Annotated in this window: 70 protein-coding genes and 2 tRNA genes (2 of these 72 running past the window's edge); 21 read left to right on the top strand and 51 right to left on the bottom strand. The window is 64.8% G+C overall.

The features are described from left to right. The 39 genes from LX81_RS01450 to LX81_RS01265 form a co-directional block, all read right to left on the bottom strand. Positions 1–2,649, bottom strand: partial view of a hypothetical protein gene (locus LX81_RS01450; protein WP_111535498.1) — the 5' portion only. The gene continues 1,476 nt to the left of window position 1, outside the view; the window shows 2,649 of its 4,125 coding nt (coding positions 1–2,649); it begins with the start codon at positions 2,647–2,649; its stop codon lies beyond the left edge, outside the window. A 29-nt stretch (positions 2,650–2,678) separates the two neighbouring features. Beyond that, positions 2,679–3,419 carry a hypothetical protein gene (locus LX81_RS01445; RefSeq protein ID WP_111535497.1) on the bottom strand — a complete coding sequence of 247 codons (741 nt, stop codon included), beginning with the start codon at positions 3,417–3,419 and terminating at the stop codon, positions 2,679–2,681. A gap of 72 nt (positions 3,420–3,491) precedes the next feature. Next, entirely contained in the window at positions 3,492–3,878 is a 387-nt protein-coding gene (locus LX81_RS01440; RefSeq protein WP_111535496.1) for a hypothetical protein, read from the bottom strand. 10 nt (positions 3,879–3,888) lie between these two features. After that, positions 3,889–4,422, bottom strand: a complete 534-nt coding sequence (locus LX81_RS01435) for an N-acetylmuramoyl-L-alanine amidase (protein WP_111535495.1) — start codon at positions 4,420–4,422, stop codon at positions 3,889–3,891. A 66-nt stretch (positions 4,423–4,488) separates the two neighbouring features. After that, complete coding sequence (locus LX81_RS01430; protein ID WP_111535494.1) at positions 4,489–4,845, bottom strand: hypothetical protein; 357 nt, start codon at positions 4,843–4,845, stop codon at positions 4,489–4,491. Next, on the bottom strand, positions 4,845–5,132 hold the full coding sequence (locus tag LX81_RS01425) for a hypothetical protein (protein ID WP_111535493.1): 288 nt from the start codon (positions 5,130–5,132) through the stop codon (positions 4,845–4,847). Before LX81_RS01425 ends, LX81_RS01430 begins: the two co-directional genes overlap by 1 nt. A gap of 65 nt (positions 5,133–5,197) precedes the next feature. Beyond that, a complete protein-coding gene (locus LX81_RS01420; RefSeq protein ID WP_170133814.1) occupies positions 5,198–5,599 on the bottom strand; it encodes a DUF4376 domain-containing protein in 402 nt (133 codons plus the stop codon). After that, entirely contained in the window at positions 5,592–5,990 is a 399-nt protein-coding gene (locus LX81_RS01415; protein WP_111535491.1) for a hypothetical protein, read from the bottom strand. The genes LX81_RS01420 and LX81_RS01415 overlap by 8 nt, the downstream gene beginning before the upstream one ends. Then, entirely contained in the window at positions 5,987–8,884 is a 2,898-nt protein-coding gene (locus tag LX81_RS01410) for a phage tail protein (RefSeq protein WP_111535490.1), read from the bottom strand. The genes LX81_RS01415 and LX81_RS01410 overlap by 4 nt, the downstream gene beginning before the upstream one ends. Continuing rightward, entirely contained in the window at positions 8,884–9,297 is a 414-nt protein-coding gene (locus LX81_RS01405; RefSeq protein WP_111535489.1) for a GNAT family N-acetyltransferase, read from the bottom strand. Before LX81_RS01405 ends, LX81_RS01410 begins: the two co-directional genes overlap by 1 nt. After that, complete coding sequence (locus LX81_RS01400) at positions 9,294–9,914, bottom strand: hypothetical protein (RefSeq protein ID WP_111535488.1); 621 nt, start codon at positions 9,912–9,914, stop codon at positions 9,294–9,296. The genes LX81_RS01405 and LX81_RS01400 overlap by 4 nt, the downstream gene beginning before the upstream one ends. Beyond that, positions 9,911–10,537: a hypothetical protein gene (locus LX81_RS01395; RefSeq protein ID WP_146259375.1), complete on the bottom strand. Its 627-nt coding sequence runs from the start codon at positions 10,535–10,537 to the stop codon at positions 9,911–9,913. The genes LX81_RS01400 and LX81_RS01395 overlap by 4 nt, the downstream gene beginning before the upstream one ends. Next, complete coding sequence (locus LX81_RS01390; protein WP_111535486.1) at positions 10,537–12,963, bottom strand: hypothetical protein; 2,427 nt, start codon at positions 12,961–12,963, stop codon at positions 10,537–10,539. Before LX81_RS01390 ends, LX81_RS01395 begins: the two co-directional genes overlap by 1 nt. Beyond that, complete coding sequence (locus LX81_RS01385; protein ID WP_111535485.1) at positions 12,960–13,496, bottom strand: gene transfer agent family protein; 537 nt, start codon at positions 13,494–13,496, stop codon at positions 12,960–12,962. Before LX81_RS01385 ends, LX81_RS01390 begins: the two co-directional genes overlap by 4 nt. Continuing rightward, positions 13,496–13,939, bottom strand: a complete 444-nt coding sequence (locus tag LX81_RS01380; RefSeq protein WP_111535484.1) for a phage tail tube protein — start codon at positions 13,937–13,939, stop codon at positions 13,496–13,498. Before LX81_RS01380 ends, LX81_RS01385 begins: the two co-directional genes overlap by 1 nt. A 2-nt stretch (positions 13,940–13,941) precedes the next feature. Then, a complete protein-coding gene (locus tag LX81_RS22060) occupies positions 13,942–14,112 on the bottom strand; it encodes a hypothetical protein (protein ID WP_170133813.1) in 171 nt (56 codons plus the stop codon). Positions 14,113–14,134: 22 nt separating this feature from the next. Further along, a complete protein-coding gene (locus tag LX81_RS01375) occupies positions 14,135–14,557 on the bottom strand; it encodes an HK97-gp10 family putative phage morphogenesis protein (RefSeq protein ID WP_111535483.1) in 423 nt (140 codons plus the stop codon). Further along, positions 14,557–14,958 (bottom strand): DUF3168 domain-containing protein, encoded by a 402-nt coding sequence (locus LX81_RS01370; RefSeq protein WP_111535482.1) that lies wholly within the window; start codon positions 14,956–14,958, stop codon positions 14,557–14,559. The genes LX81_RS01375 and LX81_RS01370 overlap by 1 nt, the downstream gene beginning before the upstream one ends. Further along, positions 14,958–15,293 carry a phage head closure protein gene (locus tag LX81_RS01365; RefSeq protein WP_170133812.1) on the bottom strand — a complete coding sequence of 112 codons (336 nt, stop codon included), beginning with the start codon at positions 15,291–15,293 and terminating at the stop codon, positions 14,958–14,960. The genes LX81_RS01370 and LX81_RS01365 overlap by 1 nt, the downstream gene beginning before the upstream one ends. Then, on the bottom strand, positions 15,290–15,865 hold the full coding sequence (locus tag LX81_RS01360) for a head-tail connector protein (RefSeq protein WP_111535480.1): 576 nt from the start codon (positions 15,863–15,865) through the stop codon (positions 15,290–15,292). The genes LX81_RS01365 and LX81_RS01360 overlap by 4 nt, the downstream gene beginning before the upstream one ends. Next, positions 15,862–16,161, bottom strand: a complete 300-nt coding sequence (locus LX81_RS01355) for a hypothetical protein (RefSeq protein ID WP_111535479.1) — start codon at positions 16,159–16,161, stop codon at positions 15,862–15,864. The genes LX81_RS01360 and LX81_RS01355 overlap by 4 nt, the downstream gene beginning before the upstream one ends. Positions 16,162–16,225: 64 nt before the next feature. After that, positions 16,226–17,464, bottom strand: coding sequence for a phage major capsid protein (locus LX81_RS01350; protein WP_111535478.1), 1,239 nt, complete (start codon positions 17,462–17,464; stop codon positions 16,226–16,228). A gap of 11 nt (positions 17,465–17,475) precedes the next feature. After that, on the bottom strand, positions 17,476–18,321 hold the full coding sequence (locus LX81_RS01345; protein ID WP_111535477.1) for a head maturation protease, ClpP-related: 846 nt from the start codon (positions 18,319–18,321) through the stop codon (positions 17,476–17,478). After that, positions 18,308–19,615, bottom strand: coding sequence for a phage portal protein (locus LX81_RS01340; RefSeq protein WP_234822446.1), 1,308 nt, complete (start codon positions 19,613–19,615; stop codon positions 18,308–18,310). The genes LX81_RS01345 and LX81_RS01340 overlap by 14 nt, the downstream gene beginning before the upstream one ends. Continuing rightward, positions 19,612–21,342, bottom strand: a complete 1,731-nt coding sequence (locus LX81_RS01335) for a terminase large subunit (protein WP_111535476.1) — start codon at positions 21,340–21,342, stop codon at positions 19,612–19,614. The genes LX81_RS01340 and LX81_RS01335 overlap by 4 nt, the downstream gene beginning before the upstream one ends. Further along, entirely contained in the window at positions 21,339–21,806 is a 468-nt protein-coding gene (locus LX81_RS01330) for a hypothetical protein (RefSeq protein ID WP_234822445.1), read from the bottom strand. Before LX81_RS01330 ends, LX81_RS01335 begins: the two co-directional genes overlap by 4 nt. Positions 21,807–21,904: 98 nt before the next feature. Further along, complete coding sequence (locus LX81_RS01325) at positions 21,905–22,270, bottom strand: HNH endonuclease signature motif containing protein (protein WP_111535475.1); 366 nt, start codon at positions 22,268–22,270, stop codon at positions 21,905–21,907. Between the two features lie 16 nt (positions 22,271–22,286). Beyond that, positions 22,287–22,372, bottom strand: a tRNA-Tyr gene (locus LX81_RS01320). Between the two features lie 580 nt (positions 22,373–22,952). Further along, positions 22,953–23,183: a hypothetical protein gene (locus tag LX81_RS01315; RefSeq protein ID WP_111535474.1), complete on the bottom strand. Its 231-nt coding sequence runs from the start codon at positions 23,181–23,183 to the stop codon at positions 22,953–22,955. Between the two features lie 207 nt (positions 23,184–23,390). Then, on the bottom strand, positions 23,391–24,218 hold the full coding sequence (locus LX81_RS01310) for a hypothetical protein (protein ID WP_111535473.1): 828 nt from the start codon (positions 24,216–24,218) through the stop codon (positions 23,391–23,393). Between the two features lie 351 nt (positions 24,219–24,569). Further along, a complete protein-coding gene (locus LX81_RS01305; protein WP_170133811.1) occupies positions 24,570–26,252 on the bottom strand; it encodes a DNA primase family protein in 1,683 nt (560 codons plus the stop codon). A 146-nt stretch (positions 26,253–26,398) separates the two neighbouring features. Then, a complete protein-coding gene (locus LX81_RS01300) occupies positions 26,399–26,647 on the bottom strand; it encodes a hypothetical protein (protein WP_111535471.1) in 249 nt (82 codons plus the stop codon). Continuing rightward, complete coding sequence (locus LX81_RS01295; protein ID WP_234822444.1) at positions 26,641–27,750, bottom strand: DUF7146 domain-containing protein; 1,110 nt, start codon at positions 27,748–27,750, stop codon at positions 26,641–26,643. Before LX81_RS01295 ends, LX81_RS01300 begins: the two co-directional genes overlap by 7 nt. A 20-nt stretch (positions 27,751–27,770) precedes the next feature. Then, on the bottom strand, positions 27,771–28,088 hold the full coding sequence (locus tag LX81_RS01290) for a hypothetical protein (protein WP_111535469.1): 318 nt from the start codon (positions 28,086–28,088) through the stop codon (positions 27,771–27,773). Beyond that, positions 28,085–28,372, bottom strand: a complete 288-nt coding sequence (locus LX81_RS01285) for a hypothetical protein (RefSeq protein WP_111535468.1) — start codon at positions 28,370–28,372, stop codon at positions 28,085–28,087. Before LX81_RS01285 ends, LX81_RS01290 begins: the two co-directional genes overlap by 4 nt. Next, positions 28,369–29,112 carry a hypothetical protein gene (locus tag LX81_RS01280; protein WP_111535467.1) on the bottom strand — a complete coding sequence of 248 codons (744 nt, stop codon included), beginning with the start codon at positions 29,110–29,112 and terminating at the stop codon, positions 28,369–28,371. Before LX81_RS01280 ends, LX81_RS01285 begins: the two co-directional genes overlap by 4 nt. Continuing rightward, positions 29,109–29,864, bottom strand: coding sequence for a ParB N-terminal domain-containing protein (locus LX81_RS01275; protein ID WP_170133810.1), 756 nt, complete (start codon positions 29,862–29,864; stop codon positions 29,109–29,111). Before LX81_RS01275 ends, LX81_RS01280 begins: the two co-directional genes overlap by 4 nt. Before the next feature lie 98 nt (positions 29,865–29,962). Next, positions 29,963–30,289: a hypothetical protein gene (locus tag LX81_RS01270; protein ID WP_111535465.1), complete on the bottom strand. Its 327-nt coding sequence runs from the start codon at positions 30,287–30,289 to the stop codon at positions 29,963–29,965. Continuing rightward, positions 30,286–30,759, bottom strand: coding sequence for a hypothetical protein (locus LX81_RS01265; protein ID WP_111535464.1), 474 nt, complete (start codon positions 30,757–30,759; stop codon positions 30,286–30,288). The genes LX81_RS01270 and LX81_RS01265 overlap by 4 nt, the downstream gene beginning before the upstream one ends. A gap of 290 nt (positions 30,760–31,049) precedes the next feature. Between LX81_RS01265 and LX81_RS01260 the strand changes: the two genes are divergently transcribed. Next, positions 31,050–31,592 (top strand): hypothetical protein, encoded by a 543-nt coding sequence (locus tag LX81_RS01260; protein ID WP_111535463.1) that lies wholly within the window; start codon positions 31,050–31,052, stop codon positions 31,590–31,592. A gap of 55 nt (positions 31,593–31,647) precedes the next feature. Beyond that, on the top strand, positions 31,648–31,983 hold the full coding sequence (locus LX81_RS01255) for a hypothetical protein (protein ID WP_111535462.1): 336 nt from the start codon (positions 31,648–31,650) through the stop codon (positions 31,981–31,983). 2 nt (positions 31,984–31,985) lie between these two features. On the opposite strand, the gene LX81_RS21805 is transcribed toward LX81_RS01255, so the two are convergent. Then, positions 31,986–32,309 carry a hypothetical protein gene (locus LX81_RS21805; RefSeq protein ID WP_146259374.1) on the bottom strand — a complete coding sequence of 108 codons (324 nt, stop codon included), beginning with the start codon at positions 32,307–32,309 and terminating at the stop codon, positions 31,986–31,988. 88 nt (positions 32,310–32,397) lie between these two features. Here LX81_RS21805 and LX81_RS01250 point away from each other — a divergent pair, with 88 nt between their 5' ends. The 10 genes from LX81_RS01250 (at position 32,398) to LX81_RS01220 (ending at position 35,991) form a co-directional block, all read left to right on the top strand. Continuing rightward, on the top strand, positions 32,398–32,718 hold the full coding sequence (locus LX81_RS01250) for a helix-turn-helix domain-containing protein (RefSeq protein ID WP_211322680.1): 321 nt from the start codon (positions 32,398–32,400) through the stop codon (positions 32,716–32,718). 188 nt (positions 32,719–32,906) lie between these two features. Next, the gene (locus LX81_RS01245) at positions 32,907–33,104 is read left to right on the top strand and encodes a hypothetical protein (RefSeq protein ID WP_111535460.1); all 198 of its coding nucleotides are present in this window, start codon (positions 32,907–32,909) and stop codon (positions 33,102–33,104) included. After that, positions 33,104–33,535, top strand: coding sequence for a hypothetical protein (locus LX81_RS01240; protein ID WP_111535459.1), 432 nt, complete (start codon positions 33,104–33,106; stop codon positions 33,533–33,535). The genes LX81_RS01245 and LX81_RS01240 overlap by 1 nt, the downstream gene beginning before the upstream one ends. A gap of 297 nt (positions 33,536–33,832) precedes the next feature. Beyond that, positions 33,833–34,003 carry a hypothetical protein gene (locus tag LX81_RS22055; protein WP_170133809.1) on the top strand — a complete coding sequence of 57 codons (171 nt, stop codon included), beginning with the start codon at positions 33,833–33,835 and terminating at the stop codon, positions 34,001–34,003. After that, positions 34,000–34,227 carry a hypothetical protein gene (locus LX81_RS01235; protein WP_146259373.1) on the top strand — a complete coding sequence of 76 codons (228 nt, stop codon included), beginning with the start codon at positions 34,000–34,002 and terminating at the stop codon, positions 34,225–34,227. Before LX81_RS22055 ends, LX81_RS01235 begins: the two co-directional genes overlap by 4 nt. Next, positions 34,224–34,364, top strand: coding sequence for a hypothetical protein (locus LX81_RS22050; protein WP_170133808.1), 141 nt, complete (start codon positions 34,224–34,226; stop codon positions 34,362–34,364). The genes LX81_RS01235 and LX81_RS22050 overlap by 4 nt, the downstream gene beginning before the upstream one ends. Further along, on the top strand, positions 34,361–34,522 hold the full coding sequence (locus LX81_RS22045; RefSeq protein WP_170133807.1) for a hypothetical protein: 162 nt from the start codon (positions 34,361–34,363) through the stop codon (positions 34,520–34,522). Before LX81_RS22050 ends, LX81_RS22045 begins: the two co-directional genes overlap by 4 nt. Then, positions 34,519–35,157, top strand: coding sequence for a hypothetical protein (locus LX81_RS01230; protein ID WP_111535457.1), 639 nt, complete (start codon positions 34,519–34,521; stop codon positions 35,155–35,157). The genes LX81_RS22045 and LX81_RS01230 overlap by 4 nt, the downstream gene beginning before the upstream one ends. Before the next feature lie 211 nt (positions 35,158–35,368). Next, positions 35,369–35,779: a thermonuclease family protein gene (locus LX81_RS01225; protein WP_111535456.1), complete on the top strand. Its 411-nt coding sequence runs from the start codon at positions 35,369–35,371 to the stop codon at positions 35,777–35,779. A 2-nt stretch (positions 35,780–35,781) separates the two neighbouring features. Further along, positions 35,782–35,991 (top strand): helix-turn-helix transcriptional regulator, encoded by a 210-nt coding sequence (locus LX81_RS01220; RefSeq protein WP_146259372.1) that lies wholly within the window; start codon positions 35,782–35,784, stop codon positions 35,989–35,991. A gap of 26 nt (positions 35,992–36,017) precedes the next feature. Here LX81_RS01220 and LX81_RS01215 read toward each other — a convergent pair. Further along, positions 36,018–36,094, bottom strand: a tRNA-Thr gene (locus tag LX81_RS01215). A 50-nt stretch (positions 36,095–36,144) separates the two neighbouring features. Further along, the gene (locus tag LX81_RS01210) at positions 36,145–37,797 is read right to left on the bottom strand and encodes an ABC transporter permease (RefSeq protein WP_111535454.1); all 1,653 of its coding nucleotides are present in this window, start codon (positions 37,795–37,797) and stop codon (positions 36,145–36,147) included. Between the two features lie 152 nt (positions 37,798–37,949). On the opposite strand from LX81_RS01210, the gene LX81_RS01205 reads away from it, so the two are divergent. Beyond that, positions 37,950–38,777, top strand: a complete 828-nt coding sequence (locus LX81_RS01205) for a haloacid dehalogenase-like hydrolase (protein WP_111535453.1) — start codon at positions 37,950–37,952, stop codon at positions 38,775–38,777. 22 nt (positions 38,778–38,799) lie between these two features. On the opposite strand, the gene LX81_RS01200 is transcribed toward LX81_RS01205, so the two are convergent. The 3 genes from LX81_RS01200 to LX81_RS01190 form a co-directional block, all read right to left on the bottom strand. Continuing rightward, a complete protein-coding gene (locus LX81_RS01200; protein ID WP_111535452.1) occupies positions 38,800–40,122 on the bottom strand; it encodes a hemolysin family protein in 1,323 nt (440 codons plus the stop codon). After that, the gene (locus tag LX81_RS01195; RefSeq protein WP_111535451.1) at positions 40,119–41,435 is read right to left on the bottom strand and encodes a hemolysin family protein; all 1,317 of its coding nucleotides are present in this window, start codon (positions 41,433–41,435) and stop codon (positions 40,119–40,121) included. Before LX81_RS01195 ends, LX81_RS01200 begins: the two co-directional genes overlap by 4 nt. A 138-nt stretch (positions 41,436–41,573) precedes the next feature. After that, the gene (locus tag LX81_RS01190) at positions 41,574–41,831 is read right to left on the bottom strand and encodes a DUF2312 domain-containing protein (RefSeq protein WP_111535450.1); all 258 of its coding nucleotides are present in this window, start codon (positions 41,829–41,831) and stop codon (positions 41,574–41,576) included. A gap of 235 nt (positions 41,832–42,066) precedes the next feature. On the opposite strand from LX81_RS01190, the gene LX81_RS01185 reads away from it, so the two are divergent. Both LX81_RS01185 and LX81_RS01180 read left to right on the top strand, forming a co-directional pair. Continuing rightward, the gene (locus LX81_RS01185) at positions 42,067–42,282 is read left to right on the top strand and encodes a hypothetical protein (RefSeq protein WP_111535449.1); all 216 of its coding nucleotides are present in this window, start codon (positions 42,067–42,069) and stop codon (positions 42,280–42,282) included. 139 nt (positions 42,283–42,421) lie between these two features. Next, a complete protein-coding gene (locus LX81_RS01180; protein ID WP_111535448.1) occupies positions 42,422–42,856 on the top strand; it encodes a protein tyrosine phosphatase family protein in 435 nt (144 codons plus the stop codon). A 13-nt stretch (positions 42,857–42,869) separates the two neighbouring features. Here LX81_RS01180 and LX81_RS01175 read toward each other — a convergent pair whose 3' ends face one another. Beyond that, positions 42,870–43,772 carry a FliM/FliN family flagellar motor switch protein gene (locus tag LX81_RS01175; RefSeq protein WP_111535447.1) on the bottom strand — a complete coding sequence of 301 codons (903 nt, stop codon included), beginning with the start codon at positions 43,770–43,772 and terminating at the stop codon, positions 42,870–42,872. A gap of 227 nt (positions 43,773–43,999) precedes the next feature. Between LX81_RS01175 and LX81_RS01170 the strand changes: the two genes are divergently transcribed. From LX81_RS01170 to LX81_RS01160, 3 genes are all read left to right on the top strand, one after another. After that, positions 44,000–45,367, top strand: a complete 1,368-nt coding sequence (locus tag LX81_RS01170) for an ABC transporter substrate-binding protein (RefSeq protein WP_111535446.1) — start codon at positions 44,000–44,002, stop codon at positions 45,365–45,367. Positions 45,368–45,643: 276 nt separating this feature from the next. Further along, positions 45,644–47,602, top strand: coding sequence for an acetate--CoA ligase (acs, locus tag LX81_RS01165; RefSeq protein ID WP_111535445.1), 1,959 nt, complete (start codon positions 45,644–45,646; stop codon positions 47,600–47,602). Positions 47,603–47,641: 39 nt separating this feature from the next. After that, positions 47,642–47,983: a hypothetical protein gene (locus tag LX81_RS01160; RefSeq protein ID WP_111535444.1), complete on the top strand. Its 342-nt coding sequence runs from the start codon at positions 47,642–47,644 to the stop codon at positions 47,981–47,983. Between the two features lie 6 nt (positions 47,984–47,989). On the opposite strand, the gene LX81_RS01155 is transcribed toward LX81_RS01160, so the two are convergent. Further along, positions 47,990–48,838, bottom strand: a complete 849-nt coding sequence (locus LX81_RS01155; RefSeq protein WP_111535443.1) for an urea carboxylase-associated family protein — start codon at positions 48,836–48,838, stop codon at positions 47,990–47,992. After that, positions 48,819–48,986, bottom strand: a complete 168-nt coding sequence (locus LX81_RS22040) for a hypothetical protein (protein ID WP_170133806.1) — start codon at positions 48,984–48,986, stop codon at positions 48,819–48,821. The genes LX81_RS01155 and LX81_RS22040 overlap by 20 nt, the downstream gene beginning before the upstream one ends. Positions 48,987–49,507: 521 nt before the next feature. Here LX81_RS22040 and LX81_RS01145 point away from each other — a divergent pair. From LX81_RS01145 to aat, 3 genes are read left to right on the top strand one after another with little or no spacing between them, the layout of a single operon-like run. Next, complete coding sequence (locus LX81_RS01145) at positions 49,508–49,990, top strand: acetyl-CoA carboxylase biotin carboxyl carrier protein (protein WP_111535441.1); 483 nt, start codon at positions 49,508–49,510, stop codon at positions 49,988–49,990. 8 nt (positions 49,991–49,998) lie between these two features. Further along, positions 49,999–51,345, top strand: a complete 1,347-nt coding sequence (gene accC / locus LX81_RS01140; RefSeq protein ID WP_111535440.1) for an acetyl-CoA carboxylase biotin carboxylase subunit — start codon at positions 49,999–50,001, stop codon at positions 51,343–51,345. A 24-nt stretch (positions 51,346–51,369) separates the two neighbouring features. Next, on the top strand, positions 51,370–52,017 hold the full coding sequence (gene aat / locus LX81_RS01135; RefSeq protein ID WP_111535439.1) for a leucyl/phenylalanyl-tRNA--protein transferase: 648 nt from the start codon (positions 51,370–51,372) through the stop codon (positions 52,015–52,017). Here aat and LX81_RS01130 read toward each other — a convergent pair. The 3 genes from LX81_RS01130 to LX81_RS01120 form a co-directional block, all read right to left on the bottom strand. Next, positions 51,984–52,361, bottom strand: a complete 378-nt coding sequence (locus tag LX81_RS01130; protein WP_170133799.1) for a DUF2155 domain-containing protein — start codon at positions 52,359–52,361, stop codon at positions 51,984–51,986. The two genes, aat and LX81_RS01130, sit on opposite strands and share 34 nt — an antisense overlap. Continuing rightward, entirely contained in the window at positions 52,346–52,729 is a 384-nt protein-coding gene (locus LX81_RS01125) for an NADH:ubiquinone oxidoreductase subunit NDUFA12 (protein WP_111535437.1), read from the bottom strand. The genes LX81_RS01130 and LX81_RS01125 overlap by 16 nt, the downstream gene beginning before the upstream one ends. A 67-nt stretch (positions 52,730–52,796) precedes the next feature. Beyond that, on the bottom strand, positions 52,797–53,042 hold the 3' portion of the coding sequence (locus LX81_RS01120; protein WP_211322689.1) for a RidA family protein. The gene runs 141 nt beyond the window's last position; only the last 246 of its 387 coding nucleotides appear in the window; its start codon lies beyond the right edge, outside the window — the gene reads right to left on this strand; it ends in the stop codon at positions 52,797–52,799.

Genomic DNA, 53,042 nt, shown 5'->3' with positions numbered 1-53,042 from the left:
CAAGGCGGGCTGCAGAACGCCGACGCTCTCCGTAGTCCAGGTAATCATCGACCGGCCTTCCATCCCGGCAATGCAGAAGAGCCAACCCTCCGCGTGGCGGCAGACCGCGTGCTGGTTGTGCTTGAAGTCCTTCGCCGAGTTTCCGACGATGGAGCGCGGGTCCGGCGAGCACAGAACGTCTACCCAGCCCCCGCGCTCAGCGGAGCAGTAGATCATGTAGTCGAGGCAGTTGTGGCGGTCGGGGTCGATCCCGGACATGCACTCAAGGTGCAGCGACGTGTGGTGGTGGCCGCACGCGGTTGGCATCCCACTCTGGCCGGGGCCACCCTCGTCGCTGGCATTGTCAGGCGCGGGGTTCGTGAACAGGGTTCGTAGCCCGTTACCGCGGCAGTTATAGATCGCGATGTGCGATTTGACGTCGGTGTACAGGTAGGCGTTATTGCTTGCCGCGATGCCCACGCGGGCGTAGCCGGTCTCGCTCGCGTTCCTCCACGTGGAATCGAAGTCCAAGTCCTTCAGGAACGCGTACCGGCATGCACGGATCTCCAGGAAGGAATCCCCGCCGCCGCCGCTTACCGTACTCTCGTCGTAGAGCACGTGGCTGTCCCCGGATCCGTATCCTTCGCAGAGGACGTTATCCATCTTGTCGAACTGGATCGACTTCTTGCCTATCCGGTTTGTGCGCTCTCCCCGGCGGATCAAGGCCTTGACCGGCGAAGACCAGCCCTTGAACGCGGCCATGAAGGCGTCGAGGTCGGTGAAACAGCGGTTCGTCGGCACCTCCGACGGAAAGACGCCCTGGTTGGAGTAGGCGAAAGCCGTGTGCTCCCCGGCGATTTGAAACGTGTTCGGAAGCGCAGCGATAGTGCCGCTGAGGACCTTCTTGTGACGGGCGCCATCGGCCCCCGTGTAGTAGGTCTCGTATTCCCACTGGTGGTCCTGCGGTTTCCACATGATGCGCGACACGCAGGGGCCGTAGTGGACCCCCTTGTTGTTCCCGAAGCGATCCGTCTGATATTTCCGGATCGTCCTGAAGGGTGCGTCCATGCTCGCGCAGGACCACTTCCCGCGGATTTGGCCCGTGACGGAGGACGGTGCGCGCAGTTCCCACTGGACGGCGCACGGTACGCTGACGCCGTTGACGTGGATGTCGACCTCGAGGTCCTCCTCCAAGGTCCAGGCGTCGAAATGCTTCTCGATGGCGTTCTGACCCCGAAGAAGCTCGACCTTGCTTCCTTCGGTCACGCCGTTCTCGATACGGGTTTCCGAGAAGAGGAAGTACCAGTCATCAGCCCGGATCGTGGTCTGGCCTGCGTCGTCGGTATCAACAGGGCTGAGCGTCTTGCCCCGATCCTTGGACGTGAAGAGCTGCCGCGAAGATACGGAATAGTACGGTGCGCCCTCGACAACCGGGTCGATCACGCTGATCAAGTTATTCCCGACATCGTCAGGCTCGCTGTAAATGTCGGCCATCGCACGCACGATCATCGGCCGCAGCGTGACCTCTTCCGCGATACGGATCGGAACGCGATCCGTGTACTCGCCCATCGAGTTCCAGGCGCGGTAACGCACGATCCCTTCGAACGCGGTCCGGGCATCAATTTTCAGGCGGCCCGGCATCGCGGGGTCGATGACAGCCCGCGTCGAGCTGGTATTGCCATCGACATCGAGCACCTCGAATTGCCGCGCGGTTCCTCGGCCCGCAGCGCGAATGTCCACGTAGATGTCGTCGTTGCTGCGGATGATCTCTACGAGGGGGAAACGCCGACGGCCGAGCTTGTTACCCTTCTCGGGATCCCGCTGCATGTTCTCGTCGTAGTCGAAATAGCTCTCGGGAGCGTCGATACCGAGCGCGCGAGAGGTGTTGATGCCCTCCGGCGGCGCGACGTTAGGGTCGCGAACCGTGACCGGAAACTCGCCGAATGCGCTGCCGTAGACGTTGCGAGCTTCGATGCGCGTCTGCACGCTTTCCATAGGCGTATCGTCGGACAGTACCAGCCGCCCGGTGAGCCTGTCGATCGTGGCGTTCTGTCCCGACAGGAAGAACTCGAGGTTGTCGCCGGAGAAGTACTGCGCCGCCTCGATCACCAGATCGCCTGAGCCGAGAGGCAAGAGCACCGAATCGAAGGTCCGGATTTGCTTTGGTTTCAGGTTCTCCGTGTTGCCCGTCAGGAGCGCGACCTTCCGCTCTAGCTCGGCGATCCTCGCGGCCCTTTCGGCATCTGCGGCCTCCCGTTCTGCGAGGAAACCATTGACGACATTCTGAATTTCTTCGCTGGAAAGCCCATCCGCCCCACGAAGACTGGCCAACCATTCCTCGACGGTGCCGGTAAAACCGTTCTCGCGGTCGACCTCAAACGCAGACGGACCGGCCGGCCCCCTGAAGACATCTGTCGAAGTCAGGTTCTGCCATGGCTTCTTGGTTTCGCCGTCCGGCACCTTCGTCCGGTACTCAATCTGATCAGCCTCGACGCGCATCTCGACGCCACGGGCGTCCAGTGCCGCGGAGATATCCGCAGGGACCCGAGCGGTATCTAAAAAATCCCGCAGGAAGCTACGAAGCACCGCCGGGGTGATCGCGCCATTCGTATTGTCGGCAAGCTTCTCGTCGAGATCGGTTCCGAGAACCGACCGATCCTTGGTGGCCATAGTGCGACCCTTTCGATGTGTGAGGTGTATTAGGCGGCGAAGCCTTCGGAGAAGCCCGAAGAGAAGCCCGGTTGTGGAGCGGTCCGCTTTGCGATCGTCGTCGTCACGGTATCGGGCACCTCGCCTGCGGCATTGCGTGCGACCCAGGTGACCGTGAGCTCGCCAGCTGGAGGCGCGGTAAGCCCGTAGGAGCCATCCATCTCGACAACGAGGTCGATCAAGCTCTCGCCGTCGACGCTGACGGCCGAAAGGGAGAGCATCGGCGCGGTACCCGCAGCAACGGGCGGCAGGAAGGTCACCGGACTACCCTCGACAGGCTCCGCAGGATCGAAACTCGCGCTCATCGTGATCGTCGGGCGATCAATCGACAGAAGCGTTCCGAGGATCGAGGGCGCGAGGATGATCTTGCCGCGCTCCTGCAAGATCGGGTCCTCACCCGGCAGCTTTGTCCAGATGTTGTAATAGAACGTGCTCGCCTCGGCGACGTTTGGCAGGTCAACGTAGGCCAGCCTGATCAGCGCGGCCGGAACCGCGCTGTCCGTGATCCATGCGACTTGTTCGTGGAGCGAGGCGTAAAACTGATGGATCGGCTCGCCGGCCGCCGAGCTCGCGAACGAGATGTAGATGTCCTGCTGATCCGCCAGATCGAGTGGCTGGCGCTGACCGTTCTGAGGCCGCACGAGGATCGTGACGGTCTCACCGTGGTGAAACTCGGTGATGTCGCGACCGGTCGTCTCGTACGGCCGGCCGTCGATTTCGATGATCTTCATGCGGCGCACCTTGACTGCCCGCCGACCGCAAGGCCGGCGATATAGAGGGGGAGACGATGGTGGGACAGCGCCTCAAAGGCGCGTCAGGGCGATGTTCTTTCGCTCGTTCGCGATGGCCTTCTGCGCGTATTGCTTAAGCTTCGGCAGCGACGGCTTGAAGCGACCGATGGCCTCTCCCGCTCCCTCACGCATGCACTCGACGATGTAGGCGATCAGCGCTTCGCGATCCCCCTTGTCGAAGTCGAAGTGCTGCCAGTCGCCATCTAGCGCGGCCTGGGCGGCATTGTTGGCCGCGACTGTCAGGTCGTCGCGCAACTTGTTCTCCCAGATGCCTCGGAGGATCGGAGGCAGATAGAGCGCGACCTGCCCGAGGATGATGGGCACGATGAGGACCCAGGCGTTGTAGATCGCGATCGCGACCACATCCCAGATATCGGCGAAGAGGGTAGACCAATCCATGCGAGGACTCCTATGCGGGGTTGGGCAGTTCGGTGAGTGCGGCGGTCGCGGCATCGCGGATCGCGGCCAGGCGCCAGCGGGCGACCTCGACGGGATCGGCGGATTCCGTTTTCTCCTGGTCGAGCCAATCGGGGACGAAGAACCCGGGGCAGCCTTTGTTGGCGTACTGATTGTGACCGCTGACCAGCAGGGCGCCGTACTTCGATCGCAGGTCGGCGATCACGTATCGCAGCGCCTTATCTTGCGCGGCGGTGAAGTGGTCGGAAAAGCGGTCTGTCGCGGCCGCGCCGTGCGCGCCGAACAGGCAAATTCCGATCGTGCCGGTATTGTGGCCCTGAACGTGCGCTCCGGTCCGCGTCATGTCCCGGCCGTTCGCGATGGTGCCATCGCGATCGATCAGGAGGTGGTAGCCGATGTTGGACCACTTGCGATCCTCGATGTGCCACCGGCGGATCTCGGCGACTTTCGTTTTCGTCGTCTGCCCCTGCATGAAAGTGGGCCGCGTCGCGCTGCAGTGGACGATGATCTCGGTGATGTCGCGCATACCAGTCTCCCATGCGAAAAGACCCCGCAGGCGGGGCAAGGCCGATGAATTGTTTGGACGGTCAGTTCAGCGCGGGTGGCGCCGGCGGAATTCGAGGATGCGGGAGAGCATCGTTCTGAAGCAGAGCTCCTTCGGTGGCTGATCCATCAGGTGCCGGACCAGAAGCTCCCGTCGAGCCTGCTGTACGATCAGCGCGAACAGCGTCGCTGCGGTAATTATCTTCGTAACAACGATCTGCCATGCCACGCTGCTGTCCGGAATCGAGGCGATGTTCCGCGACAGAAGTGTCGAAAGAACCGTGAAACCGATTGCGGCGAAACCTGAGGCTACGAACCTCGCTCGCTGCTGTGCGAACGAATGTGTTAGCCACCAGCAAGCCACGATCAGGATCACAGAGCTTACGTTATTCGCTGTGAGAAGCATCACTTCTTCTCCTCCTTCTCGATGAACCGCTTCCGAAGCGCTTGCACACCGGCAATACCGGCCTCTCCCATCAGAAATCCGGCCGCGAGATAGGCCCATGTGCCTCCGCCAATCGTTGCGTCGATCACATGTCCGACCAATCCACCAAGAAAGATTGCGCTCAAGGCTCCCGCCAGACCTTCTAGGAGCCGTCGTGTCCAGCTGGGCTCTGGGCGGTACACCGCGCGCACGAAAGCGCCCGCCGCGCCCGCTAGGAAGAGCGCGCCGATTTCAGTCGGCAATTGCATGTAGCCTCCATCTCCCCTTTCGACGCGGACAAAACCACGCTTCACGCGCTGGGGTTAGGCGCGGGTCACTGCGCTTTGAGGATCGTGAAGCGGCTGTCGAAGCGGCCTTCGAGATCAACCGAGCGGGGATCGGCGGCGAACTGGAGCTCCTGTGCGACGAATGTTTCCGCCTGAAAGCACTGCGCCACATGCCGAGCGACGGCGTTGGCGAAAGCGTTGAACTCGGCTGCGGTTTGGAACGTCACGGTAGAGCCGTCCGCCGCCTTCCACTCCACAGGGGCAGGGAGCGAACCGTTTTCCATCGCGGCAACCCGACCGTTGATGAGTGTCTTGCTCCTGTCGTCGGTTGCGTGCGGTACGCCTTCGTAAGTGATCCCGCCGACCTCGATCGACCAGCGGTAGGCGGCGAGCTCCTGGTAGATGCGCCGCAACCGCACAGCCTCGAGGCTCTGTCCGAATTCAGGCAAGGGTGATCTCCGCGTCGACGGGCATCGTAGGGAACGGCGGATCGATCCTGATGCGGTAGACCCCTGTATCCGTCAGCGTGATCGGCTCCGCATCGTCGAACGTTCCCGAGATACCCGCTTCGTTCGTGAGGGTCACCGTGGCGCCCGCGGGCGGGGTGTAGCTCCACGGTGCCGTCGCGGTGGCGGGGATCGCCGGGAGCGTCGGGCGGGGGGCGTAGGTGGGTATCAGTGGGCTGGACAGATCGACGTAGTGACCCGGCTGAGATGTCGCCAGGAGAACGGCGACGCCGGGATCGCCAGCATCCTGGACGTTCGCAATCTCGGGCGTGTCGGCAGTTCCGCTTCGCAGCTCTTCACCCGAGGTTTCATCATAGACGACAAAATCAGTCATACCCTCACCGCCAAAAGATTGATGACCACGCCCAGGATGTCCGGGTCTTTGGTTGGGCGCCCGCCGAGGTGCAGGCGAAGCACGGTCGTATCCGAGCAGGCTCTGAACACGCCGTTGAGAGAGGAACTGTTGATGTCGCCCGTGCCACTGGGCGCATAAATCCGGTAGGTGTTCCCGCCCCAGCAGTACCTGTCGCTACCCCTCGACACGTTCGCGACGAAATCATCGCCTTGGAGCGTGATGAAGAAGTACAGGTCGTAGGTGCCAGAAGCGTAGATCGAGCAATTCGACCAGTTGTTCAGGGTGTAGCTGAAGGTATCTGCGGTCGTCGCATCATCGTTCGGCGAGGGCATCACGGGCACGTCCCGCTTGGTGTTCTTGACGCTGGACGCCCCTCGTGTCGCTGCGCCCTTCAGGATGTTCTCGAAACGGACGCCGTCGATCTTCAGGATCTCGGTATCAATCGATCGCGAACTGTGGTGCCGAGAATACAGGCTTCCATTGGCGAGGATGTTGTCAGCCGTGAACACGATGGAGCTGATACGCTGCCCCGAGCCATCGGCGGCGATCAGGTCTATCTTGGCAACCTGATTTCCTGCCTGGGCTTGGATCAGGTACCCGGCCTTTGCATTTCCCTCCAGGTCAACGATAGCGTTGCCCTGAGTACGAACTTTCGCAGATGTGCCGTTCGCATCTACCTGAAGATCATCGAGCAAGACACCGAAGGCGCGGCTGGGTCCGACTTCCAAACCAAGGATGCTGTTGATGAACCCGGCGGCATTGTCGGCCCGGGTGCTGAGCCTAGTATCGACTGCGGCGATGGCTTGGTCCGTAGCGGCGCCGGTCAAATAGTTCTGCGTCAGGTTAGATGAGACGCCGCTGATCTTGTTGTTCAGCGTCGTGTTGACTTGGCTGATCTGTTCTTCCGTCAGACCGAAGCGGTCTTTGAGGTTGCCGACGAAATCCTCCGTCAGGGCATCCAGGTCGTCCCGGACCGCCTGCGCCGCATCCAGCTTCTCCTGAAAGATCGCGTCGAAGTCCGCTTCGGTGAAGCCCACGTTCGGCGCGGTGACCGCGTAGCGCGACGACCACGGCGTGCGACCGTTCTGCATGACGCGGCGTACCTGCACCTCGAGGTCCGCGTTCCGCACGATGTTGTCGCCAGTGACGATCTCGCCGTCGGAATACTCGGCATTCCCGCTCGTGACGATATCATTCGTCCCGGCCGCGAAGACCCGGTACGCGATGCGCCGTCCCGTGCGGCTTTTGTCCCATGTCATCTTGATGCCGGGCCGCACCGGGGTGCCGTCCTGCAGCTTGATCACGTGGGCCCGGACGTCGAAGCCCGGAACGACGAAGGTTGCGGGCCCGGTGCGGACCACGCTGCCCGAGACAACCGGCGTGAAATCGTCGGCATCGAAATCATAGTCGGAGGGATCGACCTCCGTGATGTCGAGCACGACGTCGCCACCCTCCTCGTCCGTCACCCCGTCAACGCGAAAGAGCTTGTCCTGATAGCCGTTGCGCGCGCTCGTCCAGGCGCCATAGTCTCCCGGCTCCACGACCCAGAATTTGGGCGGCAGGACGATGGTATGGCGGCGCGCCCGCCGCGCCTCGTCGAGCGCCGCCTTCATGAGACGCTGCACCTGCTCCTTGTACGGAACGGCGGGCATGCGCGCGGTCGTGGTCAGGCGGCGATTGCCGTCCTCCGCCTCGAGGGCGGGCCTGTATAGCGGCGGCGCCTCCTGCTCCTCGTAGAGCTGCGCCGGGTCCGGATAGACCGCCGTGACCGCGTTTACCGTCTCGGCCAACGGGAAGAACGGCGTGAACGAATGCTCCCTCGTCGTCAGCAAGTCGTCGTCGCTGAACGTGAAATCTGCCGTTGCGGGAGGATCACCCACCTGGAACCGGAACGCGCCCGCGACCTCCGAGAACCGCCCGTTACAGGCCGAGGCCAGATCCTTGATCGTGTCCGCCACTGGACGGTCGACACTGATCTGCATGCCGGACCGGTACCGCGCAGGCACCGTCGTTCCGCCGAATGCCTCGCGCTTGCGCGCATCGGTCCAAGAGGACGCGCCCGGGACCGGTTTGCGGCACTCCGTGATCGCCTTGTTCCAGACCGCCGATGGAAGAACGGCCTGGCGTTGCGGTCCGTAGAGCCATTGGCCCCCATAGCTCACGCCCTGCAGCAGCCGGTAAATCTGCGCGGCCGGCAGGTTGTCGGCGGTTCCGGTCGACCCGGTAGAAGGATCCTCGATCTCGAGGCCCTGCACTTCGAAGGAGAACGACGGCCGACCGTTCGGATACACGGTCGGATCGTAGTCGGTCGTCACGATGATGTAGGCGATGCCGCGGCCAACATGGTTTGCCGTCCATGGCCAATCCTCAGTCGAGCAATGGTCGATAAGGCGCTGATCGGCCGTCGTCTGTGTGCCGTCGTAGAACCGGAACCACGCCTTCACTGTGCCGTCATCATCGGCCAGTTCGGGGATCTTCCAGCCGTGCTCTTCGTCCCAGCCCGCGGACCCGTCGATCGTGCAGCGCTGACCGTCGATCCAGAGGCCCGTCAGCGCCTTCACCGGCAAGTCGCTCAGCGCGAAGACAGCGACATAGTTCTCCGTGTCGTCGTCGGCCCCGATCCCCATCGTCGTGTGGAAGACGAGCGAGGCCAGTGGTGCGGTGCGACCAACCACGAAGTTTCGCGCCACGATCTCCTGTTGCACCTGCGTCTGGATGCGAGCGCCGGGATCGGCCGGGACATCGGGGGCGAACAACGCTCCGGCGAGGGCATTCAGCGCGACGCCGGCGACGAGCTGGCCGACCGCGCCCGCCACGGAAATTGCGGCGGCGGAGGCGCCCGCCGCCGTTGCGATCGCGGTAAAGAGCGCCATCAGTAAACCCGGTACGCCAGTTCGGCGCGCTCGTAGCCGCGCCGCGCGAAGAGGTTTGCCGTCCGGTCGTCAAGACAGGTCACGCCGCAGCGCATCGCGCCGATCGCGCGCGCCCATGTCTCGTAGGCATCGAGCATTTCCCGCCCACGGCCGCGCGCCTCCGGCTCGATCCACCACATGATTTCCTGCGCCACGAGCTCGCCGGAGAACGGTGACGGAAGAGCGATGGCCATCAGGATCCCCTTTCCATTCTCGAGCATGAGGGCGCAGCCGTGCTCCTGCACGACGAGGGCATCGAAGGTCCGGCGGAACCGCGCGGGCTCGTAGGCGATCCAGGGCGCCGCGCTGTCGCGGAACTGGCGCGCCATTCGATCGACGGCAGGCCAGTCAACGAAGGTGGCATCCCGGATCATGCGCTGTCCCGATCGCCCCAGACGGGCTTCCTGTGTTTGATGGTCGCCGCGTAATCCAGGAAGGCGTCGCCTGGATGGCGCTTGCGCTGATCGGCGCTCGATCGTTTCGCGGAACTCGACCGCTGCAGCTCCTGTGAGAGGGAGGCACAGCGAAGCGTGATCGTGCCTTCCTGACCTTCGGCAGGCGTCGGAATGTCGGGGTCGTCGACAAAACCAATGAAGCGGCGGGCGGCTGGTTCGACCATCAGCTTGGTCCAGGGGTCGAATAGGCCGCGGTGGATTTCAACGGCGGCACGGCGCGGCTCCCATTCCCGCACGAGCTCTGCGACCGCCTGCGACATCAGCGAGAGCTGGATCGTGACCTCCTGCGCCGTCATGCCGAGGATGAGCGGGACTGATCCGAGCCCCATCAGGTCGCCGCTTCCGATGAACGTGCGCGTCCGGACCACGTCCTGCGCATCGATCACCTGTGCCTCGAGCGTGCCGACATCGTTCCACCATCCCCTAGCGGCGAGAGCGCCCGTGTCGCGGCGGCGGGCGGCAATCCAGACGAAGGATCGCAGGACGAGCTCTCCCGCGTCCAGGCGGGCTTGTGTGACCGCGCTGACCTGCCTCATCGGACCACCTGCGTCGCATCGAATTTAACGCGCCATCTCACGACGGAATCCCGCGGCTTTTCGAGGGAGCCCGGAACGAGCCGCATCTCGACGAAGGGCAGGTGCAGCTTGGCGAAATCCTCCACCTTCACGCTGACGCGGATCGCGTCCGTCACCTCGAGCCATGGTGAGAGGCCGGTGCTCGACGCCGTCCCTCCCACGGCGATCTTCAGCAGCTCGCGGCCCGGAACGGATGTCAGGATCGACACGAAATCCCCGGCGCTCAGTTCGAAGCCCGCAGGCAGCCCGGCAATGCGGATGGCGCGTCGATCGCTCCGGATCGCGTTCACCGAGCAGCCCGCCATGCCCTCGCCGGTCCAACGCGCAGGATCCTTCCGCAGCATGGGTACGGCGAAGAACGTCCTGAGCGCGCCGCCCAGTGTCTCGAAATCCGCTTCGAGCTCGTCGGCCTTAGTCTTGGGCAGTGGATCGCTTTCGAATGAGGCGTGCCAGAGAGCGGGACCAAGATCGCGCACCTGGGTATCCGCGGCGGTACGGGAGACCTCCTGGCGATGAACGAGCTTGAACTCGGCATTCGTCCAGCACCAGGCGGACACCATCTCCCTCGGGAAAGCGAGCGCCATCAGCGGACGACCTTGCGGATTGCGCCACGATTACCGCCGTTGCGGAGCGTCTGCATGATCACGTCAGGAAGGTTTCGCTCCATCTGAGCGAGATGTCTTTCAATGCGCTGCGCGGCGCCCTGATCGGCGCCAGGAGCGTTGATCACGGGCGCAAAAGAGACGTTCAAGTTTGGCCTCTCGTCGTTCCCCCGCAGAGCCGCCTGCGCCTGCGCCGTGCTGAGGATGCGGCCGTTCACGGCCGGCAGGAACGGCTCCGGACCATGCTCGCCGACCTTGTAGGCGCTCCCCGCTCGCACCGGTCCTCCGGCCGCCCGCGCCGGCATCATGGCCTTGAAGAGCCCGCCCAGAAGACCGCCGCCAGCATTCCCGCTTCCGAACGGGCCGCTGCTGAAGAGCGCCGCTTCCACGGCAGCCCGAGCGAACGCCTTGGCAACGCCGCCGAGAACGCCCTTCAGACTTTCACCCTCGAGAATGGTATCCAGTATGCCGGACTGGACGTCCGCCTGCATCTTGGCGAAGAAGTCCGCTTTGGTCGAAGCCTGCTCGTAAATTTCGGCGAGCTCTCCGATCGCCTGCGACTGACGGTCGATCTCCTGCGCGAGCGTTTCCGAGCTGCCGCCATACCGGGCGTCGAGGTCCAAGCCTCGCTTCTTCGCCTCGTCGAGAAGGTTGTACCTCGCCTCAAGCTCCGCGATCTCGGACTGCGTCTTCCCGATCAGCGTGATGCGCCGCTCCGCGGACGCGAGCTCGGCATCGGACGCGTCGAAGAACTTCTCCTCGTCCTTCTCCGCTCTTTCCTCGTCTCTCTGCGCCTTATTTGCGGCTTTGGTCGCAGCCTTGCGCCCACTCGACGACGATTTGGCGGCTGCAGATGCGGCTTCCGCCTCGGCCTCCCGCCAGGCGATCACCTTCTGGCGATAACGCTCTGCTTCCTCCGCGGCATTCACGTAGGCCCGGCGCTGATCCATCAGCTCGTTGGTGATCGTCCCGCCTGCCCCCTCCGGGATCACGATCTCCTCTTCTGCGCGGGCTTTCGCGAGTGCCCCGGCCCGCCGGACCGGATCGTCCCGGAACTCGTACTCGATCTTGGCGCGCTTCACGTCGGACAAGCCCTGCGCCGAGAGATTGATCGCGTTCTGCACCGCCCGGCCCAGCTCGTCCGCCAGACGCCCGGCTTCGCTGACGGCGCCACCGATGGCCGGGGCGATACCCTCGCTCGTGCCGAGAAGCTGCGAAGCCTGATCGCCGGCATTCCTGATCTCGTTGTAGAGGGCCTTTGCTTCCCCGTTCATGGCCTCGTAGGGGCCTATCGTCGTCTCGAGAATGTCGAGGAGGTTCTGTGCCGCATCGACGGCTTCCTGCGGCCCTTCTGCGCTCGCGAGCTCCGCCAGGGCCCCGGCCACCGTACCGGCCTGACCATAGGTGAGATCAAGCTTGGTGCTCAGCTCTCCGAGCGCCTCGTTCGCCTGCATGATCTCCATGACGCGCCGGGCCATTTCGGGGTCGGGGTTGCTCGACCGGTCGCGCGTTCTTCCGGCATACTCTTCGATCAGCCTGCCGTATTCCCTAAGCTCATCGGCGCTCGAGGACCCGAGATTGCCGAAGCTGCTGGCGATCGCATCCGCCGATTTCTGCAGCGCGTCGAGCGCGTCGACGCGGGTGATCTCCTTTAGCGCGTCGATGAACTCCCGCGCGGCGGCGGTGGCCGTCCCGTACTTCTTCGCGAGCTCGTCCGTCGGGATCAGAGCGCCCTCGGCCGCAGCTTGGTAATCACCCACGGCCTTCCGGAGCGTGTCGGCCCTATCGGCGAGGTCCTCGGCCTCGACACCGCTTCTGAAGAAAGAAGCGGCGAGCGGAATGCCGATGGCGACCACGGCACCGAGCACGGCGCCCAGGACCCCGAACCCGCCGAGGAGCTGCGGCAGCTGCTGGCCAAGCGCGACGGACGCGGCCGTGCCGGCCCCGACCTGAACCGCGAAATCCTGCAGCTGGAACGAGACGTTCTGAATGCCGCCGCTCATGCCGCGCGTACTGGTCGCCACCTTCGTGTTCGCCGCCGCCGCGCGGGTGGCGCTGCTCGCCACGCGGCCGTGCTCCGCGTCGAGAGCTTTCAGCGCGGCCTCGTACTGCTTCGTCTCGATGGCGCCCAGGCGCTGCGCCTGGTTCAGCTCATCGAGGGCCTGCTGGTACCGCTTGCTCGCCGCATAGGCTGGATCGTACTTGACCTTCAGCCGCTCCATCTCCGCCCCGATGACGCGGGCGCTGCTCTCCGCGCTTTGGGCCATCTTGCGGTTGCTGTTCGCGAACTGCTTTTCGATGCGCGTCGCAGAGTCGGAGCCTGCCTTGCGCGCCCGGGCCATCTGGTTCTCGAACTTGGCGAGCGACGCCTCCATGCGGAGAATGAGGGCGGTGTCGAGCTCGCTCATTTCAGCGCCCCGGGCTCATACTTGGCGAGGATTTCATCGAACTCCTCCTCCGTGGGCGGCTCCGCCTTCTGTGGCGAGGCCGCGTTGAAACCGGCGATCATGTTGACGAAATCCGCGTAGGACAGATCGCGCAGGTCCTGCGGCGACATGTGGAACGTCCGGCAAATCTGCGACGCCTCCGAGAACTTCCACGGCTCCGGCACCTCGGCGCTGTCGGTCTTCGCGACATCCTCGATACCCGTCATCAGGGCCATCAGGATCTCGCCCGCCAGTGCCGCATTGTCGGTGTAGGGATAGGCGTCGAAATGCGTCTCCATGAGACGTTTCGCCTCTACCCGGTTTTCGCCGCCGCCGATCAGCGCCATGCGGATGACCTGGTAGACGTCCGTCACGCGGAAGGTGCCCGTGGTGACGCGCAGGAAGATCGCGCCGATCGCATCTTTGCCGCATGCTTCCTCGAGATCGAGGACGCCGCCGAAGGTGAGCCGGAAAAGACGATCCTTCCCGGCCCATTCCGCGATCAGGTCAGCCATCAGGTGGCGTCGGTCCAGACGCGCTGTCCGGCGCCCGACAGGGTCGCGCTGAACGTCACCTTCCCGCTCGTCTCCTTCGAGAACTCGATGCTCGCGAGGTACGCAGGCAGGGTCCAGAAGCCGCCATTGTTGGCCAAGCTCTCGTCCATGATCATCTTGATGTTCTTCTCGGTGCCGAGGTCCGCCCATTCGCGCCAGGTTGGCCACGCTTCGGTCATGACCATGCCGGCGATCGTCGCCGCCGTGTCCTGGCTTTCGAGATGACGGATGATGACGGCCGGCACGTCGAGCGGATCGTCGCAATCAAGGACGGTGTTCTCGCCCAGATTGTTGGTCAGCGTGATGCCGAACGTGTTCGCGCCGCAGGTATGGGCGAAGGTCTCGGGAGACCCTCCGTCGCCCAACTGGATGATGAGCCGCTCCGTCTGTTTGCCCGTGGCCATGATCAGGCGTCCTTCTCGCTGGAGGTGTTCTTGCTGGCAGCCGCAGCGGAACCGCGCTCGATCAGCGCATTCGCGGTGCCTTGCGGCAGGTCGTACTCCTCACCGGCCTTGAAAGACTGGCTGAGAGCCGAGCTGATGCGGTGATAGTCGTCTTTCTTCATGATGATCTTCATGACCTGTTCCTCGGGTGGTTTCTTAGGATTGCCGGATGGCCTTGTTGATATTGCGCGTCAGGCGGGAACGGACGCGCTTGCGCTTGGCCCGCCAGACCGGGAAGAAGAACGGATTGGCCGTCATGTTCTTCGTCCCGAACTCCTGGAAGCGCGCGTAGAACGCGTCGCCGCCGCCGGGCATCTTGCCGCCCGCAAAGATCGTGATCCGCAGCTGCGACTTGGCGCTGCCTCCGACCGTGCCGATCATCATGCTTCCCTTGGGTGGATCGCCCCACGTCCAGTCGATCGAGATGAGCAGATTGCCGGTCTCGCCTACCGGGGCGGAGCGCCGCATCGCTGTTACTATCTCGTCGGCGTTCTGCTCGAGCGTCTCGCGGGCGGCTTGCCGCACCTTCTTCGGGATCGCCGACCACCGCGCATTAAATTGAGCCAATCCCTGGACCATCAGAGCTCCTCGATATCCGCCTCGATCGTCACTACCCCGTGGCCGGTCAGACCGTCCGCGTCGAGGAAAGCTCGTTGCGCCGTGACGCGCAGGGAGACGAGCGCGTGAGTGTCGAGCGCGAAATCCTGGCGATGCAGCGCGGCCTTCACCGCGTCCGCCAGCGCCGCGGCGCCACGGGTGCGGCCGCCGTCGACCACCCAGCAATCGATCTGCAGCGTCTCCGTCCGGCCGATGATGCATTCCGCATCTTCGAAGACGGTATCGCGCGGCCCGAAGGTACAGCACGGATACGCGTCCGGCCGTCCGTCGACGATGCGGTCCCCCACGATTGCCGAGACGGATGGATCGGCGATCAATGCTTCGAAGACGACCTTCTGAAGGTCTTCGGACGGCGTGGCCATCAGATCGCCACGCCGCTATCGACCTTGAGCCAGACGTAGAGGCGGTCGCTCAGCGCATCGACCTCGCGGATGTTGAACGCGAGCCCCCTTCGCACGTCACGCATCCGGTGATCGGTCGTGACGGCGCGCGAGGCCGCATGCGCCCTGATCCGTACCTTCCACGAGGCGGTGCCAGTCAGCCCCCCTGCGATTGTCGCCTCGCCGCCACGCTCGTAGATGATCTCCGCCGCGGCCTGAAAGGTTTCTTGCCACGATCTGTTCTTCCCCCCGTAGCCGTCATCGGTCTGATCTTCGATATCGAAGGCCACGCGCTCGTTGAGGCGCCCGGTCGTCAAAGCGGTATCCATCTGTGCCGCGCGATGAGCGCGCGAACGCCGAGCGGCACGAGCGAAAGGTCGTTCTTCGTGACCGCCTCCGGATGGTCGTACCAATGAAGAGCCAGCATCTTTATCGCCGTCTTCAGGGTTTCCGGAACGTCCCCCGGCCGACCGTATCCGGCGACGAAATCGATCGTCACGGCAGCCTCGGATTGTAGGAGCGCCGGGAGCGGGCGAAGCCCGTCGAAGACGACCCACGAGCCGAGCATGTCGTTCTCGATGTGGAACCCGTCCTCGAGCACGGCCTCCGAACCATCGGGCCGTCGGAAAGACACGGTCGCAGACGTCACGTCCGGGAGCGGGAGCTTCATGCGGAAGCGCCAGCAGCGGTAGGCTTGCCGCCAAGTCTGTTCGACCATGCAACGGCCTAGAATGCCGTCATATCCGTCGAGATAGGCAACAGCGGTCAGAAGCGCGGCCGTGATGAGCTTCTGATCGTCATCGTGGTCGATCCGGGCGAACGCCTTGACGTCGTCGACCAATACCGGATCGGCGGTAGGCGACGTCACCCGGACCGGCCTCAGCATCATTCGTCGCCTTCGTCCGTCTTGGACGGCGCGGCGGCGCTTCCGTAGGGCGTCGGATCGAGGCCCATACGGGCGGGATCGAACTGGACCATCGAACCCGATGGCACGTTCTGGTCGATCCGGTTCTGCAGCTTTGTTGTCCCCGCGCGGGCATCCTCGACGGAGGGGCCCGTGATCGTCGTGGCATCGGTGTTGACGTCCGACAGGGTGGTGGCGCCGGAGACGGTTTTGTCTTCCGCCTTGCCCGCGGCGCCCGCGGCCGCCTTGCTTTCCGCTTCGCTGTTCGTCTTGCTGGCCATGTCAGCCTCCATTCATTGACGTGAAGGTGACGCCGGACGGGCCGGCGCCACGATGTTCCGGCGATTAGCCAGCCATCTTCAGGACGCGCAGCACCTGCGGGTCGAGCAGCCCGCCACCGACGCGCTTGGTCGTGTAAAAGTGCACGTAGGGCTTGTTGGTGTACGGGTCGCGCATGACCCGGACGCCGGTCCGGTCGATCACGATGTAGCCGCGCTGGAAATTGCCGAACGCGATCGGGAACGCGCCCGCAACCATGCCCGGCATCGCTGCCATCTCCGTGATCGGATAACCCAGCACGGTCTGCGGCTGGCCGATCTGAAAAGACGGCTGCCACAGGAAGTTTCCCTGCCCGTCCTTCATCTTACGGATACGGAAGATCGAGGCGCGATTCATAACGAAGCGCGCGTCGGCCTGGTAAATGGTGGGGATCGAGCCCGTGAGGTCGATCAGCTCGTCACCCGTGACTGTATCCGCCGCCGCGGCCGTCACACCGGTTGGGATCGGGCCGTAGGGGTGGACGCCCGCGTTTGCGCCGCCGGTGACGTAGCTCAGCAAGCCGGCAGGCTTGTTGACGCCGTTTCCGGAGACGAAAGCAATGCCCTCCTGGTAACTGAACTCCTGCTCGACCTCGTCGCTCAGCCACTGCTCGAGATTGACTTCGGCGTCGTCGAGGATCTGCTGAGTCGTTGCCGGATTCGCGTAGAGCTCGCCAGTATCGTAGGTCATCGAGCCGAAGGTCGGGGTCGCCGTTTCGGGACGCGGCGCGGTCTCGCCGACCCAGCCCGATCCGGTGCCCTTCTGATTGACCAGCTTTCTAAAACCGTTCCCGGAAATGGTCTGGACGCGCGCGATCTGCCTCATTGGCGAAATCTCGACGAGCTTGTCGGTGATCGTCCGGTCCCACTCGACCGGCGCGAGATAGCCACCCTCCGGATCGGATCCCTTGTGCAGGCTCGCCTCGATGTCACCTTTCCGGAAGTGCGATCGGAACGCGGCGGTGTATTCCGGATCGCGCGGACCAGCGGACGACCCGCCATTGATCGACATGGCGGCGAGCTTGGCGTTCGCCTGATCGACGGCTGCCTGCAGGTCCGACACGCTCGAATTGATGCGGTTGAACTTCTCGGTGGTGACGACATCGTCGAACTTCGCGGCCTGCTCCTTGTCCTTCTCGGCCGCGGCGGCCTTGAAGGCATCCCAGTCCTTTTGCAGGTCGCCTAGAAGGGCCTTGATGTCGCCGGGGGCTTCCGCGCGCACGGCGACGATCCCGCGCGCACGCGCGGGGGTCATCGGAACATTCATCCTCTTTCCTTTCAGGATGCGATGGTGGAACGAAGCCCTTGGATCAGGGCTGCGATTTCGTCAGCGTCGTGCGTGACGGTCGGGACAGCGTCGCGCATGCCCCCTTTCGCTTCGGCCAGAAGCGCACGGCGTTCCGACCTCGGCATTCCGGTCTTGGCGAGCTGCGCATCAACGCGGCGCGTGGCATTCACGCCGCGGAGGCTTTCCGCCTTCGTCTTGTCTTCGTGCACGGCGTCGGCCGGCAGGTATCCGTCGGCGAGGCCGGCCGCGACGGCTTGCTCCCCGTTGAACCACGTCTCGTTGTCCATCCATTCGGCAGCCTGCACTTTCGTGGCACCGGCCCGGTCCGAATAGACGGTCGCCATGGCGTCATCGAACGGCTCCATCGTAGCCGCGGCTTCCGCGAGGTCGTGCCGGTTGCCAATGGCCACGACCCACGCGTTGTGCACCATCAGGAACCCGGCCTTCCCGATCTGGATGTCGTCGCCCGCCATCGCGATCACCGATGCCGCCGAGGCGGCAAGCCCGAGGATCCGCACCGTCACCTTCCGGGGGTGCGCGCGCAGGGCGTTGTAGATGGCGACGCCCTCGAAGAAATCGCCGCCCGGGCTGTTCAAGTTCACGATGACGTCGCGGTCGCCGATCGCGCGCAGTGCCGCGGAAATCCGCTTCGACGTCACGCCGCCACCGGTCCAGAAGTCCTCGCCGATCACCTCGAGGATCGAGATCGACTGATCGTCATCGGCCTCGGCCTTGATGGCGGCGTTCCACCGCTCGACCGCGTCCGCGTCGGGCTCGAAGGCGCAGACGGTGGGCAGCCGCTCGGCGCGGATTTCCGGAAGGTCACGAAGGCTCATTGCGATCCCCATTGTTGGTCTGCCCCATTGCTGCAGGCAGGTCAGTGCGCGGCGGCAGGTCCATCCAGTCGCGCGGCTCATCCGGATGTAGCCAGGGTGCATGGCCGCCAGCGCCGAGGCCCTTGGCGAAGAAATCGGCCTGATCCTTCATCGACCCGCGGAGCAGGCCCCCGGCGTTAAACTTTGCCTCGTAGACGTCGGCCTCAGGCTCGGTCAGGAGAGAGCGCTCGATCGCCTGCTGCCAGGCCTCGAACCACGGGTTGAGCCCGTAGCGCACGAAGAACTGGCCGAGGACGTCGATGCCCGACCCCCATGACGTGTCGTCGACATTGAGGAGCGGCCGCGGCACGCCGAACGGTCGCGCGATATCCTCGATCTGGAATTTGCGCTGCTCGATCGCCTGGCTGTCGCGGCCGGTGGCCGAGGCCGTGTCGAATGTCATCCCCTCTTCGAGGATCAGTGTCCGGTGCGCGTTCTCCGCCCCTTCGCGATCTGCCATGCTGGCTTGAAGTCGCGCGTAGGACTCGGGCGTCAGCTCGGCCGGGTGTTTCAACATCCCGCCTACGAGCATGCCGTTTCGAAAAAGACGGGCCGCTGCTTTCTCCGTCTGGATCGCGAGCGCGATCGCCTCCGCCGCCTGCTTTACCAGGGACAGCCCGCTGATCCCGTCATCGCTCAATCCGAAGCGCAGGTGAAAGATGTCCGCCTGCGGGAAGGTCTGCTTCTGGCGGTCTTTCCGCGTGACGACGTACTCGAGCGACCAATCGTTTCTCTGCCGAACCTCGACCGTAGATGGATCGAGGGGCACAAGCTGAAGGATCTTCCGGCCGCTCCGGACGATCAGCGCAAAAGCGTCTCCCTTTCGTCCGTCCCCAACCGCGCCCAGGGCCGATTGCTGCATGAAGGCCCGGAACTCGTAGCTGGTTTGCCATGCGTTGGGCCGACGATGCAGGACGCGGTAAAGCGGATGCTCCGTCGCCTTGCTCTTGTCCTCCCGCCTGTGAAGCTGCAGCGGCAGCATGCCGATTGCGAACGAGATCAGCGACACGCACCGCAGCACGGTCGTGTTTCGCATCGCCAGCTTCGGCGTGATCGAAACCCCGGCCTCCGTCATGGCCCCGAGGCCGCCGCGGATGAACTCCATGAGGTGCGGATCGCCAAATCCGCTGAACGCAGCGCCCTCGCCCACCATCGCCTTCGGAGCGGCGGGTTTCGTTTCAGCCGCAAGCCGGGATCGCCCTACGGCCGGGATCGATGTCGGGCGATCCACCACTCTCATGTTCTGGCGGCTCATACCGTCAGCATTCCACGGCGCTCGTAGACGCTCGGACCGCGCGCCGCTTCAGGGTTCAAGCTCATCAGCTGCGCCGCGTTGAAGAGGGCCATGAGCGGATCGATCTTCGCGGCGCCGGATACGGCTTTCGTTACGACCACGGCATTCCCCTTCGGTTCGGTCTTCGCGTTCCCGACGCACCACGTCATCAGCGGCTGATCCGCATGCAGGAAGGTCCCGTCGAAGAGCTTGAACTCCACCGACTTGATGGTCCCGGTCAGCAGGTATCCCTGCGAGACCGATTTCAGAGTGTCCGTCTCGATCCCGGCGAGTTCGAGTGCGTCGATGATCACGCCGACGCCGGAGGCGTTGTCGAGCCCGATGCCGCCCGCCTCCGGGATCAGCCCCGCATCCCGCAGCTGGACGCAGATCGCGACGAGCTCTTCGATTCCCTGCCCCGGATACGAGCAGATCACCAGGTCGCCCGCGGTCTCGAATGTCCGTAACGCTTCGACGATCTGCTTCTGCCGCTGCAGCACGGTTTCGTAAGCCCAGGCACGCGACCAGCTCAGCCACCGCTTCGTCGACCTTTCCCGGCCGAGAACGGAAAGGCCGAGCAAGTCGTCGAGCCCGCCCCCGTCGATCCCGATCGTGCAGACCTCGGCCCGCGCCATCAGCTCGGCGAGCGTGAGTGTCGTATCCGTCCCGCCGTTCCAGTGCCCGGCACCGACCCATTGCGACAGATGGTGTCCCATCCCGATCTGGATGTTCAGGTGCTGCGACGCCCAGCCCGCGAGCTCCTCCGCGCTCGTCTCTTTCGCCTTCTCGAAATCCGGGATCAGACGGTCGATCGTGATCGACCGGCCGAGGTTCGGCAGGACCAGTGACCAGTTCCGCGGATCCTTCCACGGCTCGCCCTTGTCCTTCTGGAACGGCTCCGGGAACTCGTACATCACCGGCATCAGCCGAACGTTCGACGAGACGACGCCGTCGCGGACCTTCCGCGCATACTCGAGCTCATCCTTGAAGATGCCGACCGGCGGCTCCTCGGATTGAGTCGTGATCATCAAAAGCAGGCTCAGCGGGTTCGTAATCATCCCGCCCCTGATCTGCCGCAGGACCCGGCTCGCGTAGCTCTTGGCTGCCATCACATGGATCTCGTCGAGGATGGCGAAGGCCGGAATACCGCCGGTTACCACCGCCGGGTCGAACGATTTCACCTTCAGCTTGGCGTTCAGCGGACGCCCTGTCTTCGGATCACGGTGCAGGTCGATGATCGTCTTGCGGTGCTCTTGGACCCGAAACCGCTTCTTCAGCCAGTCGTCGGCTTCGATCATGGCCTGTGCCTGGGCAAAGCACTTGTCCGCCACCTCCTGCGTCGGTCCGATGATCACCCCATCGATATTCGGGACGGTGTTCATCTGCATGGCGACGAGCCCCAGCGCCGCCGCGTTCGTCGTCTTCGCGTTCTTCTTCGGCACGAGGTTGAAGATTTCCCCGACCACGCGGCGGCCAGCTTCGCGATCGATTGATCCGAACGCCACCCGTACGATGTCGCGCACCCACTCGCCCGCCGCATCGGCCATTCGCGGCTGCCCCGGAATGTCCGGCACGCGCAGCTTGTCGAAGAGCGCCACGGCGATCTCCGCCATCTCCTCGTCCAGCACCTGGTCGGAGATCGGCGTCTCGCCCCGCTGCAGGCGATCCCACCAGTCCGGACAGGCGAAGCGGATATCGATCGCGCTCATTGCGGCCGCGCGATCCGGCTGTAGAGCGCGCCGTACTCGGCATCCGGATTGGCGGCCTCCTCGAGGCGGCGTTCCTTCACGCCCTTCGGCGCATCGTCATCGTCCTTCGAGGGCGGCGTCGCCGCGGCAGGCGCCGCCTTGTCCACGCGCTCCATGAGCCTCGCCACCGACGGCGTGTGCCCCTGGCGGACCTTCGCCATCAGAACGTCGAGGCACATGCCCTCGACGATCAGTGCTCCGCCGTGGAGCTCACGGGAAAAATGTTTCCGCAGCGTCTTCTCATCGCAGCCGATCGCATCGGCAATCATCTTGTGCGACCAGCCAGCTGCCGCGCGCACTGCGACAAAGTCCATGTTTTCCTTGCTCTGCGCGAATGACGGCCGACCGCGCCGATCCCGCAGCGGCATCACCGGATTGCCGAACAGATCGAGATCGGCCTCCGCCGCGGGATTTTCGTCTGTCACAGGAAAAAAATCTCCGATTGTGGGGAGCGCGGGTCTAGCCGGAACGGCCCTGCCAGACTTCCAACCACCCCCCTCCGGCGACGGAGGCTGGGTTGGCGCTACCCAGCGGCGCCCTTCTCGCGCCGTTGCTTCTCGCCGTCGTGCCAGGCCTTCGTGACCGACTGCAGGTTCTCGATGTCCCAGAACAGGACCGGGTCCCAGTGGTGCGGATCGATATGATCGACCGCCGGACTGTCCGAGGCCGGGTATGTTCCAAGCAGTGCGACCCCAGTCTGACGGCAGACGAAGCCGTCGCGGACCAGTGCCGCCCAACGGAGCTTCTGCCATCGAGCCGTGCCGTACCAGTTCGGCCGGATGCGGTTACGCTCCGCCAATCGCTCCGCCTCCGACGTCGGCGACGGTGCGCGCCGCAGCCGCGTTGCCGATTGCCCGAGGCGCGGCGCGGACTGCTTCAGTCTCGCCATGCCTCTCCTACTCGAATGGTGGAAGGGGATGGATTCGAACCACCGTGGGGTTTCCCCAGTGAGTTTACAGTTCGCCGCGATCGGCCTCTCTGCCACCCTTCCAAAGTCGGTGCGGGCCTTGCATCCGCTCGGGCGCCGGGTCGCTCAAACAGCCTCGGCTGCGAGCGCCTTCCTTGAACTCGGGGCTGCGGCGCTTTCCCATGAGGATCTCGTTGTAAGAGCAGGATGGATACTCACCGCCCCAAAAATGACGACGCCCGGCGGCATCTCTGCCCCGGGCGCTAGTAAGTCAGTCTAAAGATTAACCCTATGAGAAATGCTATAGCGGAAACTACGCCTATGGATGCACTCGAAACTCATCCCACAACTGTAACACCGCATTGAACAACAACGTCAGGAACGCCCACCCTGTCGTCTGCGAACCGAAGCCATTATCGATCATGTCACCCACGGAAGGACCGGTCGGGATTTGGCTTGAAAGGAAACAGAGGGCGAGGATGTAGGTAGCTGAACCAAGGGTAAAAACGGACCCCAGCCGTTTTACAGCAAGCGAGCCGTCGCTCAACCTATGAAAATCAAAATGAACCAGCAGCCACAGAACGGCAGCCCCGACGGCCAGCGCAACTGGACCATTAGCGATGAAGTTCCACGGGAATTGTATTTTCCGATCCCGGAATACGATCTATTCCGGCCTTTTCCTGCTCACTAACTTAAGTGCCATCGCAACGAGCACGGCAACGACACCACCGATAATGTTAACGAACACGGAAGACAAGACGGGGACAAAATCGCCGATGACGGAACAGACAAATCCGCCGAGCGCAAACCACAACGCAAGGATCATGCCCGCGTATGCCTTTCGGCTCGCAGACCCGTTATAGACGTCCTCATACTGACTCACATCAAAATGCATTTGTCCCGATCCTCCCCGATCCCGGACTCTGTTTTGGATAGCGAATATAGTCCGTATTGGTTCCAAAATGAAGTCCCCTCTACAGCGAGGATCGACGCGACCTCGCTTTCAAACTACCAGCTTCCGCTTCCGACTGTGTTAACGCGAAGCGCCCGGCGGCATCTCTGCCCCGGGCGCACGTCGGTTGTCTGGGAAAAGTCAATAACCCTAGGGTTGTGCTCCCGTCAAGCTGTATTCGCGCCAGGGCGTCAGGGGAGGCATCTCAGGCGTCAACTCGATCCAGCGTAGGGGAGCATGGCGCAAGAGCGACATGACGCTGAGGAGAGCGCTCCACCAATCCAGATACGCTCGGCGCGCCGATGCAATCTGCGACGCCGTTGGTGCATAGGTGATCGGCGTGAACCTCGGCTCGAATGACCGCACCCGACCATTCAGCATGTAGCTCTGCCGCGGCATCGTCTCGGACTTGCCGTGCAGACCATGGGCGTTGCGCTGCCAGCGAACGGGCAGGCAGCGAGGGCGGGCGCCCACCATCGCATCGGGAACCAGGCAGGCCCGGGCCAACTCCGCCACACGCAAAGCCATCGGCCAGGTCAGCGCAGCCTGGACCGCAGCTGCCACCATCTCTGCATCATCCGCCGGCGTTGACCGGCCAGGTGACGTGTCGATGGCCGTGCCGCCCAGCATCGCGCGCTGCATCAGCACGAACTCCATGCCGAAGCCGATCCGCGCGCCGCCGGAGCTCGTGGCGACCGGATCGTCGTCGAGCCGTGCATGTTCGGAGGCGAAAGCCCATTCGAGTGCTTCACGCACGCCCATGCGCCGTACGACGCGCGGCGCCGGGCCGAGGGGCGCAGACCCGATGGGGAACGGATCGAACGCAAAGGCAGTATCGACGGGAGCAGGCGCGGTTCGCTTCGCCGTGCCGGACCGCGATGTACCGGTGCCGAAAGCCGAAGGACCATGCACCACCCGCCCCTCCTCGATCGCGGCGTTGATCAGCTTCCGGTCGCTTTCCGACAGTCCATTACCCATCGCGGAGGCTCCTTTTCGACGAGGGAGAGTGAGGGAGGACGGTTTTCGCCATTTTCCTTTCCTCCCTCCTTCTTTTCTCTAACAAGCTGTTGATTTTGTTCATTCTATAAGGCGTCAGGGGAGGTAAGGGAGTGTAGGGAGGATTTTTGCAGGTAACGCATAAGAGCGTTTTCATTTGGGAGGACCCATACTCTCGCGCGCATGTGTTACCTCGCAAAATGCCTCCCTAGCCTCCCTCTCTCCCTGATCGCCACCTAACCGTCTGACTTCGCTTCATTTCCCCCAGACCCCCGTTATCCTCCCACCTCCCGCTGAGTACCGGTTCCGTCCCTTCCCTCCCGCGTGATCGCCTTAGAAGGGGTCCGGGGATGTGCTGGACGGCGAGGACGAGCCGCGGGAGAGCCCGGACGACCCCCCTGCGTCGCGCAAGCGTTTCTCGAATATGTCGGCGAGCTTGACGCCGAGATAGCCCGCGATCGAGCGCTTTGCGGCCTGAAAGGTCCGTCCGGTCCGGGGGTCACGGTACCGCTTGGCACGATCCTTGAGGCGCTTCGTGACCGTGCCGGATGTCCATTGCGTCTCGCCGCGCTCATCCATCCAGAAATGGAATGCCTCGACCAGCTCCTTCGAGCGGGTAAAGTGCTGCTCCGATCCGGTGACCTCGCAGCAATCGGCGAGGAAGACCCCGATCGGATCGCTGTCCTCACGATAGCCCTGCGTCGCCTCCGTGACCTCCTTCGGCACCTGCAAGCCGCCTTCGAGGTAATCGATCAGCCCCGCCACCATCCAGTTCAGGATACCGGACCGCTCTTCCCAGAGCTTCTTCAGGAGGTCCGGGTCGCGTTCGGCTTCCGGGATCTGAACGAGGAACGGGATCAGCATGACGCGTCGCCAGATGCCATCGTCGGTGCCACGGATGTCGGGCTTGTGGTTGCCGCTGATCGTCAGCTTGAACTGCGGCTTGACCTCGACGAAGTCGCTATGGAGTGCGCGGACGAGGAGCGGCTCACCACCCGTCAGTTCCTTGATCACGCCCTCCTGGAGCTTCGTGCCCTGCTCGGGCTCGGACGCCCGCACCATGCGGGCCCCCATGAGGGGAATGAGGTCGGGCGTGGCATCGCCGCCGCCGCGCCGGTTTGTGCCGGTGAGGCTCTCGATCCGCGCCGTGGCCGCGTAATCGCCCATCATCCGCGCCATCAGGTCCGTGAGCACGGATTTCCCATTCGCGCCCTCGCCGTAGAAGAAGGCAAGCTTCTGGTCGCCGGTGATCGAGGTGAGGTTCAGCCCGAACCAGCGCTGTAGAAAGGCGCGCATTTCTGGATTGGGCTGGACGCGCTCGAGGAAGGCATCGAAGAGCGGCGACCGTGCCTGGTCATCGTAATCGACCGGCATGATTTTCGTCATCAGCTGCGATCGGTCGTGAGGTCGCAGGCGCACATCGGCAACCGAGCCCATGCCGTCCCCACGGGTCACGCCGAAGGCCAGCACACCCGATCCGGTGTTCACCTCGAGAGACTCCGCGTCGAGCTCGTCGAAGGCATGGCTGAGGGAGACGGACCCTTCTGTCAGCAGAGCGTCGATCCTCGCCTTGTTGCCGGTCGACTTCGCAAAGGCATGGTACTCGCGGCGGCGCGTTCCGAGCATCTTCTTAGCCTGCTCGAGACGACGCATTTTCGCGGAGACCTCCGCCAGTTCGGCCGCCGTCTCCGCATCGGGATCGTCGAGATGGCGCAGCTCGGCATGGCGACGGACGAGACCGTCCTCCTCCGAGAGCAGGGCGCGGTCGTATTGATTGATCGGGATGAAGGGAACCTCGGCCGCCATCTTGGTGCTGATCTGCTGCGCGAGGGCGCGCACGAGCGGTGAGAACCCCCTCCCGTCCTCCTGATCCTTCTTCCAGACCTTCTCGGTCCAGACGAACCAGCCGACCCTGCTGACCCGGATCACGTCGCTCCCGAAATAGGTCACGAATCGCTGGCCGTTCCCGATGTCGTTGAGCGGAAAGTTCGCGCACGCGGCCTCCGGCAGTTCCACTTCAGGTTCCGCCGGATCGGGAGGAAACCGTCCCTCATCCTGAGGGGGTGCGGGGGAGTCGCCGCGTCCAGGCGAGGCCGAGGGGTCGAGGCTTTCCACGTCCTCTGCCGCTGCGAAGCGCGATCGTATGAGTTCCAGCCGGTCCATCAGAGGGGCGGTTTCCCGACACCGACGATGATGGGCGGATGCATTTCGCCGAGGAGCTGGACGTGCACCGCGGCCCCGGCATTGAGCGCGGCGAGCTCGTCGGGCGTCGGATGCCAGGCAGTCGTCATCGACGGCGTACCCGGCCCGTTCACAGCGCAGTCGATCATTTCGCGCCGGACCGGCAGGCCGAGATAGCCTTGCGACTTGCCGATGACATGCGTGCAGCCTTCGATACGGGCGATCAGCATGGCTTGCCCTCCTTCCCCATCAGAACGTCATTCAGGTCGACCCCCTCGCCCGCATGGACGATCTGGATGGCCAGCCCGGGATTGTGGTGCTTCGCGCGGCGGAGCCCGGATTGAAGCTTGGCGCGCGTGGCCCGCGGATCGCTGTCACCGTCCTGGACGAAGATCAGGCGCCGCAGCCAGGGCGGCGGTACGAAGGCCTCGTCATCGTCGAGATCGGGCATGCCCGCGAACTTCATGCCCTCGCCGCGCAGATGGCGCCGCCCCGCCATGTTGCCGAGGTCTACCCCCGCCCAGTAGGCGGCGCCGGGCACCGGATCGGCGACCATCGCGGAAAGCGTCGTCTCGATCCCCTCGGCCATGACGAGCGTGTCGAAGGTCCCTGGTGCGCAGGCCTGCCCCGACAAGCGGATGGCGGCGCCCTTCTTCGATCCCAGCACCTTCTTCGCGGGCCGCGCGGTGCCGCGCACGTGGATGTAGGCCTTGCCGTCCTTCTCCGCCGGATCGAGCCAGGTGCGATGCACGCCGATCAGCTCGCCATTCGGCGCGGCGATCAGGCCCAGCATGGCGGGGCCTCGGTGAATCTCCACCCACTCACCCGCCTGCCGGTCCATGTATGGCAACGCCTCGTGATACCGCAGGACTTCGGGCGGGGTCAGGATGTCGGGCCCGAGCCCGCGGCCGGAGAGATATACTTCCACGGCCGTTCCCGCGATCGGCTTGCCCTCCGCCCAGATCGCGCGCGCCGCGGCGATCGACTTCCGTCGCTCGTCCTCCGCCCGCCGCTCTCTCGCCTCGCGCTGCCGGGCGATCTCGCCCTCGCGCCGCGCGAGCTCCTGCGGCGACAGGCGCACGTCGCGATCACCGACGAGCCAGGCCAGCGCCGCCGGGAAGTCGCATCCGAGCGCGAGCTCGACGAGGCCAATCCCGTCGCCCCCCTGGCAGCTGCGGCAATTGTAGACGTCGCGATCGGTGTTGATGGAGAACCGGTCGGTCCCGCCACAGCTGGGGCACGGCCCCGTCCATTCGCGGCCGGCGCGCTTCAACGTGGCGAGCAGTCCAAGGCGCTCGGCGATTTCGCCGATCGGGATGGATCGGGCTTCCATGAGACGGGCATCGTCCTGGTTCATGAGGCGAGCTGCCCACGGGCGAGCGCCCGGTCCCGGCGGTCCGCGAAAAAGTCAGAGAGCGCCACGCGCGCCCATTCGATCCGGGCCTTCGCCCGGAATTCGCCGCCTTCCGCGAAGGCCACGTCGAGTTCATGCGCGGCGAGGACGAGGCCGGGCATCGGGCTGTCGGCGAAGCGATCGAGGCGCGTCAGCGCCAGGCGCAACGCGTCGAACGCCTTCATTCGATCCGCATCCGTCGGCTTGCCTAGAACGATCGATGTCAGGGCGGAGATCACGAGCTGATCGGCATCGGTGAAGCGCGGAGCATCGGTCATGAGAGATCGGCCCTTTCCTGCCATGCGAAGACCGGCGCCTGCGCCGGGGCGATCTCTCGCGCCAGCTCGTGCACGAAATCCTCGAGTTCTGCGCCTGCCGCCGTCGCGCTGCCGCGGCGCATGTGCTCGTCGAAGGAGTCGAGCGCCCGGTGCAAAGCCGGGCCGTGACCGGTCTCCAGATCGACCTGCTCGCGCAGCCATGCGATCGACATCGCCTCTTTCCGCCCGGCCTTCGCGCGCAACGCGATCCCGAGGGCAATCATGCCGATCTCGACGCCCCTCATTGCAGCATCCCCATCAGCCCGCCTTCTGGCGGCCGCAGGTGGTCGGGCAGTGGCGGATAATCCCCCGGCCGGGTCAGCCGCGCCCGGCAAGGCGGAATGCGCTCGAAAATCGTGCGATCGGCCCCAACGACTTTGTCCTTCGTCCAGACGAGCCAGGCGTAGGACGTCGCGGTCGAAGGCTTGCGTAGCGCATGCGTTTCCGCGTCCCAGACCGGGACGTCCGGATCGAGCAGCACGCCGCGCCAGATGGGGACTCGCTCGACGAAGGGCAGGACGAATGTCTCCGGCCTCACGGAGAAGAGGGTCCGGTATCGCTCGGCCCCTTCGACGAAGGATGTGCGAACGAAGACCGCCACGCCCTCGCGCGCGACATCCAGCCCGCGTTGGATGAACTGATCGGCGACCTTGAAGGGAGGGTTCGTGATGACCCAGCCCGGGCGGCGCTCGTGCAGGCCCGGCGCGCCCAGGAAGTCGCAGACGCCATCCATGCCCGGCCAGCCATAATCGAAGATATCGGTAGCCGTGATCTCGGCGAAATGCTCCGCGAGCGGCTGCGCCATGTGTCCGCGGTTGCAGGCCGGCTCCCAGCAGGATTGTTGACCTAGGTCGAACCCTTCGCGCTCGAGGAACTTGCAGAGTGCGCGTGTCGCCCAGGGCGGCGTCGGGAAATCATCGAGCGCGTCAGGCGCCGGGGCGCGTTGCTGCATGACGGCAGAGGACCGATTTTGCCGACCGATCATGCCGCGGCTCCCTGAGCGAACTGGCGCAGGAGCGCGAGCATCGATGCCCGAGTGAGGTCGTTCAACGTTTTGCCGCGGTACTCAGGGCGCTTGCGTAGGGCGCTGGCCTGCTCGGAAATCTCGACGAGGGAATGGGCGCGACAAAACCTTTCGAGCAGGGCCGTCGGCGCCTTGGCCTCGGCGACTACGGCCAACCATGGCTTGACGATGCCCGCCAGATAGAAAGCCGGGTCGCCGACCTCGTCGGCTCGGCGGATGGCGCGCAGACCGCGAACCACGACGTCCTCGCATCCCGCTTCTATGTAGCTGCGGATGAGCGGAACGGTGTAGATTTCTCCGGCGCGCTTTTGTGTGTTGGACCGGTTGGACGTCATGAGACGGCATCCGGCCTCCTCGACCGCCGCGCGGCTGGCGATGGCCCAGGGTTCACGTGCGGCCAGCGCCGCCTTGTAGATCTGAAGCTGCGAGATCGCCGTGACGTTGCCGTTCACCCAGGAGAACGACGACGCCTGCTCCGCCACGCTCATGTGCACGACCATGCAGGGCACGGCCTCGATCCCGCACATCAGTGCGGCATGGGTGCGATGCTGACCGTCGATGATGGCGAAGAGGCCGCCGGGGACCGGCGCACAAAGGACGGGCGTGAAGCGGCTCCAACGGAAGTCACCGGCGATCCGCCGGATGGATTTCCAGTTCGCCGGGCCAAGTCCGCGCTGATACGCATCGTCTACCCTAAGCTTCACGATCTCCACCCATTCCATAATCGGGGCAGGCTGGTCGATCAGTTCTACGGGCTTGGCATCGGCGATGGAAATGGCGCGGAGTGATCCGCGATCCGAAACAACGTCCTTCATCCGTCGGTCCTCATCTTCGCGGACTGGCTGAAGAGCGCCGCACCCGGCCGCGGTTCACGCCATTGCGCGGCGATCCAGTCGCGTACGATGGGTGGATCGACTCCCGCGAGCGTGCAGACCTCTCCAAACCCGTACGTGCTCGGCCAGCCGTCTACAGTTGCGCCGTTCTTTCGCCCGGCTTTGAAATGCTCGCGCAGGTTCTCGAGTAGGACCGCGCCCCAAAGACGTTTGCAGGAAACGTGATCAGTAGCGCGGGCCGAGAAGGGCGCGACACGGATCGGTGGGTTCCGGCGCGCGATCGGGCGGGCGTCGAACGCATTCATGAGGCATCCTCCTCGATCCAGAAGACGGGTGTGTTGCTGTCGATCGCGGTCCAGGCGTCGGCCCAGACGTCGTGCGAGACGTCGCGCCCCGGAAGCGCCGGGATCAGAACCTGCGCGGCGGATTGAAGGATCGGGCGGACCCAAACACCCCGATCGAGATCGGCAGAGCGCGCCGTCCGCACCATGAGGTCGAGCGAGAGCGCAGGCACGATCGCCGTGATCCCCGTCTCGGCCAATGCCCGCGTGAGATCGGCAAGCGCCCACATCTCGCGGCGCATACGGCCCGGCACGAGCGCGGCACGATGCGCCTCGTCGAGGCCGTAAGGTGTCGCGACATAGGTCAGCGACCGACGCGCGGTGCCCAGAAAATCCGCCATCGTGCGGCGAACGAAGAGACCGGTAGACCCAGCATGGCGGTCGAGGCTCGGCCAGTCGAGTGCGTGGCCGGGATCGTTCTGCGCGCCGCTCATTGCATGCAGCCTTGGCGGATGATCATGCTACCATGGCGGTACCGACGGACGTGAGCGCGCCCGCCGGTACCTTTCGACCCCTCAAGAACAGCCCAAGAGAGGACGACTTCGATGAGCGACGACAAAAAAGAAGATCGGCAGCGCCGCGAGCCGGAAAGGCACATGCGGTACATGGGGGTGCGACCGCCACCACCGAGCCGCGTTGGCAATTCAGTGGGAGTGAGACAGCCGCGCAAGCCGGATCGGAACGAAGACAAGCCCCCTTCACCCCCCGACAAGGAAAAATAGACATGACACCTGATCGAGACGGAATTCGGTTCAACGTCTTGAGAAACGCGCACTACCACACCGCCCGCAGGCGCGGTCTGGAGCGCGCCAATCGGATCTTTTCGCTCTTGATCATCGTGCTGGGCGCGGCGGCGGTCGGCGATGCCGCCGCGCGCCTCGGCGTCGGAACCGTTTGGATCGGTGCGGCCGTTGCCTTCGTTGGCTCGTTGCAACTGGTCTTCGACTTCGGCCGCCAGGCGCGGGACCATCAGGCGCTGCAACGCGATTACTACCGGCTCTTGGCCGAAATCGAACGAACTATAGAGCCCACAGCAGAACAGCTCGCCGGATGGCACGGCGACATGATCGCAATCACTGCCGATGAACCGCCCACCATGCGCGCGCTGGATGCCAGAGCCTACAACGACACGCTCGGATCGCTCGGGTACGACGACGCTGGCGATCGTTTGGTTGTCCCGTGGCAACATATTGTGCTTGGCCACGTCCTCCCCTTTGAGGGTTACGAGTACCGAAAGCGATCCGAGATCGCGGACGACGCGACGTGAGCGCATGCCGGCACGCGTCGATCCCTCCAAACCACACTGAGAGAGGACGACTTCGATGAGCGACGAAATGAGGACGACCGCCACGATTTCAGATGGCCAAATCGAATGGACGCAGGGAGAAGAGGGCGAAACATTCGGCTTCTTCAGCGTGTATATACCCATGCAGCTCACCCACGAGACCGGCGGCTACGAGGCGCAATCGACCGTCCTTTTTCACGTGCCAGTATTTCCAAAGAACGGACGCGAGACTCCGTATGCTGAAGTCGAGTTCGAAGCCGCACGATCTCTTCCGAAGGCACTTCGAGACGCTGCGGATCAGATTGAAGAGCAGGTCGAAGCATCCGCGCAGCTGCGGCTCGTAGCGCTCGCCATGCGGACGCGAGACGAGTGAGATCAAACATCGCGTGGCTCCGTGATTGACGGAGCGGCAGGTGAAGGCGCGCCCGTACCACCCTGCGTTGAAACAACTTTCTGGGGTTGTGCGGCGGAATTTCGCTCACCATCTTTTGCGTCATGTGCAATATTATTCGCTCGCATCTCGATCAGCAGCGCCCGCACCTTCTCGGCGGTCTCTGGCCAGATGCGTTTGCCGGCGCAGAGCCTCCGGTAGAAATGCCCACCCTGCCCGGCGCGCTTGCCTACCGTACTAGGATGCACGCCGAGCGCCGAAGCGACCGCTTCAACTTCTCGACGGAGTTCTTCCGAGAGTGTGCTCATGCCGAAGGACGCTAGTGTGATAAATCACACTGTTCAACGAGAAACTTCACATTCGTGCGCGAAGATGGCGTGCGGTAAGTTTCTCACCATGAGCACTACTCACGTTTTTGTCCAAAACCTCCTGCAAGCCATGCGCGAAGAAGGCATGAGCGAAGCGGAACTGTCTCGCAAAGCGGGAATGAGCCGCCGTGGCGTAACAGATCTCCGTGAAGGCCGAGCGCAAAGTCCGAAGCTTTCGACGGTCTTCGCACTGGCGGAAGCCTTAGGTAGAGATCCCGGTGAGTTAATGGGGCTTGGAAAGCGGCCCCAAGTCAGAGCTGATCTGGCGGATTTTCTTTCCCAATACGACGAAGCCGATCAAGAGCGATTTCTATCGGCACTGGTCGCGATGAGTCGTCATCGGGCTTGAGCGCAATGAGCGCTAGACACTCTTCAAGATAGGTAAGTTTCACACGGATCTCCCAGTTCTACTGCATAAGTAGAACATTTGCGAACGCGCACAAAATGTGATTTTTCACACAAACATAGTTGACGGTGTGAAGCTTCACACGCATAGTTCTCCCCATCGGCTCACACCGAGCCATCAAGGAGACCAAAATGCACGGTTTCGACCATAATCTGATCGCGTTACGGCGGGCGACAGGCGCGAGCCGCGCCGCGCTTGCCTGGACGATCCAGATCGTTCTTCTGGAGGTCGCCGGACGGCCTGACCTCTGCCTCCGCGAAGCGGATCGCATCATTGCCCTGAGCGACGCTCGCCACGACCCGGCCCGCGCCGAGCGGAGGCCGTCCTGATGTTCGGCCCGAACCGCACCCAGGATGCCGAGCGCGCAATCGAGGCGCATGTCCTCGGTGCGGCTGTCACTTTGCGGCTCGAAACCGAACTGCCTCTGGCGCACGTCCTGTCTCAAACGGTTGCGGTCGCGATGCGCAAGCTGTCGGAGATCGACGCCCTGTCGGCGTCCGAGCTTGGTGACGCACTGATGATGCTGACCTGGCCAGAGGCGACGGTCGCGGAACGGCTCGACGCGCAAGGCGTCGTGACCGCCGCACGGGAGCGTCTCGCCGCAGCGGAACGCATTCTATGCGACGCTGCGGCCGAACGGCATGCCTTTCCGGATAACGTGGTGCCTATAGCGCCGTTCGGCCGTGGCACGATGGGCGGCGTCTGGATCGCCGAACAGATCGCCAACGCGGAACGCGGGCCGTCCGAAGACGCGTCATGAGTTGCTGTCAGCAGACGAAGAACAGCGGCAGCTATTCCGGCGTCTCCGGTCCTGTGCCGTTCTGCAAGGCCTGCGGCCGGACCGGCGCGTCCGTCAAGGCACGGTAGCACCCCCTCATTCCCATCCCTGCGCGATCCTGGTCGCGTGGGGTTGCCGGCGGGGCGCGTTCTCCTCCTCCGCGTCTCGCCGGTACCGATTGCCTCCGCGCGCCCATTTTCTGTCCGGGCGCGCGGCACCTGCCGGGGGCATCGAGCCCGCTCTGCCCCCGGCCTTTTGTTCTGAAATGAGGATTCCCCGATGACAGAACGTCAATTTACCCCTGCATCCGAAGAAGAACTGAATTGCGAATTCGCTCTGCGCCGGGCCGACACCTGTGAAGAGACGATCACAATCCTTGTCCGCAGCGCCCTGATCTGGATTGCCGGAATCGGCAGTGCCGCATGGCTCGGCGCAAGGGTTCTGTCATGAAGCACCCTGCGCTTCCCCGTTTCGCCGATCTGCGCGACGGCGGCCTCATGCAACGCCCGGACTTCGGCCGCGCAGTCTGGACTGCGATCGAGGTCCTGATCCTGTCGACCGTGCTGCTTTTCCTTGGTGCCACGGCCTACTTCGTTGCCCAGGGCGCCGGGCAATGGCTCGCGGCTTCGATCGAATGTCGCGGCGGCATCATGGCGGCGGAGCTGCTCCGATGACCGCGATTGCCACTTTCCTCGGCGCGTGCCTCGCCATCCTGATCGAGGTTTTCGCCGACGTGCATCCGCCGCTGCCGATCCCCGAGGGACCGCTGCCGTTCAACGCCCCGCAGATCGCCGCGGAGGGTGCGGCATGATCCTGCGCCTCCTCGCCGTCATCCTTCCGCCGGTCGCAATCATCGCGCTGGCCGTCCTTCTCGCCGCCTGCGGTCCGCAAGGCCGTCTCGGCCCGGCCGTCGTCGACGGCTGCCTCGTCAATCCCCACACCCTCTGCGCGAAGGAAATCGCACCATGAAGACGTTCTTGACCGCCGCCACGCTAGCCATCGGCCTGGCGCTTCCCGCCTCCGCCACCGTCCTGCGCACCGTGGACGGCCCCGGCGCAGGAGCCACGGCGCTCGATCTCGACCTGTCGGCGTTCACGGTCCTCTCGACCTATTCGCCCGGCCGCACGATGGTCGAGCCGTTCGGCCAGCCCCTTCTGGTCGAGCCAGGCACCCCGGAGGCCGACCTTAAGGGCTACGTGCCCGACCGGCTCAAGGGCGGGCGCGACGGAGCCGACGGCGCCTGGATCGACAGCAACGGCGCGAACGGCCTACGCATCGACTTGCCCATTCCCGGCATCGAGACGCTGACCATGCGGATCAGCGATGCGATGGATGCCGTACCGAACATGACAATCACGGCGCCTGGCGCGATCCTGTCGCTCGACGGCCTCCGCGAGAACCACAACGCGGTGTGGATCGAGGCCAGCGATATCGACGACCCTGCAAGCTTCTGGCTGTCGTTCTTCTTCGGCGTCCGCGACGCCGTGGGATTTCCGACGGAAGTCTACGCTACCACGACCCCCGCCCCGATCCCACTTCCCGCCGGGGGCATCCTGCTCGCGACCGGGCTGGCCGCGCTGGCGCTCCGGTGGCGGTCGACGTGATGGGCTGGGTGGAGGCCACGCGTCTTTTTCAGAGGCAAATCGTAGTTGGGAGAATGCTTGTCGCGAAACCGGTGCCTACATGCCCGGTCTCGCAACGCGTCTCCGCATTGAAGCGGACGAATTGGCGGATCGCTATCCGGACGATACCACCGGAGGATCGTGTGAAAAGTAGACATCCGACATCGCCGCGCATCGAACGAAAGAATTCATCATGCTGACCCGCCTCGCCATCATCGCCCTGCTCGCGCTCACAGCTTGCGACGATGCCGACACCGATCACGATACGATTCGCGTCACGGCCGATATGATCGTCGACGGCGACACGGTACGGATCGCCGATGGCCCAAACATCCGCCTGACCGGTGAAGGCAACGATCCGTTCGACACGCCCGAGACGTACAAGCCGGGATGCACTGAGGAAGCGCAACTCGGGGCGCAGGCCTCTGCTCTCCTGCGGAGCCTGATGCCTGGCGAAGCGCAGATCATCCGCCGCGGTGGTGGGGGCTTCGGCCGCGATCTCGGCGTGCTCTATGGCAACGACGGCGAGGACGTGAAGGTGGCACTCTTAGCCGCCGGGCTGGCGCGGGAAAGCATGAACGCCGATTGGTGCGGGGGGAGCTGACCATGACCGTCCCTCGCCCTGAGTTCGTCCGCGTCAGCGACGCACCCGCTGTCTACGGAATGGACCGCTCGACCGTCTACCGATGGGCTGAGAAAGGCGTCATCACGATCTACCGCCGGGGCCGCATGTCGTGGGTGAAAGCCTCTGAAATGTCGCATTACATCGAAACTGGCTTGGGGGACCAGCCGGGGGACCAAAAGGACAAAACCTGAAATTTTTGAACTATAACAGTGTTTAATGGTGCCCGAGGAGGGATTCGAACCCCCGACCCTCGACTTACAAGATCGCCGCTCTGGCCAACTGAGCTACACGGGCAACGTTACCGCTTCTAGTCGATCGCGCCTGCCGCTGTCCACCGTTCGGGCTCAGCGATTCATCCGCGCGAGCGTCACGACCGCCACGAGCCCCACCCCGGTCACGAGGAGCGCCGCCGGGGCAGCATCGCCGATCCGCTCGAGCGAGGCCTGCTCGTAGACCCGGGTCGCGAGCGTATCGAAATTGAATGGCCTGAGGAGCAGCGTGGCGGGGAGTTCCTTCACGCAATCGACGAAGACGAGCAGGAGCGCTGTCGACACCGATCCCCGGATCATCGGCAGGTAGACCGAGCCGAGCGTGCCGCCGGCGCTTCGCCCGAGCGCGCGCGCGGCCATCGGCAGGCTCGGGGAGATGCGCTCCATCGCCGTATCTGCCGCGCCCTGCGCGATGGCGAAGAAGCGCACGACGTAGGCCAGCACGATCGCAGCCCCCGTTCCAGTCAGGATCAACCCCGGATCGTCGAAGCCCAGCGCCGCAATCGAATCGGCCAGGGTGTTGTCGAAGGCTGCGAGCGGCAGCAGGATCCCGACGCCCAGCACCGCGCCCGGCGCGGCGTAGCCGATCGTGGTGACGGGCATCAGCAGACGCGGCAGCGCATGGCCCGACAGCCGCACGCCGTAGACGAGGAAGAGCGCGAGGCCGACCGTCAGGGCCGACGCCGCACCGCCCACGCCGAGCGTGTGCAAGAGCGCCTGGCCCAGCGCGGGATCGACCCAGGCATCGACATTCGCGATCGCGTGCCCCGTCAGGACCCCCACGGGCAGGACGAACCCCCCGAGCACCGGAAGAAGGCAAGCGAGGCACGCCAGCATCCCGCCGAGTCCCGTCAGCCGGATCGGCGTGGCCGGCCGCGCATAACGCGACATCTGGCTGACGCGGGCCCGGCGACGCGACAACCGCTCCGCCGTCATGAGAAAGAGGACGAGGCCCAGGATCACGCAGGCGATCTGCGCGGCCCCACCGGCATTTCCCATCTCCAGCCAGACGGTGAAGATGCCGGTGGTGAGCGTCTGCACGCCGAAATAGTCGACGACACCGAAATCGTTGATCGTCTCCATCATCACGATCGCCGTTCCCGCGGCGATCGCCGGTCGGACGAGCGGCAGACCCACGCGGAAGAACCGTCCGACGGCCCCCGCGCCCAGCGCGCGCGCCACGTCGAAGGATGCGCCGGACTGTTCCCGGAATCCCGCCCGCGCGAGGAGATAGACATAGGGATAGAGCGCAGCGGACAAGACCAGAATTGCCGCGGGCCGCGACCGGACCTCGGGGAAGACGTAGTCCCTTGCGCTCTCCCAGCCCATCAGCGCCCGCAATCCAGTCTGCACCGGCCCGGCATATTCGAGAAAGTCGACAAGGGCGTAGGCGCCCACGTAGGCAGGGATCGCGAGCGGGAAGAGCAGCGCCCATTCGAGCCAGCCGCGTCCCGGAAAGCGGTACATCACGACGAGCCACGCGGTCCCCGTACCGACGATCGCCGACAGGAGGCCCACGCCGGACATGAGGATGATCGAGTTCCCGAAATAGCGCGGCAGCGTGGTCGAGATCAGATGCCCCCAGATCGGCTCGGAGGGAAACAGCGCGAGCCACAGGATCGCCCCGACCGGCAAGAGGACGAGCGCGGCAATGACGATCGCCCCGAACGACCAGGCGTCGGGGAGGCGGGGCAACCGGCGATATGTCCGAGCGATTTGGTCGGTCATGGATACTGCGCTAGGCAATCCCCGCGTCGCTGTCCAGTCCATCGTGCCCGGAACGGACCGTATCACGCGTCCGGCCGCAATTTGCGCGGCTGGCAGGTCGTGCCGAACACCGATAGGCACATGAGGAACCCCCGAGATGCGCAGGAGCCCCCATGCCGATCACCCGTCCGTACATTCCCCGCCTCGCCTTCATCTTCGATTTCGATCTCACCCTCGCGGGTGATTCGTGGAACGCGGTCTGCGCCGAGCTCGGGATCACCCGCGATGAATGGCGTGACCGGTTCCGCGCGCCGCTGGGCGAGGGTTGGGATCCCATCCAGCAGAAGGCGCAGGGACTGCTTGACGCGGCCGACGCGCTCGACGTGCCGCTGACGCCGGAGCTCTTCGAGCGGGCGGCCAGTCGGATCGAGATCTTTCCGGGCGTGCTCGACATGCCCGCGCGCATTCGGGCCGTGGTGGAGGAGATCCACGCGGAGATCGAATGCGAATTCATCGTCCTGTCGTCGGGCTTTTCGGAACTGATCCATCCGACGGCGGTGGCGAAGGCCTTCGACGAGGTCCATGCCGGGGCCTTTCACATGCAGGACGGACGTGCGCGCTGCGTCAAGCGGACCATCACCCATGCCGAGAAGGCGCTCTATATCCGCGCCCATGCGGAGGGGCTCTCCGTCGCGGAATCGAACTCTCCCGGCACGTCGGACGCGCTGGTCGACGCGCACGACCTGCACGTTCCGTTCGACCAGATCGTCTATGTCGGGGACGGCGCGAGCGATCTGCAGGCTTTCGGCTATCTCGACGCGATGGGTGGCCTGACGATCGGCATCACCGAGGATGGCGCGTTCGAGGCGCGGGAAGAACAATCGTCGTCGCAACGCGTCGACGCGCTTTCCGCTCCCGATTACAGCGATGGCGCCGCGCTCTTCGTCGCGCTGCAGCACGCCGCCCGCGCGGGCGCCTCGCGGATCGCCTTGCGCAGCTGATCCCGCGGGCGCGGCGCCGGGGTCAGTCGTGCTCCCGGCCGGGGTCGGGCTCCGTTTCCCCCTCGACCGCCTCGACGCCGACCCGCGCGATGGCGAGCCCCTCGACCACCTCGACCTCGAAGCGGAGACCGGCGATCTCGCATTGGTCGCCCTCGCGCGGCGGTCGGCCCAGGTGCTCCAGCAAAAGGCCGGCGATGGAGCGCGACCGCGACGTGTCGAGCCCCCAGTCGAAGCGCTCGTTGAGACGCGAGATCGGCGCGGTGCCCGCGATCTTCCAGCGCCGTCCGAGTCGGGATTCCGTATCCGGCTCGTCGATCTCGAACTCGCTGTGGACCTCTCCCACGACCTCCTCGATCGCGTCCTCGAAGGCCACCGCACCGAGCACGCTGCCGAATTCGTCGACGACGAGCGCCATATGGGTGCCGTGCTGGCGCATGTTGTCGAGCAGCGCGGCGGTATCGAGGCTCGCGAGCACCTTCGGCAGCGGCCGCAGGATCCCCTCAAGCCCCTCCGCGTCGAGCGGCGCTCCACCCTCCGTCTGATGGCGGATGACGTCCTTGACGTGGACGACCCCCAGCGACGCATCAAGCCCGCCGCGCGTCACCGGCAGACGGCTCGGTCCGGCATCGAGGATCCGCGCGGTGAAATCGTCGTCGTCCAGCTGATTGAGGTCGATGGAGAGGACGCGGCGGCGCGGCGTCATCAATTCATCCGCCCGCCGTGCCTGAAGCCGCACGATGTTCTTGATGAACTCCGCCTGTTCCGCACCGATCGCGCCACCCTCGTGGGAATCCTCCGCGATGGCGGCAAGCTCCCGAGGCGAATAGAACCGCGCCTCGCTCCGGTCGAGCCCGAAGATCGAGAGAAGCGCCTGGCTGATGACGTTAAGAAAGGCCACGAACGGGCGGAAGATCAGTTCGAAGAAACGGATCACCGGCCAGAGCGCCACGAGCAGACGCTCCGCGCCCTTGAGCGCCATCGCCTTCGGGATCATCTCGCCGAGGACCACGTGGAAATAGGTAAGCACGATCACGGCGAGGATCAGCGCCACGACATGGATCGCGGCCCCCTCGATCCCGAAATTGGCGAGCGGCGCCTCGATCCAGCCGGCGATCTTGTGCTCGCCGTACATTCCGAGACCGATGGAGGCGAAGGTGATCCCGAGCTGCGCGACCGCGACGTACCGATCCTGTGCCTCCGGGCCCTGAAGCGTTCCGGCGATACGGGCGCCGCGATCCGAGACCGTCTCCACCCGCGAGAGGCGCGATCCGACGATGACGAATTCCATGGCGACGAAGATGCCGTTGATCGCGATCAGGGCCGCGATGATGCCGAGACCGATCACGTCTTTTCCATCTCTTGCGTCCTGGGAAAGGAGATGAGGCGCGGCAGGCCGTTCTCGACGCTGTCCACCCGGAACTTAGTGCCCGCGACCGTAACCCCGGCGCCGCGCCGTGCATCCTCGACGCCGAGCTTCAGCGCGACGAGGCCGGAGAGCGTATCTGCCTGATCTTCCGGCAGGCCGAGATCGAACTTCCTGTTGATCTCGCGGACCGGCAGATCGCCGCGCAGCACGACACGGTCCTTTCGATGGCGGATCCGAGGCTCCTCGTCGTCGAACTCGTCGACCACCTCGCCGATGATCTCCTCGATCAGGTCCTCGAGCGTCACCAGGCCCGAAATCACGCCGTATTCGTTGAAGATCACCGCGAGGTGGGCGTTCTCCGATTGCAGGCGGTTCCAGACCTCAGCGAGCGACAGACTATCGGGAAGGACCTGGAGCGGCCTCAGGATATCGTCGATCCGCGCCTCCCCGTCCTCCCGTGCGAGCGCGTGCAGATCGCGGATATGGACGAAGCCGACCGGACGGTCGGTGCCGTCGCCGTCGATGACCGGAAAGCGGGTGAAAGGCGTGGCGAGCATCGCGCGCAGCGCCTCACCGGCACGCAACTCGGTCGTCATCATCTCGATCCGGACCCGCGGTGCCATCACCTCGCTGACCGTGCGGTCCTGAAACGACAGGACCTGCCGCATCATCTCGTGCGCAGAGCGCTCGATCGCCCCGCCCTCGAGGCTGTCGGCAATGAGCTGCCGGAGCTCTTCGTGGCTGTGCTCCTCGCCCGTCTCCTTCGGCTTGTCGAGGCCGAGGCGGCGCATGATGAAGAGCGCCGATCCGTTGAGGAGCGCGATGAAGGGTCCGAGCAGAAGGAGCGACCAGCGCATCGGACGCGACGTCGCCATGGCCGTATTTTCCGGTGCGCGGACGGCGATGGACTTGGGAAATAGCTCGCCGAAGATCACCTGGAGCACGCTCAGCACGATCAAGATGAGCGGCGCCGCGACGGCCGGTCCCTGCAATCCCGCCGGCAGGACCGGCTCGAGAAGCGGCTCGATATAAGGCAGGAGCGCGCGCTGGCCGTAAAAGCCGATCACGAGGCTCGTGAAGGTGATGCCGACCTGCGCGCAGGCGATGTAGCGGTCCATCCGCTTCTCGTCGCCGATCGTCTCCTCGAGATACCGGGCCTCGGTGGAGCCGTCCTCGGCCTGCGCTTCGAGTTTCGGCCTACTGGCGGAAACGGCGGCGAATTCCGCGGCCACGTAGAACGCGTTGGCAAGCAACATGGCGACGATAACTATCAGCACGAGTATCAGCGCCATGCGGGTCCTTCTCACATCTGTCCAGGGGGCCTCGCCATCGACGGACCTGTCCCGGGGGAAGAGCCTGCTCGCGGCGTGGTTCCGTCACGTCCGCGTTTCGTGCCTGGTTCGCTCACACAGCGGGGGCGTGCGCCCTCCCTACATGCCGAGAGCTTCCTTGTAGAGATCGATCACCGCCTCCTGCTCGGCGACATCGTCCTTGTCCTTCTTGCGCAGGCTGACGATCGCGCGGAGCGCCCGCTGGTCGTAGCCGCGACCCTTCGATTCCGCATAGACCTCGCGGATCTGGTCGGAGATGTCCTTCTTCTCGGATTCCAGCCGCTCGATCCGCTCGACGAACTGGCGGAGTTCCTCCGCGGTGACGCGGTAATTCTCCGCGGAATTTTCCTGGTCCATTGTCACGATCTGCCTTCTGCTGCCTTGATTCTATGCCCGAGATGGCGGCGGCCACCGCGCCTCTCTCCCCGGGAGCCTCGCGCCTGCCGGTGAACGGTGTCCTGCCGGACGGTTCGCACTACTTAGCCCGCGGGTTCCTCTAGTTGCGGCACGCCCGAGAGACAAGGCGCGGTCTCCGGCTTGCCACGACCGCCATCTTGGCCTAGCGAGGCTGCGGCCTCGACGGAGATACGGCATGGATTGGCTCATCTGGATCGGAACCGTGCTCTCGATCATCGGTCTCGGGGGTCTTCTCTGGTGCATCGTGGAGGCGCTCCGCGCCCGCCGATCGGGGCTCGACGATGCGGGGCTCAGGACGCGGCTGCAGCGGCTCGTCGCCTGGAACATGGCCGCACTCCTGCTCTCCATGCTGGGGCTCGCCATCGTCGTCGTCGGGATATTTCTTTCCTGATCCGACCTGCTCGGCCGGCGTCTTCCGACCGGATTGACACCGCCGCCGCGCGTGACATCCTGCGCCCTCCTGCCGCAGGCCCGCGGCGACCACCGACAGCGCCGGTCGTCCCACCGGCCCCATCCGGGATCGCTACCCCATGCAGATCAACCGTCTCACACCCGCCTATGCCGTCTCGCCGCAGATCGAGCCGGACGATCTTGCCGCCCTGCGCGAGGCCGGGTTCACGGCCGTGATCTGCAACCGCCCCGATGCGGAGGTGGATGCGGCGCATTCGGCCGACGCGCTCCGCGCGGCCGCCCGCGACGCGGGGCTGGTCTTCCACGAGAACCCCGTCGTCAATGGCGCGCTCGGGCCGGAGGAAGTCGAAGCGCAACGCACGATCCTGACGGCCGCCGACGGCCCGGTCTTCGCCTATTGCCGCTCCGGCACGCGATCCGCCATCGTCTGGGCGCTCGGCGCGGCTGCCGACCAGCCGGTCGACGAGATCCTCGGCATGGCGCGTCAGGCGGGCTACGACCTCGAGGGCCTCCGTCCGCAGCTCGAGCGCATCGCGGCGGGCGCGACGTTCTGAACGGCGCCGCGTCTCACTCGAGCGCCGGTGCCGCGCTTGCGATCTCGACGTTCTCGAAGGGCGCGGACGCGGGTGAGCCCAGCCGCACCGCTTTGCGCCCCGCAGACTGACCGAGCCGCCCGTCGGACAGGACGGCGCCCGTCGCGGTCACAAGCCTGACCCGGTCGATCGACTGACGCGACAGCGGCAGAACGGTGCCAACCTCCAGCGACTGCACCTTCTCGACCGAAAGCGTCAGGCGCTGCAGCTCGGCACGCAGGTTCACCTCGCTGCCCATGAGCCTGCCGCTGAGCTGCGAAGACCAATCCTTTACGACTTCGCCCTCGGGCTCGGGCGCGGGCAATCGGGGCAGGATGACGTCGATCCGCCCCACCCGCTCGCCGGACGGGCCGAGCGACAGATCGAGTTGCGTATGGTCATGGGGCGCATCGGCCATCAGAAGGACGATCTTGCGAATCTCGTTCAGATGCGTGGCGTAGCGGTAGCCGCTCGTTATCGGCGTCTCGAGATCGCCCGCGAGCGCCTCCTGCGACTCGAGAAAGCGATCGATCGGATCGGCCATCATCGCGGCATCCGTAGCCGTCACCGCACGTGGCGTTGTCGCGCGGGAATAGACGCGACCGATCGTCATCATCTCCACGATCGAGTTCACCACGCCCGGATCGAGAATCGCGATGCCGTAGCCATGCGGCCCGTCGAGAAGCGCGCAGAGCGCACCCTCTCCCACCATCGCGCCGATCTCGTCCGGCGTCAGCGACGCCTGCTCCATGCCGGTCACCGCGGCATCGAGGCCGATTGCGCGCGAAAACCCGTGGATCAGCGCCCGGCGCCAGACCCTGCGGGGATCGAGCGCGGGCGATTTCGGGGCACGGCGCGGCGCGCCGATCTTGCGGCGGAGAGGAGAGAGCTCTGACATCGGGGCGGGCCGTCCTGGCTTCGTTTGCACAGACGCTCGCAGAACGAGGTTACGAAAGCTTAAAGCCGCGCCGGGGAAAGATCGATCGACGGTGAATGAAGCCTTCTGACGGCCCCTTCGTTAAGATGATGTTTACGCTAACGATCGCAGGCTTCACGGCGGAAGCGGACGCCGTACCTGTGCGCCCCTTTGCAAAACGTTACGCAGAACGGATCGGAGGCCACGCGATGACGAGATCGGGCCGGACCCGCCGCAGCGTGCTGTGCGGCGCCGCCGCGACCGCCCTTGCCGGACCTCTGCTCGCCGCCCGCCGAGCGCGGTCCCAGGACGCCTCCTTCACCAACGCCCCCACCGAAAGCACCGTCACGTTCGGCATCGTCGTCGCGCAGAGCGGGCCCTATGCGGAGGAGGGCGAGGAGGAACTGCGCGGCTTCACACTCGCGATCGACCATCTCAACGGCAAGGGCGATGGCGGGATGCTCGCGACCTTCTCCTCTCGCGCGCTCGACGGGGCGGGGATCCTTGGAAAACGGATACGGTTCGTGGCGGGCGACAGCGAGGCGCATTCCGGCATCGCGCGGGCCGCCGCAAGACGGATGATCGAGGCGGACGGGGCGGTCATGCTGACGGGCGGATCGTCTTCCGGCGTCGCCGTCGCGGTGCAGGGTCTTTGCCGGGACGTTGGCATTCTCTACATGAGCGGCCTCAGCCATGCGAACGCCACCACCGGAAAGGACAAGGCCGCCAACGGCTTTCGTCATTTCCTCAACGCGCACATGTCCGCCCTCGCCCTCGCACCCGCCCTCGCGGAGATCTGCGGGCGCGACCGGATGGCCTATCACATCGCGGTCGATAACGGTTGGGGCCAGGCGCAGCAGCATTCCGTTGCCGAGGCGACGGAGGCGATCGGCTGGAAGACGGCAGGCGTCGCCATGACACCACCGGCCCGGACCGACTTCTCCGCGTTTCTACCGGCTTTCCTCGAATCGGGGGCCGATGTTCTCGTGCTCGACCAGTACGGCGGCAACCTCGTCAATTCCCTAAAGAGCGTCGAGCGGGCCGGTTTGAGGGAACGGCAGGTTTCGGGGCGAACCATCGAGCTGGTCGCGCCCTTCGTTTCCGATCTCGCGGCCCGCCGCGCGGGCCATGCCATCGCCGGTGTCATCGGCACGCAGAACTGGCATCCGGAACTCGAGGAACGGATGGGGGTGCGCTATGCCGGGAGCGACGCCTTTGTGCGGAGCTACGTTGCCGCCTACGGTACACCTCCAGGTCAGGCGGCACAGACCTGCTATGCGCAGACCCTCCTCTACGCCGATGCGGTCGCACGCGCGGGGAGTTTCGATCCCTGCGCGGTCGCCGAAGCGCTCGAGGGCTTCACCTTCGACGGTCTGGGAAACGGTCCGAGCCTCTACCGCGCCGCCGATCACCAGTGTTTCCACAACGTCCTCATCGTCCGGGGGCGTCGCCAGCGTCTCGAAGCCGCAGTACCCGTGGAGATCGTCGCGACCACGCCCGGCGATGCGGTGAGCTATCCCGTCGATCATCCGCTGTTCGCAGGCGGCGCGCTCGGCAGATGCAACCGGGGCACGTGATCCCTCGGGGCCATCCGACATCCCGGCGACCAGTATCCGGAATGGACGGACACCGATCCGTCCGTCCCGCGTGATCCGCTCCTTTCGGAACAGAATCCCGAACCAGACCTTAATCCCGCAGGAACCGCGACGGACGCCGCACGCGGACGCGCACCATGCGAAATCAGTGCGTGATGGCCTCTGGACGACGATGCGCTCCGCATTGATGATCCAGGGATCGGGGAGGACCCGGACCGCGGGCAGCATCGCCGCGAGACGAGGAGTGGAGGAAACGGAATGTCGGAACACAAAGTCGAGACGCATCCGCCGTCGGATGAGTTTGCACGCAACGCGCATGCGGACCACGCGACATACGAGAAGATGTATGCGGATTCGATCGCCGACCCGGACGCGTTCTGGGGCGAGCACGGCAAACGTGTCGATTGGATCAAGCCCTTCAGCAAGGTGAAGAACACCGATTTCACCTATGGCCAGGTCGACATCAAATGGTTCGAGGACGGTACGCTCAACGTAGCCTCGAACTGCATCGACCGGCATCTGAAGGATCGCGCCGACCAGACAGCCATCATCTGGGTGCCGGACGAGGATGACGGGTCGGACCAGCATATCAGCTACCAGCAGCTCCATGCCCATGTCTGCAATTTCGCCAACGTCCTGAAGAAGATGGGCGTCGGGCGCGGCGACCGGGTGGTGATCTACCTGCCGATGATCCCGCAGGCGGCCTATGCCATGCTCGCCTGCGCGCGGATCGGTGCCATCCATTCCGTGGTCTTCGCGGGTTTCTCTCCCGACGCTTTGTCGCAGCGCGTCAACGGATCGAAGGCGAAGGTCGTGATCACCGCCGATGGCGGACCGCGCGGCGGCAAGGTCACGGACCTCAAGGGCAATACCGACCGCGCGATGGAGAAGGTCGAGCACGACGCCAAGGTCCTCGTGGTCAAGCGCGTGGGCGACGGCGTGCGGAACTGGGTCGAGGGTCGCGACCACTGGCTCCACGAGATGGAGGACGGGATCGGCGACACTTGCGAGCCGGAAGAGATGGGGGCGGAGGACCCGCTGTTCATCCTCTACACCTCCGGCTCCACCGGACAGCCGAAGGGCGTCGTCCATACGACGGGAGGCTATCTCGTCTATGCCTCGATGACGCACCAATACACGTTCGATTACCACGACGGCGACGTCTACTGGTGCACCGCAGATGTGGGCTGGGTCACGGGGCACAGCTACATCGTCTACGGTCCGCTCGCGAACGGCGCGACCACGGTGATGTTCGAGGGGGTTCCGACCTATCCCGATGCGGGACGGTGCTGGAAGATCGTGGAAGACCACAAGGTCGCGCAGTTCTATACCGCGCCCACCGGCATCCGCGCCCTGATGGGCAAGGGCAACGAGTTCGTTGAGAAGCACGACCTGTCGTCGCTCAAGGTGCTGGGCACCGTGGGCGAGCCCATCAATCCGGAGGCCTGGAACTGGTACAATCGTATCGTCGGGCGGGGGAAGACGCCGATCGTCGATACGTGGTGGCAGACGGAGACGGGTGGCCACATGCTGACCCCCCTGCCCGGCGCCACGACGACAAAACCCGGATCGGCCACCAAGCCGTTCTTCGGCGTGAAGCCCGTCGTGCTCGAGCCCGAATCCGGAGAGGTGCTCGAGGGCGGCGATGTGGAAGGCGTCCTCGCCATCGCCGATAGCTGGCCGGGGCAGATGCGGACGGTCTACGGGGACCACGAGCGGTTCATGAATACCTACTTCCAGCAGTACAAGGGCTTCTACTTTACCGAGGACGGCTGCACCCGCGATGCGGACGGAGATTACTGGATCACCGGCCGGGTGGACGACGTGATCAACGTCTCCGGCCACCGCATGGGCACGGCGGAGGTCGAGTCGGCCCTTGTCGCGCATGACGCGGTGTCGGAAGCGGCCGTGGTGGGCGTGCCGCACGAGGTGAAGGGACAGGGCATCTACTGCTATGTCTCCCTCATGGCCGGGCACGAGCCATCCGAGGAGCTGAAGCAGGAACTCGTCGGCTGGGTCCGCAACGAGATCGGGCCGATCGCGAAGCCGGACTTCATCCAGTGGGCGCCGGGCCTGCCGAAGACCCGCTCGGGCAAGATCATGCGCCGCATTCTCAGGAAGGTCGCCGCGAACGAGCACGATCAGCTTGGCGATACCTCCACGCTCGCGGAGCCGGAAGTGGTCGACGACCTAATCGAGAACCGCCTCAACAAGTGACGGCGGGCGGCCCGTCCCATCGGGCGGGCCGCGCCACGGATGCCCCGAAAAGATTATCCCGAGACGCCGGACGGACGCTACTTCGTGGCGAAGGGCCGTTTGTGGCGCAAGACGGATCCGCGCCTCGGCGAGAGCGAACGGCGCGCGGCGGTCAAGGATTTGATGCAGGCGCGGCGAGCTGTCGGGACGGCCGAAACAGACGCCGCGCGACAAGAGGCCCGCCAAGCCGTGGACGCGGCCAAGCGGCGCCTCGGCGAACGCGGTCCCGTCTGGTGGGAAGACGGCGCGCCGGACGAAACCCGCCGCGCACCGTGGAACACCCGCTATGCGGGTTGGTGGGGCGCGCTCGACACCTCAGTGAAAGACCGGGGAAATTCCTGACGGCGATCAGCGTCCGTGACTACGGTCATAGGGAACGGGCGTGGGTTCCGGCCAGTCGATCGCGGGCTCCGGAGCCAGCACCTCCATCCGCAGCGGATGGCAGGGGGCCGCATCGCTCGAATGCTCCGTACTGCAATCGCCACCAGGGCAGGTGCTGAGAACCGCGAGTAGGTCGATCTCCGCCAGAAGATCGAGATGGTCGCCCGCCCGCGCCGGCGACGCCTTCATGAAGTAGCTGCCGTCGGTGCGCGAGAAGCCGGTGCACATGAAGACGTTCAGGACGTCGTGGACATGCATCTCGGCCTCGCGGAGCGGCAATCCCGTTGCATCGGCGAGCGCCCGCGTCAGGTTCGAGTGGCAGCACCGGTGGTAATCCGTCCCGCCGAGCAACCGCCCGGTATAGGGGTCGCAGCGGGTACCGATGACGTCGTGCACCGCACCTCCATCGGCGTCGATCCCGTACCAGCCAAGCGTATCGGCCACGATCAGCGCCATCGGCCGGAGATACGGAAACCCCGACCAGAGGCGGTCGCCGACATCCAGATGACTGCCATGGAGCGCCCGCGTCTTGCCGCTGTAGAAGTGTTCGGCAAGATCGTCCCGCGCGAAAAGATTGAGGTCCCCCACCTGCGATCCTTCCGTGCAGGAAATGCGCAGGATGTGACCGCGCGGGACCTCGATCGCGCGCCCGTCCCGGGGCGGGACCGTCACCGCCGCGACGGGTCGCAGCGTTTCGAGAGCGCGGCCCAGATCGTTCCAATCGACTTGCGGCAGGGCCGATACGGGATAGCAGCGAACCGGTGAAACGGCCCGGCGCGCCGCCGCGTCGTCCGGTTCAGGTATCGCAGACGACATTGCCGAACACGTCGCGCAGCGGGGGCCCGGTCGGCACTTCCGCATCCTCGATCGCGATACCGTAGCAGCCGTTCGGGTCCCGAATCAGGAAGGCCGGATCGATCCCCTCGGGCAGCGCCGCCAAGGCGGCGGGCGACACATCGTTCATGCCGTCGTCCGAGCGGGATACGTACGGAATGCACCCGGAGAGCCCGACGCCGACCGCGAGAAGAAACAAAGACCTGAGAAACAACGTATTCTCCCCGTTCCGCATCAAGAAATTCGCCTTGGCGTTGAGACCCGGCGCGATCCGGGGACGCTGGCAAAGCCCCTCGGCATAGTCAAGCTGCAAGGTTCCCGCCGCATCGCGGGCATTGACGCTCTGGCCGGACCAGCGACGGCGGAACTCTGGACGACGACCATTTCGATGATCGACGCGGCTGCCTTTGCCAGTGCGCTTCCCCCGCCACGGTAGAAACGCCGCGCGACATTCGGGTCTCACGCTGATGAACGGATCGGGACCCGGAAAAGGCAGACGTATTTCCGCGATGACGGACCAAATCGCGCGGCTCCGCCCATTCCTCGTGCCCTTGACGCTGCTTGCTTTTCACTTTGACATCGCTGGCCTATATACGGCCATCGAAAGGCTCTCCGCGACCGGAGACGCCCGGCACGAGTGACGAGGACGGCATGAGCGACAACCCGCATGAAAGCGACGTGGCCTTCATACAGGCCTTGGCGGAGCTTCTGCGAGAGAACGATCTGACGGAATTGCGGGTCAAGCGCGAATACGGCGAAGCCGACAGCCTCGATGTCCGGGTGAGCCGGGGCGGCCCCGTTGCCGCACCGATGCCCGTCTACGCGCGTCCCGCCCACGAGGAAGACGAGGTTCGGCCCGCGGCACCTTCGGTCGAGAGCCTCGACGATCCCTCCCGCCATCCCGGTGCCGTGACCTCGCCCATGGTGGGAACGGCCTATCTTTCGCCCGAACCCGGGGCCATGGCGTTCGTGAAGCCCGGTGACGAGGTTGCCGAAGGCCAGACATTGCTGATCATCGAGGCGATGAAGACGATGAACCATATCCCCTCGCCTCGTGCGGGGCGGGTAAAATCCATCCTCATCGAGGACGGGGCTCCCGTCGAATTCAGCGCGCCGCTGATGATCCTGGAATAGGTCGCGGGATGTTCGACAAGATCCTGGTCGCCAACCGGGGCGAGATCGCCCTCCGCATCATCCGTGCCGCGCGCGAGATGGGGATCGGGACGGTGGCCGTCCATTCGACCGCCGATGCCGATGCGATGCATGTCAGGATGGCCGACGAATCGGTCTGTATCGGGCCACCATCCGCCGCACAGAGCTATCTCAGCTTTCCCGCGATCATCTCCGCCTGCGAGGTAACGGGCGCCCAGGCGATCCATCCGGGATACGGGTTCCTATCGGAGAATTCGAGCTTCGTGCAGATCGTCGAGGATCACGAGATCGTCTTCATCGGCCCCAAGGCCGATCATATCCGCGTCATGGGCGACAAGATCACCGCCAAGGAGACGATGCGGGCGCTGGGCGTGCCCTGCGTTCCCGGCTCCGAAGGGGGCGTCCCCGATCTCGAGGCGGCGCGGGCGAGTGCCGCGGACATCGGCTATCCGGTGATCGTCAAGGCAACGGCAGGCGGCGGCGGGCGTGGAATGAAGCTCGCACGGACGGCGGAAGATCTGGAATCGGCGTTCCAGACCGCTCGGTCGGAGGCCAAGGCCGCCTTCGGCAACGACGAGGTCTATCTGGAGAAGTATCTCGGCACACCGCGTCATATCGAGGTTCAGGTCTTCGGCGACGGACGCGGGCGCGCCGTCCATCTGGGCGAGCGCGACTGCTCGTTGCAGCGGCGCCACCAGAAGGTCCTTGAAGAGGCGCCCGGCCCCACCATCACGCCGGAGGAGCGGGCAGAGATCGGCCGCATCTGTGCCGACGCGGTCGCCCGGATCGACTATATCGGCGCGGGGACGATCGAATTCCTCTACGAGAACGGGCAATTTTACTTCATCGAGATGAACACCCGCCTGCAGGTGGAACATCCGGTGACGGAGGCCGTCTTCGGCGTCGATCTCGTGCGCGAGCAGATCCGCGTTGCGGCGGGCCTGCCGATGGAATTCGAGCAAGCCGATCTCGCGATACGCGGCCACGCGATCGAGGTGAGAATCAACGCGGAGAAGCTGCCGAGCTTTTCCCCCTCGCCGGGACGGATCACGCAATACCACGCGCCCGGCGGACTCGGCGTCCGCATGGACAGCGCGCTTTACGACGGCTACCGGATCCCGCCCTATTACGACAGCCTGATCGGCAAGCTGATCGTGCATGGGCGTGACCGCCCGGAGGCGCTTGCGCGGCTTTCCCGTGCCCTCGGCGAGCTCATCGTCGACGGGGTCGACACGACCGTTCCGCTCTTTCATGCGCTCCTGCAGGAAAGTGCCGTGCAGACCGGGGACTACAACATCCACTGGCTTGAAAACTGGCTCGAGACCAACCTCGCCTGATGTCGGGCGATCGATGAAGTCGGGATGACATCGCAGCCAATTATTGCCCCGGAAACGCTGCTTCTCGCCTATTCGCGGGGGATATTTCCGATGGCGGAGAGCCGGCAGGCCGCCGAGATTTTCTGGGTCGACCCCCGTCATCGCGGCATCCTCCCGATCGACGGGTTCCACGTCTCCCGCTCACTCCGACGCAGGATTCGCACCGCACCCTTCCGCGTGACCTTCGATCGAGCCTTCGCGGCGGTTGTTTCAGGCTGCGCGGATCGCGAGGAAACCTGGATCAACGCGGAAATCGCGGGATTGTATACGCAGCTCCACGAGTGCGGATTTGCCCATTCGATCGAACTTCACGATGCGGACGGTTTGGCGGGCGGCGTCTACGGCGTGGCGATCGGCGCGGCCTTCTTCGGCGAATCGATGTTTTCGCGCCGAAAAGATGCGTCGAAGATCGCCCTCTTCTATCTCGTAGATCGCCTTCGCGAGGGGGGATTCACGCTCTTCGACACTCAGTTCCTGACGCCGCATCTGGCAAGCCTCGGGGCCATCGAGATCCCCCGCCATGCGTATCGCGCCCTGTTGTCGGAGGCTGTCGTCGGTGTCGCGCGGTTCGATGCGCATCGTCCCGTTGACGAGCCCGATCACGTGCTGCAGCGCATGACCCAGAGATCGTAGCGCGGATGCTCGAGCGCGTTGAGCGCAGGTGACGCCGCGATCATCCATCCCGCAAAGGTCGGTTGATCGACGCCTGTCTCGCGGATCACGAGATAGGCGAATGCGTTGCCTGCCGGGTTGTTCTCGGGATAGCGGCATTCACCGAGCGTGACCTGCAGCCGGCCAAGCGCGGTCGTTTCGCCGACCTCCACAGAGAGATCGCGCACGGCTCCCGTCATCTTGTCGAGGCCGCGCAGAACCGCGCCCGGCGCCTCCGCCACACGCGTATCGATCTGCGCCGACGCGGCAGCCGCACAAGTGCAGAGGGCGAACGCCGCGACCTGAAGCTTCACTCGGGCGACCACGCCTCGTAATCCTCGCGCGGCTTCGTATCGACCCTGCGGATCGACCCCGCGGGCGCGTAGGCCGCCTCCGTTCCGGTGAGGTTGGGCAGATGCGGCTTCTCCCATGCCTTCTTCGGGATCGGGCGCTCGGTCGGCGGTTCCTTCCAGGTATGGTGCAGCCAGCCGTGCCATTCGGGACTGACGCGGCTCGCCTCCGCCTCGCCCGAATAGATCACCCAGCGGCGCGACCCATCGGGGTTCTGGTAGAAGACGTTTCCCGCCTCGTCCTGACCCACCTTGGTACCCTTGCGCCAGGTCCAGAGACGGGTGTTCAGCGTCGCGCCGTTCCACCATGTCGCCGCGCTCAGAAGGGTGCGTCCAAAGCCCATCGCAATCTCCGCCAGAAAGTCATTCGCCTTATGACCGAAAGCCCGCCGCTGGTCCAGCGCTCGCGCCTCATCTTGCGTGGTCCGGCAGACGCGCCGTCACCTCGATCTCGATCCTCATCTCGGGCTCCTGCAACGTGGCACAGAACATCGTCGCCGCGGGCCGGATGTCACCGAAGGTTTCCGACGTGACCGGCCAGCAGAGCGGCCAATCCGCGGGATCGGGCAGGATGTAACGCACCCGGACGACGTCGCGAAAGGTCGCGCCCGCCTCCCCGAGCGCGCGCCCTATCGTGGCGAACGCGTTGCGGCATTG

The organism is Palleronia aestuarii, from assembly GCF_003253995.1.
GTDB lineage: Bacteria > Pseudomonadota > Alphaproteobacteria > Rhodobacterales > Rhodobacteraceae > Palleronia > Palleronia aestuarii.
Note: the sequence above shows the minus strand (reverse complement) of the source record. Positions and strands in the feature narration are given on the sequence as shown.

Coding starts and splice junctions, on each gene's coding strand:
- LX81_RS01445 (WP_111535497.1), bottom strand. CDS start 3,419: ATGAAGATCATCGAAATCGACGGCCGGCCGTACGAGACGACCGGTCGC.
- LX81_RS01440 (WP_111535496.1), bottom strand. CDS start 3,878: ATGGATTGGTCTACCCTCTTCGCCGATATCTGGGATGTGGTCGCGATC.
- LX81_RS01435 (WP_111535495.1), bottom strand. CDS start 4,422: ATGCGCGACATCACCGAGATCATCGTCCACTGCAGCGCGACGCGGCCC.
- LX81_RS01430 (WP_111535494.1), bottom strand. CDS start 4,845: ATGCTTCTCACAGCGAATAACGTAAGCTCTGTGATCCTGATCGTGGCT.
- LX81_RS01425 (WP_111535493.1), bottom strand. CDS start 5,132: ATGCAATTGCCGACTGAAATCGGCGCGCTCTTCCTAGCGGGCGCGGCG.
- LX81_RS01415 (WP_111535491.1), bottom strand. CDS start 5,990: ATGACTGATTTTGTCGTCTATGATGAAACCTCGGGTGAAGAGCTGCGA.
- LX81_RS01410 (WP_111535490.1), bottom strand. CDS start 8,884: ATGGCGCTCTTTACCGCGATCGCAACGGCGGCGGGCGCCTCCGCCGCC.
- LX81_RS01405 (WP_111535489.1), bottom strand. CDS start 9,297: ATGATCCGGGATGCCACCTTCGTTGACTGGCCTGCCGTCGATCGAATG.
- LX81_RS01400 (WP_111535488.1), bottom strand. CDS start 9,914: ATGAGGCAGGTCAGCGCGGTCACACAAGCCCGCCTGGACGCGGGAGAG.
- LX81_RS01395 (WP_146259375.1), bottom strand. CDS start 10,537: ATGGCGCTCGCTTTCCCGAGGGAGATGGTGTCCGCCTGGTGCTGGACG.
- LX81_RS01390 (WP_111535486.1), bottom strand. CDS start 12,963: ATGAGCGAGCTCGACACCGCCCTCATTCTCCGCATGGAGGCGTCGCTC.
- LX81_RS01385 (WP_111535485.1), bottom strand. CDS start 13,496: ATGGCTGACCTGATCGCGGAATGGGCCGGGAAGGATCGTCTTTTCCGG.
- LX81_RS01380 (WP_111535484.1), bottom strand. CDS start 13,939: ATGGCCACGGGCAAACAGACGGAGCGGCTCATCATCCAGTTGGGCGAC.
- LX81_RS22060 (WP_170133813.1), bottom strand. CDS start 14,112: ATGAAGATCATCATGAAGAAAGACGACTATCACCGCATCAGCTCGGCT.
- LX81_RS01375 (WP_111535483.1), bottom strand. CDS start 14,557: ATGGTCCAGGGATTGGCTCAATTTAATGCGCGGTGGTCGGCGATCCCG.
- LX81_RS01370 (WP_111535482.1), bottom strand. CDS start 14,958: ATGGCCACGCCGTCCGAAGACCTTCAGAAGGTCGTCTTCGAAGCATTG.
- LX81_RS01360 (WP_111535480.1), bottom strand. CDS start 15,865: ATGATGCTGAGGCCGGTCCGGGTGACGTCGCCTACCGCCGATCCGGTA.
- LX81_RS01355 (WP_111535479.1), bottom strand. CDS start 16,161: ATGGCCAGCAAGACGAACAGCGAAGCGGAAAGCAAGGCGGCCGCGGGC.
- LX81_RS01350 (WP_111535478.1), bottom strand. CDS start 17,464: ATGAATGTTCCGATGACCCCCGCGCGTGCGCGCGGGATCGTCGCCGTG.
- LX81_RS01345 (WP_111535477.1), bottom strand. CDS start 18,321: ATGAGCCTTCGTGACCTTCCGGAAATCCGCGCCGAGCGGCTGCCCACC.
- LX81_RS01340 (WP_234822446.1), bottom strand. CDS start 19,615: ATGAGCCGCCAGAACATGAGAGTGGTGGATCGCCCGACATCGATCCCG.
- LX81_RS01335 (WP_111535476.1), bottom strand. CDS start 21,342: ATGAGCGCGATCGATATCCGCTTCGCCTGTCCGGACTGGTGGGATCGC.
- LX81_RS01325 (WP_111535475.1), bottom strand. CDS start 22,270: ATGGCGAGACTGAAGCAGTCCGCGCCGCGCCTCGGGCAATCGGCAACG.
- LX81_RS01315 (WP_111535474.1), bottom strand. CDS start 23,183: ATGCATTTTGATGTGAGTCAGTATGAGGACGTCTATAACGGGTCTGCG.
- LX81_RS01310 (WP_111535473.1), bottom strand. CDS start 24,218: ATGGGTAATGGACTGTCGGAAAGCGACCGGAAGCTGATCAACGCCGCG.
- LX81_RS01300 (WP_111535471.1), bottom strand. CDS start 26,647: ATGCTGATCGCCCGTATCGAAGGCTGCACGCATGTCATCGGCAAGTCG.
- LX81_RS01295 (WP_234822444.1), bottom strand. CDS start 27,750: ATGGAAGCCCGATCCATCCCGATCGGCGAAATCGCCGAGCGCCTTGGA.
- LX81_RS01290 (WP_111535469.1), bottom strand. CDS start 28,088: ATGACCGATGCTCCGCGCTTCACCGATGCCGATCAGCTCGTGATCTCC.
- LX81_RS01285 (WP_111535468.1), bottom strand. CDS start 28,372: ATGAGGGGCGTCGAGATCGGCATGATTGCCCTCGGGATCGCGTTGCGC.
- LX81_RS01280 (WP_111535467.1), bottom strand. CDS start 29,112: ATGATCGGTCGGCAAAATCGGTCCTCTGCCGTCATGCAGCAACGCGCC.
- LX81_RS01270 (WP_111535465.1), bottom strand. CDS start 30,289: ATGAATGCGTTCGACGCCCGCCCGATCGCGCGCCGGAACCCACCGATC.
- LX81_RS01265 (WP_111535464.1), bottom strand. CDS start 30,759: ATGAGCGGCGCGCAGAACGATCCCGGCCACGCACTCGACTGGCCGAGC.
- LX81_RS01260 (WP_111535463.1), top strand. CDS start 31,050: ATGACACCTGATCGAGACGGAATTCGGTTCAACGTCTTGAGAAACGCG.
- LX81_RS01255 (WP_111535462.1), top strand. CDS start 31,648: ATGAGCGACGAAATGAGGACGACCGCCACGATTTCAGATGGCCAAATC.
- LX81_RS21805 (WP_146259374.1), bottom strand. CDS start 32,309: ATGAGCACACTCTCGGAAGAACTCCGTCGAGAAGTTGAAGCGGTCGCT.
- LX81_RS01250 (WP_211322680.1), top strand. CDS start 32,398: ATGAGCACTACTCACGTTTTTGTCCAAAACCTCCTGCAAGCCATGCGC.
- LX81_RS01245 (WP_111535460.1), top strand. CDS start 32,907: ATGCACGGTTTCGACCATAATCTGATCGCGTTACGGCGGGCGACAGGC.
- LX81_RS01240 (WP_111535459.1), top strand. CDS start 33,104: ATGTTCGGCCCGAACCGCACCCAGGATGCCGAGCGCGCAATCGAGGCG.
- LX81_RS22055 (WP_170133809.1), top strand. CDS start 33,833: ATGACAGAACGTCAATTTACCCCTGCATCCGAAGAAGAACTGAATTGC.
- LX81_RS01235 (WP_146259373.1), top strand. CDS start 34,000: ATGAAGCACCCTGCGCTTCCCCGTTTCGCCGATCTGCGCGACGGCGGC.
- LX81_RS22050 (WP_170133808.1), top strand. CDS start 34,224: ATGACCGCGATTGCCACTTTCCTCGGCGCGTGCCTCGCCATCCTGATC.
- LX81_RS22045 (WP_170133807.1), top strand. CDS start 34,361: ATGATCCTGCGCCTCCTCGCCGTCATCCTTCCGCCGGTCGCAATCATC.
- LX81_RS01230 (WP_111535457.1), top strand. CDS start 34,519: ATGAAGACGTTCTTGACCGCCGCCACGCTAGCCATCGGCCTGGCGCTT.
- LX81_RS01225 (WP_111535456.1), top strand. CDS start 35,369: ATGCTGACCCGCCTCGCCATCATCGCCCTGCTCGCGCTCACAGCTTGC.
- LX81_RS01220 (WP_146259372.1), top strand. CDS start 35,782: ATGACCGTCCCTCGCCCTGAGTTCGTCCGCGTCAGCGACGCACCCGCT.
- LX81_RS01210 (WP_111535454.1), bottom strand. CDS start 37,797: ATGACCGACCAAATCGCTCGGACATATCGCCGGTTGCCCCGCCTCCCC.
- LX81_RS01205 (WP_111535453.1), top strand. CDS start 37,950: ATGCCGATCACCCGTCCGTACATTCCCCGCCTCGCCTTCATCTTCGAT.
- LX81_RS01195 (WP_111535451.1), bottom strand. CDS start 41,435: ATGGCGCTGATACTCGTGCTGATAGTTATCGTCGCCATGTTGCTTGCC.
- LX81_RS01190 (WP_111535450.1), bottom strand. CDS start 41,831: ATGGACCAGGAAAATTCCGCGGAGAATTACCGCGTCACCGCGGAGGAA.
- LX81_RS01185 (WP_111535449.1), top strand. CDS start 42,067: ATGGATTGGCTCATCTGGATCGGAACCGTGCTCTCGATCATCGGTCTC.
- LX81_RS01180 (WP_111535448.1), top strand. CDS start 42,422: ATGCAGATCAACCGTCTCACACCCGCCTATGCCGTCTCGCCGCAGATC.
- LX81_RS01175 (WP_111535447.1), bottom strand. CDS start 43,772: ATGTCAGAGCTCTCTCCTCTCCGCCGCAAGATCGGCGCGCCGCGCCGT.
- LX81_RS01170 (WP_111535446.1), top strand. CDS start 44,000: ATGACGAGATCGGGCCGGACCCGCCGCAGCGTGCTGTGCGGCGCCGCC.
- acs (WP_111535445.1), top strand. CDS start 45,644: ATGTCGGAACACAAAGTCGAGACGCATCCGCCGTCGGATGAGTTTGCA.
- LX81_RS01160 (WP_111535444.1), top strand. CDS start 47,642: ATGCCCCGAAAAGATTATCCCGAGACGCCGGACGGACGCTACTTCGTG.
- LX81_RS01155 (WP_111535443.1), bottom strand. CDS start 48,838: ATGTCGTCTGCGATACCTGAACCGGACGACGCGGCGGCGCGCCGGGCC.
- LX81_RS22040 (WP_170133806.1), bottom strand. CDS start 48,986: ATGAACGATGTGTCGCCCGCCGCCTTGGCGGCGCTGCCCGAGGGGATC.
- LX81_RS01145 (WP_111535441.1), top strand. CDS start 49,508: ATGAGCGACAACCCGCATGAAAGCGACGTGGCCTTCATACAGGCCTTG.
- accC (WP_111535440.1), top strand. CDS start 49,999: ATGTTCGACAAGATCCTGGTCGCCAACCGGGGCGAGATCGCCCTCCGC.
- aat (WP_111535439.1), top strand. CDS start 51,370: ATGACATCGCAGCCAATTATTGCCCCGGAAACGCTGCTTCTCGCCTAT.
- LX81_RS01125 (WP_111535437.1), bottom strand. CDS start 52,729: ATGGGCTTTGGACGCACCCTTCTGAGCGCGGCGACATGGTGGAACGGC.